The sequence below is a fragment of the Ureibacillus yapensis genome (genome assembly GCF_003515775.1).
Classification (GTDB): Bacteria; Bacillota; Bacilli; order Bacillales_A; family Planococcaceae; genus Ureibacillus; species Ureibacillus yapensis.
Genome location: NZ_QWEI01000010.1, coordinates 115344 through 155840 on the forward strand (window position 1 = coordinate 115344; position 40497 = coordinate 155840).

Here is a 40497-nt window from a genome sequence, read left to right on the forward strand (position 1 = left end):
GTTCCGTTATTATCAATTACGGCATCCGCTCCCTGCTCCTTCACCGACATTGGAAGCTGTGAATGAATGCGTGCGTTTGCATCTTCTTGACTTAGCCCATTTCGTGCCATCAACCGTTTCAACTGCGTTTCTTCCGATACAGAAACGACCAGAATTTTCTCGACATAATGCTGCAATTTACTTTCAAACAGCAGCGGAATATCCATCACCACTGTTTTGGCACCGGCATCGAGATATTCATCCCGCTGACGAAGCATTTCCTGCCGAATAGCAGGATGAATAATGCTGTTTAAAGCTTTTCGTTTTTCCTCATCATGGAAAATAATCGAGCCGATTTTTTGGCGATCCATCCGTCCATCCTGGGTTAGAGCTTCTTCACCAAACACCTCGGCAATTTTATGCAAGGTTGGTGTTCCCGGCTCCACGACAAGTCGGGCGATTTCATCCGCATCGACAATTGGCAGCCCATATTCCTTTAACTGTTTTGCGACCGTACTTTTACCGCTCGCAATACTGCCGGTTAAACCAATAATCATACTACACACACCTTTAATGTTGACATTTTGGACAATAAACCGAAGTTCGCCCACCGATGATCAATGACTTTGTGGCACTTTCGCATGTTGGGCAAACTTTCTTTCCATACATTTTCAAACGATGCTGCATACCTCCCGCTTCACCGTTGATATTGCGATAATCCGAGATGGTAGACCCGCCCATTTCGATACTTTCCTGCAAAATCGTGCGGATTGTGTTAAACAATTCTGCTTTTCTCATTTTGCTTATACGATTTGCTTTTCGGGCAGGGTGAATTCCCATCTTAAATAAAGCTTCGGTTGCATAAATATTTCCGCAGCCAGAAATCACTTGTCCATCCATGATTACTTCTTTAATCGGCTTGTTTTGATATTTTGGCAACTCACACTTTTGCAAAAAGAATTCACACGCGTGCTCGTCAAAAGGTTCAGGGGCCATTAAAAGTAGAGGCGGATGCTCTTCAATTTTTTTTATAAAGCGCATCTCCCCAAAACGCCGAATATCCGCATATACAAGCAGCTCTCCAGTATGGAGTGTAAAAATGGCATGTACATGTTTCCGAAACTTTTCTTCCCTGATTTCATCCAAAGTTTGTACAACAAACCAAGCACCCGTCATCCCCAAATGATTGACAAATAGGAACTTTTCTTCGACCTTTTGCAAATGGAAATAAATATATTTGGAACGACGGACCACTTTCTCGATTGTCATCCCTTGCATTACTTCTTCGAAAAGATGCGGTTCTATATTTTTTACAATACACTGCTTTCCTTCCCTGCAAGAGTTATAAATCGTGCTGGAAAGTTCCACTTTTACAATTGTATCCCCTTCAACTTTTGGCGCGAGTGCCCGAACGACTCCTTCTACTTCCGGTAATTCAGGCATTTTTCCACTTCCTTATTTCGCATCGTACCAAGTTTGGCCATAATCAAAATCCACCTTCAATGGAACTGACAACTGAATTGCATTCTCCATTACTTCCGGTACGATTTTTTCCAATCGTTCAATTTCCTCTTTTGGCGCTTCAAAAATCAATTCATCGTGCACCTGCAGCAATAGTTTCGTTTGAAGGCCTTCTTCTTTTAAGCGGGCATCCATGTCGATCATGGCTTTTTTAATAATATCAGCCGCGCTGCCCTGGATTGGCGTATTCATGGCCGTACGTTCCGCAAAACTGCGCAGATTGAAGTTTCGGCTCGTAATATCCGGCAAATAGCGTCGGCGATTTAAAATCGTAGTTACAAATCCTTTTAATTTCGCTTCTTGCACAATCGTTTCCATATACTCTTTTACGCCCGGGAAGCTATGCAAATACTTATCAATAAATTGTGCTGCTTCCTTGCGGGTAATGTTCAAGCTTTGCGACAGCCCATAGTCGCTTATTCCATATACAATTCCGAAGTTTACGGCTTTAGCCGCACGTCGCATATTGGAAGTTACCTCATCGGCTTCCACATGGAATACATCCATGGCTGTACGTGTATGAATGTCCATCCCCACATTGAATGCTTCAACCAATGCCTCATCGTTGGACATATGAGCCAAAACACGCAATTCAATTTGCGAATAGTCTGCAGCAAATAAAACCCAACCTTCTTGAGAAGGCACAAAAGCCTGGCGAATCTTACGCCCCTCTTCCAGGCGAATCGGAATATTTTGCAGGTTCGGGTCGGTTGAACTCAAGCGGCCTGTTGATGTCAGGGCTTGCTGGAATCGCGTATGCACCTTGCTATCTTCAGGGTGGACTTCTTTGATCAGCCCTTCAATATAGGTGGATTGGAGTTTTGCCAGTTGTCGATAATCCAAGATATATTGCACAATTTTATGCTCGGATTGCAGCTTTTCCAATACATCGGCGGCCGTTGAATAACCTGTCTTTGTTTTCTTCACGACCGGAAGTCCCAGCTTCTCGAACAGAATAACCCCTAATTGTTTTGGTGAATTAATATTAAATTTCTCCCCGGCCAATTCATGAATTTCTGTTTCCAAGGCGGAAATTTTTTTTTCCAGCTCCCCACCCATTTTCTCGAGTGTGGATATATCCACTTTAATACCTTCGCTTTCCATCGCGCCAAGGATGGATGCAAGCGGAAGCTCCAGATCGTAATACAGATCGAATTGTTCATTTTCCTTCAATTTTTCTTCGATAATCGGCTGCAATGACCAAATGGCAAACGCTTTGCGGCTAACATGCTCAGCTAAAGTGCTCTCATTTGGAACCGACCATTTCGAACCTTTACCGTATATGGTTTCGTTCGCTTGTATATCCGTGTAGCCAAATTCTTTTGCAAGCGTCGCTACATCATCGCCTGAAATTGCCGGATTCACGATATAGCTAGCAAGAAGCAAATCAAATTCCACACCGCGCAGCTCAATCCCGGCGCGTTTTAATATGGCTTGCGCCGCTTTGCTATCTGACATGTATTTTTTCTTCGACTCATCTTCCAGCCAATTCTTAATAGCCTCGCTTTGCTGCATGTCTTCAAACGTTATATAAAACGTTCGTTCGCCATCCGTAAAAGAGAATCCAAGAATGAGGCAGGTATGATAATGTTCGTTTTCCATTTCTACATGCACGGCCATCACGTCTTTCAACATGTCGTCAGGTACGTCTTTCACGATTTCGAATGATATCTCCGCCGTTTCTTTTTCTTCAACTTTATAATCGCTTTTGTCGATCAATGACTTAAAGGAAAGCTCCTGCCAAACATTCAGCACCTCTTCTTCATTTGGTCCTGGATATTCAATATCCTCCAATTTGAGATCAATTGGCGCTTCAGTGAAAATCGTGGCAAGCTTTTTGGACATTTTGGCTTGTTCTTCATTTTCGATTAACTTGTCTTTCATTTTTGATTTTTTCATGTTGTCGATTTGTTCATATAAGGCTTCTACAGAACCATATTCTTTCAATAATTTAATGGCCGTTTTTTCGCCCACACCCGGCACACCCGGAATATTATCGGAGGTATCCCCCATCAGCCCCTTCATATCGATAATTTGCTGAGGCGATAGCCCGTATTTCTCCTCAATATGGGATGGCGTATATTTTTCTATGTCCGTCATGCCTTTTCTAGTGATGTATACAGTCACTTGATCTGTTGCCAACTGGGTTAAATCTTTATCCCCGGAAACAATAATGACGTCCATATCTTCCGTTTCCGCTTGTTTCGCGAGAGTACCGATAATATCATCTGCTTCATACAGCTCTTTTTCATATCGCTTGATTTGGTATGCATCAATCAATTTTCGCAAGTAAGGAAATTGTTCCGAAAGTTCGGGCGGTGTCTTTTGCCGTCCACCTTTATATTCGCCATAAGACTCATGGCGAAATGTTGTTTTCCCGGCATCAAAGGCCACAAGAATTTTTGTTGGTTTTTCTTCTTCCAAAATTTTTTGAAGCATTGTCGTGAAACCATATACTGCATTTGTATGAATCCCGCTTTCATTTGTCAGCAATGGCAATGCAAAGAATGCCCGATATGCCAAACTATTTCCATCTAACAATAATACCTTCTCTTTACCCATTAATTGTTCTCCTTCTTCGCACACTTAGTCGATTGGATGAATGTACTTTCTCTTCTAACTTTATCTCTTCACCCGTCTTTTTTCCATTATAAAACACGTACCGGTTTGAAAACGACCGATACGTGCTATATATAAGGTATAGATTAGTTATGCAATTTAGGTGTTTGGTTTTTGGATAACTTCGGATAGAAAATTTCTTCATAAATAACTGTCATCAAAAATGCATTCATGAAGGAAAATACCAGATACATTGGCATGCCCCCAAGATCAAATACCATCAAATTCCGTACAAACACTTCCACGAATCCAACTTGGGAGAAGTAGAAAATCATCCCCACTCCAACTTGCCAAATCGGGCGCTTGTCTTTTCTTTGCTGGAATCGAAATACCTTCTTAAAAGTATCACGAACATCTTCTGCTATAAAATATGTAAGTACCAAGAAAACAATAAATATCACCGGAATATGTAAAACGTCAATAGTTAACCAAGAATACGGAGTTGCTTTAAAGATAGAAGTAATCGAACAGGCCATGACAAATGCAAGGAGAACATTTTGAATTAATTTATTAAGTTTGAACAACACTCATTCCCTCTTTCTCTTTTCCTCTTTCTAAGTAACTATTATAACAAGAAATTTATTAATAGGAAGTAGTAAATTATGCGCCTTTTTACCCATTTATTTGAAATTATGACAATTAATAAACCAGCTTTTTTCTAAGTAAGCAAAAAAAAATGCCCCATACGGGGACATTTTTTTAATTTATGTTTTCCTAATTACTAAATCTGAAACAGGGGGGTTTCTATATACAATCATATGGTAGAAGTATGAATACTTCATAACAACATTGTAAATATATTGTTAATTTCATTTTTTCAATGGAATAAATACCTTGATGCAAGTCCCTTTCCCCACGGTACTTTCTACATTGATTTTTCCTTGATGCGCCTCGATCAAGTGCTTAACAATGGCGAGACCCAGTCCTGTTCCGCCTGAATTTCGGCTGCGGGCTCTATCCACCCGGTAAAATCTCTCAAAAATGCGGGCAATCTCACTTTTTTCAATACCAATTCCTTGGTCCTCTACTTCAATGATTCCATACTCATCATTTTCTTTTATACGCAATGTGACCGTTGTATCTTCCGGAGAATACGTAATCGCATTGGCAATAAGATTGGTAAAAATCTGGATCAGTCGATTAAAGTCGCCCATCACAGTTACGTCCCGCTTAATATCCACGTTAAACTGCATGTTTTTTTCATCCAGTCTAGGGCTTGTTAATTCCACTGCACGGATCAGTACTTCCTGCAGGCTGGAAGGCATAATGGTGACTGAGAAACCATGTTGTTCAATCTTCGATAATTCGAGCAGATCCTGAATCAGCATTTGCAGGCGATAGCTTTCTTGATAGATAATATCCAAAAATGAAATAAGCATTTTTTCATCTTTAAAAGCGCCATCCAATAATGTTTCGGAAAAACCTTTAATGGAAGTGATTGGCGTTCTTAATTCATGAGACACATTTGCTACAAAATCTTTGCGGATTTGTTCCAGACGAATCAACTCGGAAATATCATGCATGACGATGACGACACCCAACCAACGGCCATGATCTCCCATGACTGGGGCGCCGTACACTTGTTTATATTGGATTTCCTGATGGATTTCCACTTCGATTTGCTTCCGATAAGGCTGCTCGGTCAAAAAAACATGATCGATAAATTTTTCGATTTCATTGGGCAATCCGATTGTCAAGAAATTACGGCCTTTCACCTCATCGATGGACAATTCGAAGCCCTCCAAAAATTGGCGGTTCACGATGGAAACAGTAGCTTCACGATCAATCATGATCAGCGCACTGCCCATATTTTCGATTAACGTTTTTAAACGTTCTTCTTCGATTTCCCGAATTTTCCCCATTTCTTGTAGGTTCCTAGCCAAAACATTAACCGAATTTCTAAGCTCGATAATGCTTGCCGGTCCTACCGCATAAGCCCTTGCGCGGTAATTGCCTTTTGTTAGCTCTTTCGCGGTAAGGGTGATATTTTCGATGGGATCCAGCAAATTACGAATTAAATGATGTGCTGCAAAACCGACCAATGCATAGGATAAGGCCATTAAAAAAATAAGGATAAAGGTAAATTGTTTATCGATTTGTTCTATTTTTTCTGCATTGATTGCCAGATTATTTTTTTCGAGGAAGTTTTCGATAAAATAAGGAAAAAGCTGACCCAAGACAAAGCCAAGGACAGCGAAAATACATCCGGTTAATAGGATGAAGGCAACAAATAATCGGTTATGGTATGCCTTCATAGGCTTTTTGGCTCCTCGAATTTATAGCCAATTCCTCTTATTGTTTTGATAAACTTCGGCTTACGGCTATTTTCTTCAATTTTATCCCGCAAATGACTGATATGTACATCCACAATTCGCGTATCGCCTGCAAAGTCATAATTCCATACCGCACTTAAAAGTTGATCGCGCGTCAATACACGATTTTTGTTTTCCAATAAATAAACAAGCAATTCGAATTCTTTTGGTGTGAATTCAATTGTATCTTCATCGAGGAAAGCTTCGAAACGGTTTGGATATACTTGCAGTTTGCCAAATTGATAGACTGTATTTTCGGATTCCTCAAATTCTTGCTGCGGAGCCGGGTTGAAACGCCGAAGTACCGCTTTTACCCGAGCAATGACTTCACGAGGACTAAAAGGTTTTGTCATATAGTCATCTGCACCCAGTTCCAAGCCCAACACTTTATCGAACTCGTCATCACGTGCAGTTAGCATTATGATAGGAATATTGCGTTTCTGGCTGCGCAATTCTTTGCAGACCTCCATACCATCCATCGTTGGCAACATTAAATCCAATAATAATAAGTCAGGGGTATGTTCAATTGCCAGGTCAAAGCCTTCTTTCCCATCATGTGCAAGCAAAACTTCATAACCTGCGCGTTCTAAATTGTACTTTAATAAAGTAGCAATTGATACTTCATCTTCTACGACTAAAATTGTTTTCGACATAAACTACCTCCAATGATGATCTGAAACCCCCATTTCAAATCAGTAAAGAACATCTCTAGCAGGCGGTCTTTATAACCTTTATGTAGCTGCTTTTTTGCAGCACCCCAATCACTTACGCCTAGGCATATCTGAGCTAGTTAGAGCTATCTTCATAGTATCAATTATTTCTGAAAATAACAACGTCTAGACACACTTAAGGCCTTTACAATAAACTTCCATCCCTTGGAATCCGGGGATTTTAATGGGTGGTTGGTTGGTTGTCAAACGCTATCAGCCGATATAAAAAAATCGGGTGGATTTACCACCCGATTCCATCCTCCATTTCACTATTCCAAAATAGCCATAACATCTCTAACACCTTGCGCGGAAACATCCAACGCCGCTTTTTCACTTTCCGTTAACTCGAGTTCGAATATTTTCTCGATTCCGTCAGCACCAAGGAGTGTTGGAACCCCTAGGTAAATTCCTTCATAGCCGTACTCGCCTTCTAGAAAAGCTACAGAAGGCAAGATTCGTTTTTGGTCTTTAATAATCGCTTCAGCCATCTCGATTAGGGCGGCTGCCGGTGCATAATATGCCGAACCATTCCCCAGCAAATTAACGATTTCTCCACCGCCAACGCGTGTACGTTGTACGATTTCCTGGAGTCGTTCCGGTGAAATCAACATCTCTAAAGGTATGCCGCCTGCATAAGAATAACGAGTTAATGGAACCATTGTGTCCCCGTGCCCTCCCAATACAAAGCCTTTAATATCCTTTACGGAGACGTTTAATTCTTCAGCAACAAAGGCACAAAAGCGCGCAGTATCCAGGATGCCGGATTGGCCGATTACACGGCTTTTAGGAAATCCTGTTTCTTTAAAGACCGTATAAGTCATGGCATCTACCGGATTTGTTAAAACCAGGATGATTGCATTTGGCGAGTATTTTGCGATTTCTGTTGCCACGCTTTTCATTACTTTTTGGTTGATTTGCACCAAATCATCACGGCTCATCCCCGGTTTTCGCGCAACGCCGGCTGTAATGATCACGACATCCGAGTCTGCTGTATGCACATAGTCGGATGTCCCTTTTACATAGGAATCAAAGCCTTGAACAGGAGCCGCTTCCCACATATCCAGCGCCTTTCCCTTTGTTGGGTTTTCTGCTTGCGGGATATCAACCAACACTACGTCTCCAAGTTCTTTTTGGGCTGCAAGAAATGCTGCTGTTGCACCTGTAAAACCAGCACCGATTACGGATATTTTTTTACGCTTTAACGACATGTATAACGCCCCTTTATTTCGCTATTTGGCAAAATTGCTCTATTAAAATAGTACTCTTGCTATGGAAATAACTAAACAAGGGCAGCTTTCAATCATAAAGTATGGTTACTTCATTCATAAAAGCTGCCCTTTTAGTCAAAGATGCGTATTTAAATTATAGATTAAAGGTTTTTGATTAACTCGTTAGCGAATTCAGAACATTTCACTTCTGTTGCGCCATCCATTAAACGAGCGAAGTCATAAGTAACAACTTTGGAAGCGATTGTTTTTTCAACAGATGCAGTTACTAAATCTGCCGCTTCTTGCCATCCTAAGTGTTCAAGCATTAATACGCCTGAAAGCAATACAGAAGATGGGTTTACTTTGTCTTGTCCAGCATATTTTGGTGCTGTACCGTGAGTAGCTTCGAAGATCGCATGTCCAGTTACATAGTTGATGTTAGCTCCTGGAGCGATACCGATCCCACCAACTTGTGCAGCCAATGCGTCGGAAATATAGTCACCGTTCAAGTTCATTGTAGCTACTACATCGAACTCTTTCGGACGAGTTAAGATTTGTTGCAAGAAGATATCGGCGATTGAATCTTTTACGATGATTTTACCAGCAGCCACTGCTTCGTCTTGTGCTTTGTTGGCAGCTTCTGTACCTTGTTCTTCTTTGATTTTATCGTATTGGCCCCAAGTGAATACTTGATCGCCGTATTCGCGTTCAGCTAAATCATAGCCCCATTGCTTGAATCCACCTTCAGTGAATTTCATGATGTTCCCTTTGTGTACCAAAGTAACAGATGGGCGGTTATGTTTAATCGCGTATTCGATTGCTGCACGTACTAGACGCTCTGTACCTTCTACTGATACTGGTTTAATACCGATACCTGAAGTTTCTGGGAAACGAATTTTGTTAACGCCCATTTCTTCTTTCAAGAAGTTGATCACTTTTTTCACTTCTTCAGAACCTTGAGCATATTCAATACCAGCGTAGATATCTTCTGTATTTTCACGGAAGATGACCATATCAACATCTTCTGGGTGTTTAACTGGGGAAGGAACACCTTCGAAGTGACGTACTGGACGCAAGCATACGTATAAGTCAAGTTGTTGACGCAATGCTACGTTCAATGAACGGATTCCTCCACCGATTGGAGTTGTAAGAGGTCCTTTAATAGCGATTAGATATTCGTTGATTTTATCTAAAGTTTCTTGTGGTAACCATTCACCAGTTTGGTTAAATGCTTTTTCTCCAGCAAGAACTTCCAACCATTCAATTTTCTTTTCGCCATTGTAAGCTTTTTCAACAGCTGCATCGATTACTCGAGATGCTGCAGCCCAGATATCTGGACCAATTCCGTCACCCTCGATGAAAGGAATTGTTGGATTGTTTGGTACGTTTAGTACGCCGTTTTCTACTACGATTTTACCGTTAGTCATGAATGATGCCTCCCTATATTCATAAGTCAAGGACTGTGGGTTTTCACAGTCCTAGACAATTTTAACATATTATCTAAAAATTAGCGCTCTTCAATTGGAACATATTTTTGCATTCCAGGTCCTACATATTCTGCACGAGGACGAATTAAGCGGTTATTAGCATATTGTTCAAGGATATGTGCAATCCAGCCAGAAGTACGAGACACAGCGAAGATTGGTGTGAACAGGTCATGTTCGATTCCAAGCGAATCATAAACTGATGCCGAGAAGAAATCTACGTTTGCCGGTAGATTTTTTTGCCCAACAATCATGTCATGAATTTTCACGGACATTTCGTATAATTCTGGTTTGCCAGTTAATTTAGTTAATTTTTCGCTCATTACACGCAAGTGTTTTGCACGTGGATCACCTTTGCGGTAAACACGGTGTCCGAAGCCCATGATTTTTTCTTTGTTATCTAATTTCGTTTGAATATAAGATTCAACATTGTCGATTGAACCGATTTCAGACAACATTTTCATTACTTGCTCGTTGGCTCCACCGTGTAGAGGACCTTTTAATGCGCCGATCGCTGCAGTAACACCAGAATACATATCTGATAATGTAGCTACACAAACGCGAGCAGTAAATGTTGATGCATTTAGCTCATGGTCGGCATGCAGTACCAATGCTTTGTTGAATGCTTCGATTTCAATTTCAGCTGGTTCTTTGCCATGTAACATATATAAGAAGTTTGCAGCATATCCTAATTCAGGTTTTGGTGCAATTGGTTCCAATCCTTTACGGATACGAGAGAAACCAGTTACGATTGTGGAAATTTTTGCTTGCAGACGAATTGCTTTGCGATAGTTCGCTTCTGGAGACATATCATCTGCTTCTTCATCAAATACACCTAGAGTTGAAATCGCCGAGCGTAATGCAGCCATTGGATGTACTGTTTGCAGCGGGTATGATTTAAATTGGTCAAAGATCGCTTGAGGTACTTCGGCATTCTCTGCTAATTGTTTCGTTAACTCAGCTAGCTCGTCCGCTTTAGGTAAACGAGTGTGCCAAAGTAAATACACTACCTCTTCAAATGTAGCGTTCTCAGTTAAATCATCAATATCATAACCAACGTATGTAAGTGTGTCGTCGATAATTGAACTGATTTTTGTTTCTGCAGCTACGATACCTTCTAAACCGCGTGTTGCTGTCATAAAAAATCGCTCCCTCTTAAAATATTTTACTTGTAAGTGCTTTCTTTTACATGTAGCACTAAAGTTCTGCTCATATGAACCTATAAGTAAATCGCTTACATTGCTATTATAATAAATTTTGACGGCTTTGTGAATGAAATTGAAATAATTTAAGAAAAACTCGAATAGATAATGGAAAAAATGTTTAAAAGAGAATATTCAGATTTTAACGAGAGTTGAATTACATAAAATAGAGGTGGTAACTTTGCAATCGAATAAATTCAATGTTTTACCCTACAAAAATAACCTGAAGTATTTGATGCTTCTCCTATATTTTGTAATTCTTTGGCTCATCTTGCCCGTTTCTCTCGGAATCTTTTGTGCCTATTTTCTATATCCCCTCATCCACCTATGTACTAAACATTTAAAAATGCCTTTTATATTAAGTGCAATTCTTATTTCCGCCGCCATCTTTTTTTCTGCTTATACTTTCTTTTATATAACAGTGCAAAGCGTGATCTCGATTTATCCGGAATTAAAAGTTCAAGTTGAAAATTTGGACATACTAAACTCCGGTGACCATATTCTGCTGGAGACGATTTTCAATAAATCTCTTTCCTATGTTGATAGCGCCATTATTGGAATTGCCAATGTATTGCAAGATTTATTGTCTTATATTATTGAATTATTTATCTTTATCGTGGCTTTCTTTTTCTCCATTTTTGAATCGCGCAAAAATCGATATTGGTTCTTTATCTACGTTCCGAAACAATATCGTGAAGAATGGAAAGGGTATTATATAAAAGCAACAAGTTTGTTTGGCTACTTCATCTATGTTGAGTTTCAATTGTTTATCATTACTTTTTTCTTGTTAAGTTTGGGACTAGCAATTTTACATTTTGAACATCCGATTAATAAGTCTTTTTTAATATCGTTAGCAGATGCCCTCCCGTTTTTCGGTATAGGATTGTTCCTGATTCCGATTGCGATTTATTTCTTTACCATTGGAGAAAAATTTCTCTGTTTTGCATTGATCGTTCTTTATATTTTCATCCAGCTGACAAGACAAATCGCAGAGTCGTTGTTATGGGCATCCACTTTTCATTTGCGTACGGTTCATACTTTTTTTATAAGTGCTGCATCGATTTTGCTGTTCGGGTTTTATGGAATTTTGCTGAGCCCGTTTCTTTTTCTCATTGCCGTGAAAATCAAGCAAAAATCTATCGATGAATCATGAACAGTTGTCCATTTTTCATTTTCTTTCTTAACCAAGTATAAATGGCAGGTTTCGCCAGTTTTCTAGTAAACGGAATAATGAGGGCGAAACCTGCAAAATCTGTTATAAATCCGGGAGTTACCAAAAGAATTCCGCCCAAAAAGATAAGGAATGTATCAATCAGTGCTACGCCCGGCAATATCCGAGCTGACATGTTATCACGCATATTGTGCAATGACTGCATGCCTTGTTTTTTGGCGACAATTGCGCCGATTACACTTGTTAGAAGAATAAGGAGCAACGTGTTAAATACACCGATCATTTTTCCGACTATAATAAAAACGGCAATTTCCGCCAATACTGTTGCGAACAAGAGACCAAATATTTTTCTCAAAGAGTAACCTCCATATAATTAAAATGACTTCTATATTATTTACGAATAACTAGGCGGAAAGTTTCATTGAAAATTTTATTTATATAGCAAAAGGGCTGACTTAAAATTCCAAGTCAACCCGCTTTTTTTATTTATACTGAATTACTTTTCTTAAAGAACACTTGCATGACCTTTATAAATAACGCCTGTTTCCGCATCCATTGTAATTTCCTGTCCGTGGCGAATGACCTCGGTTGCTTTGTTTACACCGACGATCACCGGGATTCCAAGGCTTAACCCTACCACTGCCGCATGGCTTGTCAATCCGCCCTCTTCCGTGATAATGCCTGCGCATTTTTTTATAACGGGCATCATTTCACGGTCTGTGCCTACTGTTACTAAAATAGCGCCTTCTGCATCGTAGCGTTTTGCTTCTTCTGCATTTTTCACGACAATTGCATTGCCCACCACGGAAAGTTTTCCGACACCTTGCCCTTTAGCAATCAAATCGCCGATGACATGAACTTTCATCAGGTTAGTTGTTCCAGCCTCGCCCACTGGTACACCGGCTGTAATAATCACCACATCTCCATAATCAACATACCCATGTTTTAATGACTCATCCACGGATAATTCCAAAATCTCATCGGTTGTTGTTACTTTCGGTGTAACAATTGGCGTAACACCCCATGATAACGTCAGCATCTGAGCCGTTGATTGGACATTTGTGATTGCAATAATCGGTACACCTGGGCGATATTTGGCAATCATTTTTGCCGTTGTGCCGCTTGCTGTCGGGGCAAGTACAGCTTTCACTCCCAAGTTGATTGAAGTATAGGAAACCGCTTGGGAAATCGCTTCAGTCATAGTTGTCCCTTTTTCTTTGCTGCGTGTTGCAACAATGGAGCGATAGTCCAATGAGTTCTCTGTATATTCGGCAATTTTATTCATCGTTCGTACGGATTCTACTGGATATTGACCTGCAGCCGTTTCTCCCGAAAGCATGATGGCATCTGTACCATCGATAATCGCATTCGCCACATCACTCGCTTCTGCCCGTGTTGGACGAGGATTGCGTTGCATGGAGTCCAGCATTTGCGTAGCGGTAATAACCGGTTTCCCTACTTGGTTGCATTTTTTGATTAAGTTTTTTTGCACAAGCGGTACTTCTTCTGCCGGAATCTCCACTCCCAGATCTCCGCGCGCCACCATCAAACCATCGGATACTTCGATGATTTCTTCGATGTTATCGACACCTTCCTGGTTTTCAATCTTGGGAATAATCGAGATATGGCTGCCATTATTTTGTTCCAGCAATTCACGGATTTCAAGTACATCACTTGCTGTACGAACGAAGGAAGCAGCAATAAAATCAACGCCTTGCTCAATTCCAAATAAAATATCCTGTGCATCTTTTTCGGTAATTCCGGGAAGTTTCACTGATACACCCGGAACGTTTACACCTTTTTTATTTTTCAGGACTCCTGCATTTTCAACGATTGTATGAATCAAGCCCTTTTCCAGATCCTTCGCCAAAACACGAAGTTCAATTAATCCATCATCCAGTAAAATGCGGTCGTTTTGGTCCACATCGTGAATTAAGTTTTCATACGAAACAGAGAATCGCTCTGCAGTACCAACAACTTCCGTCATGGAAATATCAATTACTTGTCCTTGCGCCAGGTGGATTTCGCCATTTTCCATCGTGTGGGTACGTATTTCGGGCCCCTTTGTATCAAGCAGGATTCCGACTGTTTTATTCAAGCTTTTTGCAACTTCACGAATTGTCGCAATTCGAATGGCATGCTCTTCATGATTTCCATGGGAAAAGTTTAATCTTGCCACATTCATTCCAGCTTCAATCAGAGCTGAGAGTACCTCCGGTGATTCACTTGCTGGTCCAATTGTACATACGATTTTTGTTTTTCTCATTTTCTTCGCTCCATTTACTTTAGTTAAATTGATAGTTCTTTCGATAGTGAATATAAACTTAAATCCGCCTTATGTTTGGTCGTAAAAGCCACTTCAAAATCATAATCATAAATTTGATGGTTTTTTATCCCAACAGCTCGTCCACCCTTGCCCTCCAACAAAACTTCTACCGCTTTTGCGCCTAGACGCCCTGCCAGTACACGGTCTCTTGCAGAAGGCGAACCGCCGCGTTGAATATGCCCCAGTACAGATACCCTTGTCGTAATATTTGCCTTTTCTTTCAGGATTTTCGCGAGTTCGCTTGCGGGCATTACGCCCTCGGCAACAATGATGATACTATGTTTTTTGCCACGGGAAACCCCATGCTCAATGCGCGATAGTATGTCGTCAATATCGTACTGTTCTTCAGGAATTAAAATGGATTCAGCACCTGCAGCAAGTCCGGCCCATAATGCAATGTCGCCTGCATCTCTTCCCATCACCTCAACAATAAAGGAATTTTCATGGGAAGTGGCTGTATCGCGAATTTTATCAATCGATTCAATTACCGTATTCAGTGCTGTATCAAAACCAATCGTATATTCAGTACCCGGAATATCATTATCAATGGTGCCCGGAATCCCTACACAGGGAAATCCTTTCTTAGTAAGTCCCACTGCTCCCCGGTATGTGCCATCTCCCCCGATTACAACAAGGCCTTCAACTCCGCGCTCTTTCATAATTTCGATCGCCCGGAATTGATAGACATCTTCCTTGAATCGCGGGCAGCGAGAAGAAAATAATTTAGTGCCGCCACGTTGAATAATGCCGCCGACGGAACCTAAATCCATCAATTCCATCCTGCCTTCAATAAGGCCTTCATATCCATGGTAAATCCCCATCACTTCCACACCATGGAAATTTGCTTTCCGTACAACAGCACGAATGGCGGCATTCATTCCCGGCGAATCTCCTCCACTTGTCAATACAGCAATTCTCTTCATCCAGTATGTGAACCTCCTAAACTCTTCTCATAAACACATTAGCATAAAAGTGAGTTAATGGTATTATTTCCAACATGTTATAACAATAATTTTACATAAACACCCATTCAAATTTTTATAAATGAGGATATGCGATCGTAACTTTTATTTTACTCTTAATTGAAAAAAAACTCGAGTTTCACAATCCCTAATGCGAAGAAAAGCCAAAGACGACATCGCTTTTGGTCTGTGGAGCTTGGTGATTAAATCATTGGCTAAAAAAAAAAACAAAACCCGGAGTGGATTTTGTTTTTTTACATCAAGATTCCAATTCAATAAACTCGCCAATTTTTCTGAATTTATCATAGCGGCTTTCGATTAATTCTTGCTCTGATAATGTGTTTAATTCAGATAAGGACTTGTGTAGGCAATCTTTTAAATAATTTGCCTGTGCTTGTACATCACGATGCGCCCCACCGGCAACCTCTGTAATAATGCCGTCAATGATGTCCATTTCTTTCAAATCCAACGCCGTAATTTTCATCGCTTCAGCGGCTTGTTTTGCCAAGGATGCGTCCTTCCACAAAATAGATGCTGCTCCTTCTGGTGAGATTACGGAGTACGTTGAATTTTCCAGCATATACAATTTATTTGCAACCCCTAATGCTAACGCTCCCCCACTGCCGCCTTCGCCAATGACAACACTTATGACCGGTACTTTAAGTCCTGCCATTTCAAACAGGTTTCTGGCAATGGCTTCACTTTGTCCGCGTTCTTCTGCCGCTTTCCCAGGGTAGGCCCCCTTTGTATCAATGAAACAAATAATTGGTCTGTTGAACTTTTCCGCTTGCTTCATTAAACGCAATGCTTTTCGATATCCTTCCGGGTGCGGCATACCAAAATTGCGTCGGATATTTTCTTTCGTTGTTTTTCCCCTTTGATGACCGATAATCGTGATCGGTTGTCCATCGAAACTCGCTATTCCCCCAATAATTGCCTCGTCATCCCCAAATGAACGATCCCCATGCAATTCGATGAAATCCGAAAAGATTTGCTCTATATAATCCAAAGTCGTTGGTCTTTGCGCATGTCTTGCCACTTGCACACGGTCCCAAGGCTCCATGTTTGTATAAATTTTCGTCTCCAGCTGCTGCAGTCTTGATTCGAGCGTTGAGATTTCTCCTGACATATCAACATTCGCGGTTTTCGCAACTTCTTTCAATTCTTCGATTTTTTCGCGCAGCTTTACGACAGGTTCTTCAAAGTTCATCGGTTTAGTCATTTGAAACCCCTCCTCTACTGTGCAGTTTTACCAAAGTACCGACCTTATCCCGCATATCCTTGCGGTGGAAAATGGCATCCAATTGCCCATGAGAAAGTAAAAATTCCGCCGTTTGGAAATCATCCGGCAATTTCTCGCGTACCGTTTGTTCGATAACACGTCTTCCGGCAAATCCAATCAATGCCTGCGGTTCAGCAATATTGATATCCCCCAATGATGCAAAACTTGCTGAAACCCCACCGGTTGTCGGGTGTGTCAAGATTGAGATAAACAGCAAACCGTGATCGCTGTGACGTTTTAATGCCACACTCGTTTTAGCCATTTGCATGAGCGAAATAACCCCTTCTTGCATACGTGCGCCACCACTTGCCGTGAAAATGATAAATGGAAGCTCATATTCCGTTGCCTTTTCAATCGCTCGAGTGATTTTTTCGCCAACAACAGATCCCATCGATCCCATACGGAAATGCGAATCCATGATGGCAACAACAACTTGTTCTCCTTTTAAGCTTCCCATTCCAGTTAAAACCGCTTCATTTAACCCCGTTTTAAATGAATCGATTTCAACCTTCTCCAAATAGGAAGGGAATTTTAATGGATTGGAAGTGCGCAAGTTCTCATCAAATGATTCGAATGTGCCTTCATCAAGAAAGATGGAAACGCGTTCCCATGCCGTCATTTTGAAATGAGCATCGCAGTGTGGACATACTTTCAAATTATTTTCAAGTTCTTTTGTTAAATAGATTTTTTTGCATTCGGTACATTTCGTCATTAAATCTGCCGGAAAGGAGTCTTCTTTATTTCGATCTACATTGACGCCTTTTTGTTTCTTTTTGTTAATCGATAATAAACTTCTAATTGCCACTGGTTTTCCCCCTTACATTTTATGATGATGAATTATTTATATATCGAATCCAATTTTCATAGGCCCTTAATGCTTCTTCCTCATATCCTAGTTGCATTGATTTCAGCAACATTTGAAGCATCGGTTTTTCTTCTTTTGTTGAGTATTTTTTTAATGGTACTGCACTATATGCTGCGAGCTGTATCCATATTTTTAAAGCTAGCCGATTGCCGGAAGCGATGATTAATTCTCTTAATAAAAGATCCCTTATGATGCCGTCTTCCAGTTCCAGCTTCATGAATAAGCTTTCCCAAACAGGTAAACTTCTTAAAGATCGATTTGAACAAATAACGCGAATGGCTTCTTTTTCATGCATTCTTCTCGTTGTATGTACATCATCAATCGATTTATTCTCCTGTAAAATGAAGGAAGCCAGTATTTCAACCAATTGGTGAGATTGTCCGGAAGATAAAAATGTCCCCCCGCCATGTCTTGTTTCAATAAGCCCAAGCAGTTCCAGACTTCTTAATGCTTCTCTTACCGAAGACCGGCCTACATTTAATCTTTCCGATAATACACGTTCAGAAGGCAATTTTTCTCCCGGTTGAATCCCCTCATCCTTGATTAACGCCCTTAATTGTTTAACAATCTCTAAAAATACTTTTTTGTTTTCCTGTTTTTTATCCATAAGCACCTCGCAAGACGATACCTTAGAAAAGCGCAAACGTCCCTGGCCGCGTGTCGTTCAAATCCCGTGTCCGCAGCTTTGATCGTTCAAACTCTGAACCGATTAAAGCTGTGGATCTTTTGAAATCTCACGCAGCCCGCGCTAAACGTAAAAAAAGACATAAATTTAACCGTTCAATTTTAAAATCACATAACAAACATATTTAGCTGCTGATATCAAATAATCAGCAAAAAAGAAAAGTGGTCTGACCACTTTTTATAAGAATACATAATGTTAATTCATTTGTAAAGAAAAAACTGCACATTTTCGCGCAGTTTTTGTATTTCTTTCCATTTTTAGCTCGTTATTGTTTTATTTTCATGGATTTTACCTTTATTTGTGCACTTCCATTCCTATATTCCAATGCACCTTCCACCAGCACCATACAATCCTCTCTGATCCAGGCCCTCACTTCATTATAAGTTTGGGGGAAAAGTGTTGCCGAAATTGTTCCAAATTCATCCTGGACTTGTACAAAAGCCATTAATTCCCCTTTTTTTGTTCGAATTTGGCGAATGCTTTCTACCATGGCTACGATTTTAACGAACGAATGAGGTTTCAAATGAGCGAGCTCTTTTATCGTTAAATGAATGTCCTGCATTTTTGCTCTTTCCAGCATTACCGGATGTTCGGATAGATAGAATCCTAATACTTCTTTTTCAAATTGGAGCTTCATTTTATCCGGAATTGGTGGAACTTCTACATATTTTGGTTTGCCAAACAACAAACCATCTCCTGAAAATAGATCTTGGTCCCCTTCATTTGGCCGGACCAGTGAAGCATGCTTCTCCGCTGCCTCAATTGATGCCAGCAGGATTGCCCGATCTTTTCCAAAATCATCGAGTGCTCCTGATTTTATCAATGGTTCCATGACTTTACGAGTAAAATGATGGGCACTTAAACTTACCGCCAAGTCAAATAGATCTTCGAAAGGTTGATTTTTTGCTTTTCGAACGCTCGTTATTTTCTCCAAAAATGGATGGGGGACCCCTTTAATCGCCGATAAACTAAAGCGAATGTTCCCATTTTCTACGGTGAAAAATCTTTGGCTTATTTGAATAGATGGTTTAAGTATGCCAATACCTTTATTGCGTGCTTCCAATATGAGCTGAAATAGCTTTTCGTGATTTCCTGTAGCATTCGTCATGAGCGCCGCATAGAAGTTAGCAGGGAAATTTGCCTTGAGATAAGCCATTTGGTAGGAAATGATGCTATATGCAACGGCATGGCTTTTGGGGAAACCATAATCTGCAAATCGAACGATTAGTTCGTATATTTCAATTGCAATCTGTTCAGAATAGCCTTTCGAGACTGCACCTGAAACAAAGGATTGTTGCTGCTGTTCCAGCACTTCCTTTTTCTTTTTGCTCACCGCTCTGCGCAGCAAATCTGCTTGTCCAATCGTAAACCCGGCAAAAGTATGGGCAATTTGCATAATTTGCTCTTGGTAAACGATGACTCCATAAGTTTCGGCTAAAATAGGCTGGAGAACGGGATGCGGCATAACAACCGGCTCCATCTTTCTTTTCCTTCTCGCATAAACCGGAATAAATTCCATTGGACCTGGACGATAAAGCGCATTCACTGCCACGATATCAAGAAAATGGGTGGGCGCTATTTCTTTCAATGCATTTTTCATGCCATCTGATTCCAGCTGGAAAATACCTGCTGTATCACCTTGCCTTAAAAGCTCGAATGTCTTTTCATCATTAAAAGGGATTGCATTAAAATCCAGCCATTTTTTATGTGTAAAGTAGATGGATTGACGAATACTTTCCAGTATTGTTAGATTTCGAAGTCCCAGAAAATCCATTTTTAATAGGCCGATTCTTTCAACTTCCTGCATGGGCCATTGCGTTAAATAAATGTCATCATGCCCTTTTTCAATCGGAACCACCTCGACCAATGGCATTGGACTAAGAACAACGCCTGCTGCATGCGTAGATGCATTTCGGGGCAATCCTTCCAATTTTTTTGCCACCTCAAACCAGCTTTTCCGTATTTGTTCAGCTTCTACCCAATTGCGAAGAGCTTCCGAACCGGCATAAGCTTCTTGCAAGGTAATTCCAAGTTTGTTTGGGATGAGTTTAGAGATGAGTGCAATGGTTTCACTTTCAAAATTAAACATTCTTGCCACATCCCGCGCAACTGCTTTAGCGGATAACGTGCCGAATGTGATAATTTGTGCAACATGCTGCTTGCCGTATTTGTTGGCAACATATTGTATGACTTCCTGGCGTTTGGTATCTACAAAGTCGATATCGATATCCGGTAACGTTATTCGCTCGGGATTCAAAAAACGCTCGAACAATAAGCCATATTTCAGAGGATCAACTTGCGTAATGTATAAACAATATGCCACCAAGGAACTGGCAGACGACCCACGGCCTGGACCGGTTAAGATGTTGGCATTTTTGGCATAATGCATAAAATCACTAACGATTAAAAAATAATCTGCATACCCCATAGAAGTAATCACTTCCAGCTCATAATGCAAGCGATTGAGATAGGCTTCATCTGGAGCAGTGGTTTGCAATCGTTCATTTAGGCCGTTCAACGCCATTTCATATAAAAGTTTTTCTGCGGTTTGTCCATTTTCCAGCGGAAATTTCGGCATAAAGTGTTCATTGAAAGTTAAATCAACGTTGCAACCCAGCAGTAATTTTTCACTTTCTGCGAGCATCTGGGGCTGATCATGATACCAATCATGCCATTCTCTTGCTGTGGGAATATACTGGTTTTGTTCTTCATTTTGTACGCCTTCGCTAAGTTTCACGCCTGATTCAATTGCTTTCGCTACTTTATAGGCAAAATAATCTTCGCGATTCAAAAATAGCGATTCATGAATTGCCGCACATTTAATTTCGAGCATGTTGCTTAATTGCACAGCAGCATTCTCAAATGGTGAAATAATGCCGCCGCTTCGGGAGATGCCCATATAAAAATGAGGATGGAAAGTATCCGCCAGCTGCTTTAAATAAGGAAGGTGACCATGATCCGTCCAGGATTCTTTATAGGTTGGCAGAACTGCTGCACAACCTTTTGAATAGGCCGCCAACCAACGAAAAGGTATTGTCTCATCATCGCGAATGGAAGCACTGCTGCTAAGTTTCAGCAGATTTTGATATCCCTCGTTATTTCTCGCGTAAATGACTAGTGGGATGATCATTTCATCTGTCATTTCAATCTCAACGGCCAAACCTACTACAGGATGAATGCCGCTTTTTTTTAGTGCAAGCCAAAAAGGCAAAAGTCCGTACAATTTCGAATTGACCATTGCACAACTTTTTGCCTTTTGTGATTGTAAAAAAGGGATGAGCTCTTCTATACGAATCGTACTTTTCAACAAATCCGCACTCGTTCGTATTTGTGGATATACAACTGTCACACAACATCCCTCCTATGATAAGTTCAAATGCGCCTTGGCGTATTTGTTTGCCCAGATTTTTTCGAGCAAGCTCAGGCCTGTACGATGCAGGTCAGTTAGCCGTGGTCGCAGGACGCGACGATCTTAGGCTAACTTCCTCTTAAATTTCCTATAAAATCTGTGGCATCCGCCGGAGGCTAACTTTATTCAGTAGAGGATCTAAACCCTACCGAAATGTTTACTTTATTGTACAGATCTATCCGTTTAAGTAGTAGGTGATTTTTACTGAATAAAGTTAAAAGTACGACAAACTTCTTTTAAATCTTCTATCGCCCGGTCAGCTTCTTCCCAAGAGTAAACAGTTGCCCCCGAAGCCAGCGGATGGCCGCCGCCATGATATTTCTTCGCAAGACCATTAATAATTGGTCCTTTTGAGCGTAAACGAACGCGAATCTGGTTGGATTCTTCGACAAAAATTACCCAAGCCTTGATTCCTTTTACATCGCTTAAAGAACCTACCAACAAGGAAGTGTCCGAAGCTGTTACCTGGAATTTTTCCAATATTTCCCTTGTTAATTTAATATAACAAGCTCCATTTTCATCAAGTTTAAAGTTTTCGTAAATATAGCCTTGCAGATGGAGAAGGTTGGCTTCTTTTTCATACATTCCATTAAACAATTCATTGCGGTCAAAGTTGTATTTAATTAGTTGACCAGCAATTTCAAACGTTTTAACCGTGGCGCTTGGATATAAGAAACGTCCAGTATCCCCCACAATTCCGGCAAATAGAAGGCGTGCACTCGCATCGGACAATTTCCAATTTTTATACTCTTGTCCTTCCAAAAATAATTCGTAAATCAATTCGCTGCATGAGCTGGCGCTTGTATCTACCCAAAGCAGATCACCATAGGCATCATCATTTGGATGATGATCAATCTTAATTAAAAAAGAACCGGTATTGTAACGCGTATCATCAATACGATCAGTATTGGCAGTATCCGTTACAAAAATTAAACTATCGGCATAGACCTCATCCTGAATAACTTGAGGCGTTTCCAAGAAAGCCAGCGAAGGATCCGGCTCTCCAACTGCATATATCGTTTTATCGGGATAGTTTGCTTCCAACAAACGTTTTAGGCCAAATTGAGAACCGTATGCATCAGGATCCGGCCGCACATGACGGTGAATGATAATTGTGTCGTACTGTTCGATTTTGTCGATGATTTGTCGTTTCAAATGAAATTCCCCCTGTGGTCTTGAAGTCTCTGTCTGACTTTACAGAATTATTATACTATCTTTTACTTTCCTATCGGCTAAAAAATCGTTAAAATAATGAAAGCACGTTATACATAATTCTAGGTATTTCACCTTCCGGGAGGTAAAAGAATTGGCAAACTTAATTTTTGTATTTTTTATTATCGTCACGTTTGTAGCTTATTTCTACTATAAAACGAAGGAATTTCGTTCTACATTGCCCATCCAAAAGAAGTGGTATAAAGCAAAAGCAGGAGTAGCTCTGGGTATTTTCGTCATTGTATTCGGTCTCAATACGTCCATTGTCTACCCTACACTTGTCGGATTTTTGATTGCAGCCGCCTTTGTTATTATCGGCTTCATGAAATCCTTCTCAAGCTATAAACAAGTTCGCCACGAAGGTAAATTCGTGAAAGAAGAATACGAGCTAAATAGAAATTGTTAATCAAATATGCCTTGGCATATTTGGAGCCCAGATTTTTTCGAGCAAGCTCGAAAAATAACCATTGAAAATCTGTGGCATCCGCCGGAGGCTTATTTTTATTTAGTGGGTTATAGCCCACTAAATAAAAATAAATAGGCAATATACAAAAAAATATGTATATTGCTTTTTTTATCGTTCCAATAGTTGGAACATCATCATGGCTTTACCGACTAGAGTAGTTTCATGGAACACGTCAAAATCCATTTTAACGAACTTTCGACTCATATCCAGAATATGAGGGACAACGGTTAAGACGCTTTCCATCTGTATTGGTTTTATAAAATAGATTGTCATATTTTCTGCTACTGCATCTCCGCGTTTTCTCCGTTTCAATGCAAAAGACCCCACTTCGGCAAGCAGTGTTGTAAATGCCCCATAGGAAATGGCGCCATATTGGTTCGTCATTTGAGGAGTTACCGTAAATTCAACCACGACATCTTCTTCTCCCATGACTTTCATTTCACTTTTGACAAGATCATCAATTGTTTCCCCATGCTGCGGTTGACGCTGTGCATGCTGCAATGCTTTTAGCACGTCTTGTCGGCTAATGACCCCCTGCAAAACGTTATCTTCGTTTACAATCGGCAATAAGTCGATACCTTCCCAGATCATGCGGTGTCCGGCAGAAGCAACCGAAGTTTTCATCGACCCTGAAATCGGATTTTTCGTCATCACTCGATCAACTGTTTCGCTATCTTCTTTTCCGATTACGTCCTTGGCGGAAACCATGCCTACCAATTTGTTTGACGTTGTCACAACCGGAAAGGCACCGTGCGTCGTTTGCAGGTTTAATCGATGGAAATCAGCAATCGTGGCAGTAGTTTTGAGTGTAGCCGTTTCTTCAATCGGAACATAGATATCTTCAATTAATAAAATATCTTTTTTAATTAATTGGTCATAAATTGCACGGTTGATCATCGTCGCAACGGTAAATGAATCATAGCTCGAAGAAATAATCGGAAGTTCCAGTTCATCCGCCAATTTCTTGTTTTCCTCCGTTGTATCAAATCCGCCCGTGATTAAAACCGCAGCCCCTTCTTTTAAAGCATTTTCATGGGCTTTAAATCGATTTCCAACGATCAACAGACTTCCTGCATCTGTATAGCGCATCATGTCTTCCAGCTGCATGGCGCCAATGACGAATTTACTTAATGTCTTATGCAAACCATCTTTTCCGCCCAACACTTGTCCATCGACGATGTTAACGATTTCAGCAAATGTTAAGCGTTCAATGTTTTCTTTTTTCTTTTTTTCTATTCGGATTGTTCCAACTCGTTCAATGGAACTAACTAGGCGGCGATTCTCTGCTTCTTTAATTGCACGGTAAGCAGTTCCTTCACTCACTTGCATTTCCTTTGCAATTTGTCGTACAGAGATTTTATCTCCTACAGGTAGTGATTCTATATATTGCAATATTCTCTCATGTTTTGTTGACACTACTATCACCTATTCCCATCTATCTTTCCTTGTTGCCATTGTAACACATTTTCTTTTATGTATATAAGAAAAGCGCAAGCGCCCCGTTTTGCCATCGACAAGTGTTTTATGTATCGAAAGCGAAGCGTCAGATACAGATGTTTTGAGGACCGAAAGCGAAGCGACAGGTACATTGTCGGCACTTGGACATCCATGTGCGGCGGAGGGCCCGAATCGCGAAGCTTTTCACGTTTTCGACCGAGGACAGATTTTTTTGCGCGAAAGCGTAGCGACAGCAGCAGACCGCGCCTCAAGGGGCTGGGAGGCTTGCGCTGGACACTATTAGAAAAACGCAGCCCGACCAAAATGGGCCGAGCTGATGTTTTCGTTATGCGGATTTCTATGAATTCTAATTTTACTATCCTTAAAAAAGAGCAGCGAAAGTATAGATCCATTGAACAACTTTGATTCAACTTAAATTTTCGCTGCTACTCATCTGATTAAAGCTCTATTTTTTCGCCAGGCTTGGCAATTTGCACTTTGCTGCCTTTCACAAGCTCTGCAAAAACATTCGGGTCTTGTTTGATTACCGGGAATGTATTGTAGTGAATTGGCACTGCAATTTTCGGTTTCAATAATTCAACCGCAAACGCTGCATCATCCGGTCCCATTGTAAAATTATCACCGATTGGCAGGAAGGCTACATCAATTTCATTCCGGTCCCCTATTAATTTCATATCCCCGAATAACGCCGTATCGCCTGCATGGTAGATTGTTTTTCCTTCCGCGTAAAATAAAATCCCACCAGGGTTTCCAGCGTTGATGACTTCGTTTTCCGTTTCATAAACCGAGCCATGGAAAGCCAGCGTATACTTTACCTTCCCAAATGGAAATTCATAAGAACCGCCAATGCCCATCGGATGCACATTCAACCCTTGCTTTCCAAGATAAACTGCAAGTTCGTTTGGCGCGACAACAAGCGCATTATTGGATTTGGCAAGCGCAAGCGTGTCCCCCACATGATCATTGTGTCCATGGGTCAGTAATATAACATCCGGTTTCTCATTCTCTACTCTCAAATCCGTTAATTCATTACCGTTAATAAAAGGATCAATTAAGATGGTTGTGTTATTCGTTTTAATTTTTACAATTGAATGTCCATGATAAGATAATTCCATGATTTATCCTCCTTCAAATTGTGTTCAATTGTATAGTATTCGATTTTATTCGTCTTTTCCCTTCTTTTGATATACTATAAAGTATCTTCACAAATTTTTAATACTCTTTAGGAGGATGTTATGGATAAATTACTACAACTTCAAAGTTACTTAAAAGAAAATCATTATGATGCTGCATTTATTACAACTCCTGATAATGTTTTTTATTTCTCCAATTTTAAAAGCAATCCCCATGAACGCTTATTGGGTATTATGGTTTTCAAGGATGCCGAACCGTTTTTGATTCTTCCAAAAATGGAAACACTTGATGCGAAAAACGCCGGCTGGACTCAAGAAATCATCGGCCACCTGGATACAGACAATCCATGGCAATTAATTGCACAAGCGATTGATTCGCGCGGTCTTACAATTTCTTCGATGGCCATCGAAAAATCGCATCTAACCGTTGAGCGATTGGAAGCTCTACAAGGTCTTTACCCCAAAACCGAAATTGTTAGACTGGATGAACAGATTAATGGAATGCGTGTGATTAAAGATGAAACTGAAATCGAGAAAATGCGAAAAGCAGCGCAACTTGCGGATTACGCGATTGAAGTAGGCTGCCAGGAAATAGCAGAAGGAAAAACCGAAATGGAGATTTTGACAGCGATCGAAAATGCCATCAAAGCAAAAGGTTGTACAATGTCTTTTGAAACGATGGTTCTGTCGGGACCGAAATCTGCCTCTCCTCATGGAACGCCGGGAGACCGAAAAATTCAAAAGGGCGATATGGTTTTATTTGATTTGGGGGTCATTTTTGAGGGGTACTGCTCTGACATTACTCGAACAGTGGCATTCGGCGAAGTATCGGAAGCGCAAAGAGAAATTTACCATGCCGTCCATCAGGCCAATGAAAAGGCAATTGCCGCTGTAAAACCGGGTGTACGCGCCATGGATTTGGACAAAATTGCCCGTGACACGATTACAGATGCAGGGTTTGGTGAATATTTTACACACCGCCTCGGACATGGTCTCGGTATCTCCGTCCATGAATATCCTTCTGTTACCGGAACAAATGAAATGGTGCTGGAACCAGGAATGGTCTTTACCATTGAACCGGGAATCTATAAGTCCGATGTGACAGGTGTCCGTATTGAAGATGACGTAGTCGTGACAGATGATGGCGTTGAAGTATTAACGAAATTCACGAAAGAATTGATTGTTCTCTCCTAATAAAAATGACGCGAAGATCCATACTTCGCGTCACCTTTTAATTTCCCTCTTTTACTAATTCTTGTTCACTTGTTGACTTCCTGCCTAAATAGGCTTCCACAATACGAGGGTCCGTCAATAAATCCGCAGCATTTCCTTCAACGATTATTTTGCCTGTTTCCATGACATAACCATAATCTGCAATTTTCAATGCCTGTTTGGCATTTTGTTCAACTAACAGAACTGTTGTGCCAGCACTATTTATTTCTTTTATAATATTGAAAATGTCTGCTACGATTAAGGGAGCAAGTCCCATTGAAGGCTCGTCCAATAACAGCAGTTTCGGTTTCGATAATAACGCTCGAGCGATTGCCAGCATTTGCTGCTGCCCCCCGGACAAAGTTCCTGCCATTTGGGACTGTCTTTCTTTTAAAATGGGAAAACGTTGCATTACCTCTTCTATTTCTGCTTTTACAGCTTTATCTTTACGATGATAAGCACCCATTTCCAAATTCTCCAACACTGTCATGCTGGATAATATGGCACGACCTTCCGGCACTAAAGCAATGCCTTTTCTCAGCAACTGATCTGGACGTAAAGCTGTTACTTTTTCTCCTAAAAATTCAACTGTCCCCTTTTTAGGGTTCAATAATCCTGCAATTGTTTTCATCGTTGTAGATTTTCCAGCGCCATTCGCACCAAGCAGCGTAATAATCTTGCCTTCTTGTACTTCCATGTCAATTCCCTTTAACGCTTGGATTTGGCCATAATACGTTTCAACATTTGATAATTTAAGCAATTTCCTCTTCCTCCTCTTTACCGAGGTAGGCTTCAATTACCGCTTCGTTATTTTGTATTTCATATGGTGTACCTTCAGCAAGTTTTTCACCGAAGTTCAATACGGCAATACGGTCACAAAGTTTCATAACAAGCGGCATATCGTGCTCGATTATTAAGACGGTAATCCCTTTTGATTGAATGATCTTGATTAAATCATACAAACTATCTGTTTCTTTTTCATTCATGCCCGCAGCAGGTTCGTCCAATAATAATAGTTTCGGTTTACTAGCCAGCGCTCTAGCAATTTCTAATCTCCTTTGCTGTCCATAAGCTAGATTTTCTGCCAAGAGATCTTTATTTTCAAAAAGCCCTACTAACTTTAAAAGCTCTTCCGCATTTTTTTCGAGTTCTTGCTCCTCTTTTCGTTGAGCTTTTGTTCGAAACACACTGCTAAATACACCAGAAGAACTCCGGCTATGACCACCAACCATTACATTTTTCAAGGCAGACATTTGGGAAAAAAGACGAATATTTTGGTAAGTTCGACAAATACCTTTTTCCGTAATTTTATGAGATTTGAGGCCGGTAATGTTTTCATCATTAAAAACGATTTCTCCAGAGGAAGGCTCGAAAATATTCGTAATTAAATTAAACATGGTTGTTTTTCCTGCACCATTTGGTCCGATCAATCCGTAGATTTCTCCTTGCTTGATAGAAAAAGAAACATTTCTTAGGGCATGAATGCCACCGAAGTTTTTTGAGACATTTTTAATTTCAAGAACCACTAGCGCATGCCCCCTTTTGAACGTTTTAATCCTTTAACTCTACTTAATAAATGGATATCAAGTATTCCCTGCGGCCGAACTGCCATAAGAATGACGAGCATGATTCCGTAAATAATATAACGGTACTCACTTACAAAACGTAATACTTCAGGTATTAAGGTTAAGAAAATGGCGCCGAATATAGAACCGATAATAACTTCACTTCCACCGAAAACAGTGAAAATCAAAATCTCAACAGCTCGGTGGTATGAAAAATCCGAAGGTGATATATAGCCCATTACGTGAGCAAACAATGATCCTGCCAACCCTGCTAAAAATGCTCCTTGTGCAAAGGAAAGAACTTTGAAATACGTAATATTGATCCCCATCGATTCTGCCGCTTTTTCATCCATTTGAATCGATGAAAATGATCTTCCCACCCTCGAATTTTGCTGTCTGACAACAAACCAGATTGTGGCCATGACGATTATAAATAACAATAGGAAAACCATTAAAAAAACAAACTGATTATTTTTCAACCCAATCATTGACGGTTCAAACCCAAATCCACGTACTAAATTTAATAGTTCTCTACCAATTTGCGGGATGCCAGTAAGACCGATTGATCCCTTTGTAACCGAATCCCAATTTACGAAGATAACACGGATAACTTCCCCAAGACCTAAAGTGGCAATCGCCAGGTAAACTCCTGTTAATCGCAAAGATGGAATGCCGATAATAATACCCAATATACCGGCAACACAAGCTCCTCCTACCACACCGACCATAATCGGCAAATCAAAATTAATTGTTAATAATGCAGAAGTATAAGCACCAACCCCCATAAACCCCGCACTTCCCAAAGATAACTGTCCTGACGATAAAGGCACATAAACACTGACCGCCAGTAGAATATTAATTAATATGAACGAACCGATTTGCAAATAATATGGATTGATAAAATCTAGCACACAATCACCTGCCTTCTGCTATCTTTGAGCCAAAGATTCCTTGGGGTCTTAATAAAAGAATAAAAATAATCATAATAAATGCAATGGCGTCTCGATAGCCAGAATCACCATATGCAACAAGGAAGGTTTCAGATAATCCTAAAATCAAACCACCAACCATTGCTCCTTTGACATTGCCCATGCCACCTAAAATAATAATTGCAAGACCCTTTAGACCAATTGCCAATCCCATTTGGGGACTTACTGAGTTAAAGGCCATCCCAACTAAAATTCCTGCAATGCCTCCCATTGCAGAAGCAATGATGACTGTTAATGTTATAATTTTTTTCGTATTTACTCCTAGAATACTAGCCGTTTCTAAATTTTCAGCAGTGGCACGCAAAGCTTTTCCTGCTTTGGTTTTCGACAGCCAAACTGAAAGGCCGATCATTAAAACGATGGAAATAACAAAAATAACGATTTGTACGATATAAATTGAGACTGATCCAATTTCAATACTAATTTCCGCAAATTCTGTACGAAACGGTTTATTGCCTGCCCCAAAAATATGGTGAGATAGATTTTCAAGCAGGATGGAGACACCTATCGTACTAATCAATGGCGCTAAATGAGATACACCCTTCTTCCCTCTTAAAGGACGCAGCGTCATTCGTTCCAACAAGTAGCCTAAAATGCCTGTCACTACAATAGAAGCTATAAAGGCAAGCCATAATGGCCAACCAAGTACGCCTGTCGTCATTACTCCTACAAAGGCTCCAACCATGAAAATTTCACCATGTGCCATATTTATAATGCCTAAGACACCAAAGACCAGGGTAAAACCCAGGGCAACAATTGCATAAATGCTGCCCAGAGTTAATCCATTAATTAATTGTTCTAATAGCAAATTTAATCATCCTTTAATATCATTTTTGTCAATCTGCTTTTTGCAAAAATGAAATCACTTAGTCCATTTTATAGAATCATATTTATATTCAGTTCCTCGCATTCTAAATGATTATTCGAACTCTATGAATTTTCCGTCTTTTATTTCTACAACTTTAACATCCATTACAACATCGCCTATTTCGTCAAAAGAGAAGTTGCCAAGCAAGCCTTCAAAATCTTTTGTTTCTGCTAAAGCTTCATGGAATAATTCACGATCTGCTTCTCCTGCTCTTTTTAAAGCATCTGCATAAATGTATAATGCGTCATAAGCTTGAGCTGCAAATTGGTCTGGACGTTTACCATACGCAGCTTCATATTTTTCATTGAATTCAACCACTTTTTGCTCATCAGATTCTCCAAACCATGGGGTAGCTACAATTAAACCATTCGCTGCATCTCCAGCTATTTCAATTACTTGTGGTGAGTTGAAACCATTACCTCCAACGAATGGCACTTCAATACCCATTTTACGAGCTTGGTCCATGATTACTGCACCTTCATTATATAAAGCTGATGCTAAAATTAAATCTGGATTCGTATTTTTGATTTTTGTTAACTGTGCATTATAATCACTTTGTCCTTTTTGGAAGGTTTCAATTGTTAAAATTTCTAATCCCATCTCTTCCGCTGTTTTTTTCATTGTATCGAAACCGGATTGCGTTAATACATCATCATTCCCATAAATCATTGCTACTTTTTTAGCTCCCGTTCTTTCGATAGCTTTTTCCATTGCAGTTGGAATTGCCAATGCCTCAGGAATCGCATTTCTGAATACATAGTCACCAATTTCAGGGATTCCTTCAGCTGTTGTTGAAGTTCCCATAATTGTTATTCCATTTAAGTCTGCTTCCGGAGCAACTGCAAAAAATTCAGTACTCAATGTCGGTCCAATAATGGCAAGTGTGCTATCGTCACTCATTAATTTTTGTGATGCCGAAAGTGCTTGCTCTGCTTCACCTGCAGAATCTTCTATTACCAATTCAATATTAACCTCACCATTTTCATTAATCTCGCTTTGCGCTAATTTTAACCCCTGTGTGATTGCTTCCCCATAAGCAGCACCTGCCCCAGTTAAATAAGAGATCACTCCAAATTTTGCACTGATCTTTTCATCCGTTTGTTCAGTAGTTGAACCCTCATTTCCTGTACTTTCCCCACTACATGCAGTAAGCAGAAGCAGCATTAATACCGAAAAAAACAATGATGCTTTCCGTAAAACCTTCATCCTTATTCCCCCTCATACTACTATTTTTGTAAATTACTTCTATAATTAAATTATATTTCATAAGAAAAGTAAATAAAAATTCCAAATAATTAGTATTTTCTGAACTATTTTAAATAAAAAACTACCTGTTAGATTAATTTCTAACAAGTAGTTATAAGAGATAGTTAATTTAATTATAAAAGAGAATCTACCGGCACGTATTCTCGCCCTTGATCTTCCGCAACCGCTTTATAGACAACATGTCCTTTTAAAGTATTAATTCCTTTTCGCAATGCTTCATTATCAAGGCAGGCTTGCTTGTAGCCTTTATTGGCAATTTGCAGCGCATATGGAACTGTGTTGTTCGTCAGCGCAATGGTAGCAGTACGCGGTACCGCTCCCGGCATATTGGCTACTGCATAGTGAACGACACCGTGTTTAACGTAAGTAGGGTTGTCATGGGTCGTCACCCGGTCGGTTGTTTCAAAACTGCCTCCTTGGTCAATGGCGATATCAACAATTACTGAGCCAGGGCGCATTGTTTTGACCATTTCTTCCGTTACCAGTTTCGGTGCTTTGGCGCCGGGAATTAATACAGAGCCGATTACCAAATCAGAATTTTTTACCGATTCTGCAATATTGTAAGGGTTTGAGATTAACGTCTGAACCGAGGAACCAAAAATATCTTCGATTTGTCGAAGGCGCTCCGGATTTAAATCCAATATGGTTACTTCCGCTCCCATCCCAACCGCAATCCGGGCTGCATTTGTTCCTGCCATGCCACCCCCAATCACGGTTACCTTGCCGCGCGGGACGCCGGACACTCCGCCCAGAAGAATCCCTGTTCCTCCATTCACTTTTTCCAAATATTGAGCTCCAACTTGCACGGACATTTTGCCTGCCACTTCACTCATTGGCGTTAGCAACGGCAATGAACGGTTAGGCAATTGAACCGTTTCATATGCAATGCCTACCACTTTGTGATCCAGTAAGCTTTGCGTTAACTCCAGCTCCGGAGCCAAATGCAAATAAGTAAACAAGATTAAGTCTTCACGGAAAAATTGATATTCGCTTGGAATCGGTTCTTTTACTTTCATGACCATTTCTTGCGACCAAGCTTCTTTTGCTGTCCCCACAATTGTTGCACCTGCTGCTGAATAATCCTCATCCGAAAATGAAGAACCTACCCCCGCGCCCGTTTCTATAAACACTTCATGCCCGGCACTTGTCAAGGTTACTACGCCAGCTGGTGTCATTGCTACACGATTTTCATTATTTTTTATTTCTTTTGGCACGCCAATTTTCATCCCGAGTCCCTCTCCCCCATATAGAAATATGTATGATACAATTTTATAATAACAACTTATTTCCTCACTTGTAAATCAATAGACTTAAAATTTGAAAAATTTAAAAAGCAGTTTCATAGATTGTTATTTGTAAAAAATGACAATTAAGTGGATATTATTAGTAAAGATTGTGAACGTTTTCATTTATGTTTGATTTTACATTATTTCGTCTATTTATTTGATATAATAGAATTATAAAAAAGGAGGAATTTTTATGACTCAATATAAAAATATCGTAGTCGCTGTAGATGGTTCCAAAGAAGCAGAATATGCTTTCAAAAAATCAATTGAAATTGCAAAAAGAAACCCTGAAGCAACACTAAACTTAGTGAATGTAATTGATACTCGTTCCTTTGCAGCTATTGAAGCCTACGACCGCTCCATTGCAGAACGTGCGCAAAGCTTTTCCGAAGACTTGTTAAATGGCTATAAACAACAAGCAGAAGCTGCCGGCGTTCATAAAGTAAACAATATTATTGAATATGGTTCTCCTAAAACAATCATTACAAAAGAACTTTCAAATGTAGTAGACGCAGATTTAATCATCTGTGGCGCCACAGGTTTAAATGCCGTTGAAAGATTCCTGATCGGTTCTGTTTCCGAAGCAATTGTACGTTCTTCTAAATGTGATGTTTTGGTTGTTAGAACTCCAGAATAAATCGCAATTATTTCGCTTATCTCAAGCCCTTTTGCAGTTAATCACTGTAAAGGGTTTTTTATTTAATTTGCATTCAAAGAAAAAATCAGCGAAGGGTGTCCTGAAAATACTTTTCAGACGGCCCTTCGCTGATTGAGGATTCATGCTATTTATTTTCTTTCCACATTTGAACTTTTTCAAAAAACAGCGATAATGCTTCTTTGTTGGACATATTGGGCACTTTTGCCAATAATACTTCCCGTGGCGCTCGAGCCGCCGTACTTTGCTTTTGCAATATTAACAGGCTTTTTTCGTGAGCCTTGGATGCGAATAGATTTTCCGGCAGCTGGATGACCGCTTGAATCCAAGCATTCTTTTTTAAATACTTATGTAAATCTTTCGATTGCTCAGATTCAAACAAGTTCGCTGGAATTAGGAAAAACAAATAGCCGCCTTCTTTTGTATGATTGATTGACTGTTCGATGAGGAGGTGGTGGGAATAGCTCATTCCTTCATGGGCACAAAGTTCATATTCTACCGCTGTCTCTTCATTTGGATAATAGCCAACAGGCAAGTCGCAAACAACCGCATCGACTGGATCGACCAGGAGCTTTTGCAATGCATCCTGATGATAGAGCAGTACTGGCTGTTCAATCAATTCGGCTGTATCTGCTGCAAGTCGAATTAATAATTCATCGACTTCTACGCCAGTAGCCGAAGTTTTGCCATCTAATAAATTCATGACGGTAAAAAGCAGATTTCCAGTTCCGGCTGCAACGTCCAATAATGAAATTTGTCTATTTTTAATGTCTTCTGCAAAAAATTGTTGGACAAAATAGCCAACCAAAAGCCCGAGCGTATCAGGAGTCATTTGATGGTTGGGCTGTGAATTTTTTCGCATTCCCTTTAAGATGGCGATCTGTATGGCTTTTCGAATTTCTTCCTTCGACGCATCATGGCCAATCCACTGCGTTTGATTGTCCAAAATTTCTTCCAGTGATTGCAATACGCCTTCCAAAAATGTATATTCGCCACTTGACTCGTATTTCTCCGCTTTTTCATTGATAAAAGAAAATATTTGTTCAAACTTTTCCATAGGTAACTCCTTTTATATAAAATCAAATACACCTTGGCGTATTAAACCTGTCGCAGCTTTCGCGCAAATAAATTGACTTCAATGAAGTAAATCACCCACTCAAGAACTTGAGTGGGTGCTTGTTCATTCTATCAAACTATTAATTAAATTAACGCTTTTACAGCTTCGATTGCTGCTTCATAATTCGGATGGCTAGTTCCTTCTGGTACATATTCAACATATGTCACGGTACCTTCTTTGTCAATGACAAACACGGATCGAGCAAGCAACCGCAGCTCTTTCATATAAACACCGTATGCTTCGCCGAAAGATAAATCTCTATGGTCTGAAACAGTTTGTACACCTTCCAAACCGGCAGCTGCACACCAACGTTTTTGAGCAAATGGTAAATCCACCGATACCGTATAGAATGCCACATCATTCCCCAAACCTGCTACTTCTTCATTAAAACGGCGAGTTTGTGCATCACAAACACCTGTATCCAATGATGGTACAACAGAGAATAAGCGTACTTTTCCTTGTGAATCTTTTAACGATACAGGCGATAAATCATTTGCAAGCACTGTGAAGTCAGGAGCTTGATCTCCTACCTTTACTTCATTTCCTACCAATGTTACTGGGCTGTTTTTAAAAGTTACTTGTGCCAAATGGGAACCCTCCTTTTGTTTACGTAATTAATCTTACTAAAGTTAATTCCTATTTTGCAAATAAGTACGCTTACATATTTTTACGTTTCCATTTCAAACTAGATTGTAGGTGAAATTGTCTGATGGCTTTCATAATCTTCATCGCGAGAATGGTCCACCACAATTTCTTTCTTTCGTTTGATAAATACTTTTTCCTGAACGACGACTGTGTCTGCAATAATATCATTCAAACCATGGTTTTTCGGCATGAATGCCACCAGCAAGTATAGGAATGGGAGTTTGTTGCTAATGAAACGACCTATAATTTCTCTAAATAGAACCGTTGCCCAGTCTAGTCGATCAGCATTTTTATGCTTCACTTTCAGGCCGAAAATCATCTTTCCAAGAGTTTGTTGCCAAAACTTTGTGGTTAGAACGAAATAAGCATAATAAAATACTGCCGATACAATGGTCATGGGCGAATACCACTTTGTTTCAGCAAGGCTCCATCCAAATAGATGGAATATAGGATTAACAATGATGCCTACAATGGCAGCCACAATTAAAGTGTCTACAATAAAAGCCCAAAAACGCATCCAGAAGCCTGCTGTTTTCTCTTCAATTTGCTCAATAATTTGAATTTGCTGATTCGCTGAGGCATGTTCCGCTTCATCATTAGGAAGAGAGACATTCGAGTCATGATTTTCCATTTCAGACATCTAGATTCCCTCCTTAAAACTCACCGTATAAATACATCATACGTGGTCCGCTATTTGAAGACATTACTTTTGTAAGGAATTGCTGGTCCATGGATGGTCCAAAGAATGAACTGATTTTAACACCCAATAAGGATGTTAAGTCTCCAAAACTCGATTCATATTCGAATACTTGTGCATTTTCCAAGTTATGGTCTTGTCTGATGGAAGCAATCGTATCATCCAGACCGCCAAGTTCGTCGACAAACCCTGCCTTCTTCGCCTGTGCTCCACCCAAAATACGACCATCCGCAACTTTCTTCACTTGAGCTTCAGTCATTCCTCTTCCTTGTTCAATTACGTCAACAAACGTTTCATAGGAGTCATCGATCATTTCTTGAACCATTGCTCTTTCTTCAGCGGTTGTTGGTCTAGTGCCGCCAAACATATCTTTATGTTCGCCAGATTTCACCGTTTCAAACTTGATTCCGATATTATCCGCAAGCTCGGAAAAATTATAGCTTTGCATAATTACTCCAATGGAACCCGTAATTGTTTCATTATGGGCAAAAATCTTGTCTGCCGGTGCAGAAATATAATAACCTCCGGACGCGGCATAGGAGCCCATTGAAACATAAATCGGAATATTTCTTTGTTCCTTGATTTCCACTATTTTTTCATGAATGTCAGCAGACTCAATAACGCCGCCACCTGGTGAGTTTACATAAAGTACGACACCTTTAATGGATTCATCATTTAAAATGTTGTCAAGCTGCGACAAGAAATTTTGATGATCGTACGAAACTGGTGTAAATGGCGTACTCGAACCTACATCCTGAATTACCCCATCTACCGATAATAAAGCAATCCGCTGATCGAAGTCCCCATCTTCCACAACATTTTCCACTAATGTCTGCTCGGTTGTTGTCAGACTCTCAAATCCGGAAAAAAAGTCGGTTTTAAAAATGGAAATGACCGTATTTAAACCGATTGAAAAAACTAGAAGCACGACTGCGGCTCCCAAAGCAAGCCATCTTTTGGTATTCATTTATTCAACTCCTCCTTCAATCATACATACGAATAACTCGCTTAATTGTTTCAACATTTTCCAGATATTATTTTAACACTTCACGCAATCAAAAAGGAAATTAGCTACATGGCGAAGTTGTGGACCCCAATGTTACTAGCGGACGACAACTGCATATTTCAAAGAATTATAACTTTTTTCAAACGCCGCTTTCTTTACCCAAAATTGGCTTTCCTTTTTCGAATTGGGATCGTTAACAAGATAATCCCCGGTTTCCTTGTCATAGCCGATCAAGGTTACTACGTGCATGTTTTCCATTGCTTTTACATTTCCTGCACTGCCCATATTGTAGGTTCCCCATTTCGGTGCAGCGAATTTGTTGGAAACATAGACAACAATGGGATGACCTGAATCAATTTCTGCTTTTAATTGTTTTGTCGAGTATCCTGTTGCATCTTTCACTTGAGCATTATAGGATCTCCCATATGCAGCCAAAGGTTTCGGAAAAATGGATTGATACACTTCCTTTACTGCTTTATAAGGTGTACTGGAATAGCCCGTATAAGGATTCTTTTTGCTTTTGGGCATATTGTCTAAAAATGCCTTTAACGATATGTCCGTATATCCTTTGTATTTTAAAGCCATCAGCAAACTCGCTCCCTCGCAACCAAGCGGCGTATACGTGGGAGTTAGTTGGGAAACGAATGGTACATCCAATACAACCGGACTAATTATGGATTTTAGATACTTGGAGTGAACAAAACCCATCTTGCCGCTATATTCAACTTGAACCCAGTTGCCTGTTTTGGAAATATACGCAACATTGCCTCCCTTTGGAATCGTTAGAATTACGGAATGTTTTGCACCCGGTCCTTTTCGCAAATTCAGTTCGCCGGTTGTTTGAAAAAAAGAAGTTTTCTTTTCTTTTATTGGAGAGGAAGTCGCTATTTTTATTGCTTCTGCTGCATTGCTCGCTAAAGGTAGGCCAGTAACAGCCAAACCACTTGCCAATAAACCGAGTGCAAGGGTGAAGTTTAATCGTTTCTTCGGATATTTCCCGGAATGAATCATAGAATCAACTCCTTATATCGAATCACATTTATCATACTACGAAATGGCAAAAATTAGAAAGGAGATTCCAAAGCCGTTTTTCCGGCTTTAAAACCTCCTTCTTGTATTCGACACTATTCCCTAGGAAATAAGTGTTTATGAATTACTGTAGTTTCATTTCGTTTTGTTTTGTTCAATTTGACGAAGCTCTATACGTCTAATTTTACCTGAAGAAGTTTTCGGCAATTCTTCTATAAATTCAATTGCTCTTGGATATTTGTAAGGTGCTGTAATCTCTTTTACATGGTCCTGCAATTCCTTGATGATTGTTGGACTATCTTTCAACTCTGAATCGCGCAACACAACAAATGCCTTCACAATATTTCCTCGAATTTCATCGGGGCTGCCAACAACCGCGCATTCTTTTACCGCAGGGTGCTTTACAAGTGCGTCCTCTACCTCGAACGGTCCGATTGTATAACCGGAAGAAACGATAATATCATCTCCGCGCCCTTCAAACCAAAAATAGCCATCTTCATCTTTGTAGGCGCGATCTCCAGTCAAGAACCACTCTCCGCGATATTGCATTTTTGTTCTTTCCGGTTCATTTAAATAACCTTTAAACAGGGCCGGTGTCGAAGAATGAACTGCAATATCCCCGACTTCCCCGGCTTTCGCAGGTTCGCCAAAGTCATCGATTATTTCAACAAGGTTCCCCGGAGTCGGTTTACCCATTGAACCAGGTTTCGCCGGCATTCCAAGCAAAGTTCCAACTAATAGTGTATTCTCCGTTTGTCCATACCCATCACGAACTTGAAGAGAGAATACTTCCAGGAATTTGTTGATAACTTCACTATTTAATGGCTCACCTGCCGAAACTGCACTTTTAATGTTTGATAAATCATAGTTCTCCAGCTGATTGACCTTTGCCATTAAACGATATTCGGTTGGTGTACAGCATAAAACATTGATTTTGTAATCCTGAAGCATTTGCAAATATTCTTGCGGATCGAATCTGCCCACATGGATAAACGCTGTTGCCCCACTTCCCAAAGTAGCAAGGAATGGGCTCCAAATCCATTTTTGCCAGCCAGGTGCCGCTGTTGCCCATACTAAATCATCTTCTTCTACGCCCAGCCACTGAGCTGCCGTCGTTCTTAAATGTGCATATCCCCAACCATGGGAATGGACAACTCCTTTAGGATTGCCTGTTGTTCCGCTTGTATAAGATAAAAAGGCGATATCGGAATCCTCTGTTTGGACGCCTTCGAATACTTCAGGCTGAGTTTCCAAGTGATCTTCAATGGAAATCCACGGTTCGCGGGATTGTCCGAAAACAAATAATTTTAGACCATCTAAATGTTGCACTTCTTCAAATTGCGAAATTTCATTTTCAAAAGCGACAATCGCCTTTGCTCCAGAATGGATAATTCGGTAGTCGATATCTTTGGCACGCAGCATTTCCGAGCTTGGAATAATTGTCAACCCAGCTTTCAGCGCCCCGATGTATGTAATATAAGCCTCCTCCGAACGAGGGACCATGACTAAAACAACATCTCCTTTGTTCAGTCCGGAGCTTTTTAATAAATTGGCTACTTTATTCGCTTTCTTGATAAGGTTTGCATAGGATACTTTTTTGATTTGACCGTTTCCTTCATGAATCATTAAGGCAATTTTGGAACTTGTTTTTGCATATTTTTCAATTTCATCAACAATGTTATATATACTTGGTGCTAATAAATCTTCTCTTTTCATCGAAAATCCCCCTTTAAAATATAGCGTCTAGACTTTCTTCTTATGATGAACTTTTTAAAAATAGAACATAAAAGAATAAAAAAATTTTTATTTACTAGAAAAAATTCAGCGGCGCACATCCGTATCGCTATTCTTTTGAATAATTTCTATAACCTCATTATATACCAAGGTTTTAGTAGTAGGTACTATTTTTTAAAAAAGAAAAGGCCGGCAGCTTTTTATGCTGCCAGCCCTCTATTATTATTGGCTAGATCTGCCACGTAATTGTGACTCAGCCATTGATACAAGACGTTTAGTGATTTCTCCTCCAACTGATCCGTTTGCACGAGCAGACGCTTCAGGTCCGAGTTGAACACCAAACTCTTGTGCGATTTCGTACTTCATTTGATCTAAAGCTTGTTCTGAACCTTGTACAAGTAGTTTGTTACGGCCTCCGCTGTTG

37 protein-coding genes (1 of these 37 cut by a window edge) are annotated in these 40497 nt (G+C 40.1%); 5 read left to right on the plus strand and 32 right to left on the minus strand.

Annotation, left to right across the window (positions count from 1 at the left end; all coding sequences use genetic code 11):
• From coaE to citZ, 9 genes are all read right to left on the minus strand, one after another.
• A protein-coding gene (gene coaE / locus D1B33_RS15585) for a dephospho-CoA kinase (protein WP_118877327.1) crosses the window boundary here: on the minus strand, window positions 1-536 show its 5' portion. It extends 58 nt beyond the left edge of the window; 536 of the gene's 594 nt are visible here — the first part of the coding sequence; the start codon lies at window positions 534-536; its stop codon lies beyond the left edge, outside the window.
• A 13-nt stretch (window positions 537-549) separates the two neighbouring features.
• Window positions 550-1422 (minus strand): bifunctional DNA-formamidopyrimidine glycosylase/DNA-(apurinic or apyrimidinic site) lyase, encoded by an 873-nt coding sequence (gene mutM / locus D1B33_RS15590; RefSeq protein WP_118877328.1) that lies wholly within the window; start codon window positions 1420-1422, stop codon window positions 550-552.
• Between the two features lie 12 nt (window positions 1423-1434).
• Window positions 1435-4062 (minus strand): DNA polymerase I, encoded by a 2628-nt coding sequence (polA, locus tag D1B33_RS15595; protein ID WP_118877329.1) that lies wholly within the window; start codon window positions 4060-4062, stop codon window positions 1435-1437.
• A gap of 143 nt (window positions 4063-4205) precedes the next feature.
• Window positions 4206-4643: a DNA polymerase I gene (locus D1B33_RS15600; protein ID WP_233549506.1), complete on the minus strand. Its 438-nt coding sequence runs from the start codon at window positions 4641-4643 to the stop codon at window positions 4206-4208.
• Between the two features lie 285 nt (window positions 4644-4928).
• Window positions 4929-6374 carry a two-component system histidine kinase PnpS gene (pnpS, locus tag D1B33_RS15605; RefSeq protein ID WP_118877330.1) on the minus strand — a complete coding sequence of 482 codons (1446 nt, stop codon included), beginning with the start codon at window positions 6372-6374 and terminating at the stop codon, window positions 4929-4931.
• Window positions 6371-7084, minus strand: coding sequence for a response regulator transcription factor (locus D1B33_RS15610; protein WP_118877331.1), 714 nt, complete (start codon window positions 7082-7084; stop codon window positions 6371-6373). The genes pnpS and D1B33_RS15610 overlap by 4 nt, the downstream gene beginning before the upstream one ends.
• Window positions 7085-7410: 326 nt before the next feature.
• Entirely contained in the window at window positions 7411-8349 is a 939-nt protein-coding gene (mdh, locus tag D1B33_RS15615) for a malate dehydrogenase (protein WP_118877332.1), read from the minus strand.
• Window positions 8350-8510: 161 nt separating this feature from the next.
• Window positions 8511-9776 (minus strand): NADP-dependent isocitrate dehydrogenase, encoded by a 1266-nt coding sequence (gene icd / locus D1B33_RS15620; RefSeq protein WP_118877333.1) that lies wholly within the window; start codon window positions 9774-9776, stop codon window positions 8511-8513.
• 80 nt (window positions 9777-9856) lie between these two features.
• A complete protein-coding gene (gene citZ, locus D1B33_RS15625; protein ID WP_118877334.1) occupies window positions 9857-10972 on the minus strand; it encodes a citrate synthase in 1116 nt (371 codons plus the stop codon).
• Between the two features lie 298 nt (window positions 10973-11270).
• Between citZ and D1B33_RS15630 the strand changes: the two genes are divergently transcribed.
• Entirely contained in the window at window positions 11271-12188 is a 918-nt protein-coding gene (locus tag D1B33_RS15630; RefSeq protein ID WP_118877366.1) for an AI-2E family transporter, read from the plus strand.
• Here D1B33_RS15630 and D1B33_RS15635 read toward each other — a convergent pair.
• From D1B33_RS15635 to D1B33_RS15670, 8 genes are all read right to left on the minus strand, one after another.
• Window positions 12172-12561, minus strand: coding sequence for an FxsA family protein (locus D1B33_RS15635; RefSeq protein ID WP_118877335.1), 390 nt, complete (start codon window positions 12559-12561; stop codon window positions 12172-12174). The genes D1B33_RS15630 and D1B33_RS15635 overlap by 17 nt on opposite strands.
• Window positions 12562-12711: 150 nt before the next feature.
• A complete protein-coding gene (gene pyk, locus D1B33_RS15640) occupies window positions 12712-14472 on the minus strand; it encodes a pyruvate kinase (protein ID WP_118877336.1) in 1761 nt (586 codons plus the stop codon).
• Window positions 14473-14495: 23 nt separating this feature from the next.
• The gene (gene pfkA, locus D1B33_RS15645; RefSeq protein ID WP_118877337.1) at window positions 14496-15455 is read right to left on the minus strand and encodes a 6-phosphofructokinase; all 960 of its coding nucleotides are present in this window, start codon (window positions 15453-15455) and stop codon (window positions 14496-14498) included.
• A 298-nt stretch (window positions 15456-15753) separates the two neighbouring features.
• Window positions 15754-16716 (minus strand): acetyl-CoA carboxylase carboxyl transferase subunit alpha, encoded by a 963-nt coding sequence (gene accA / locus D1B33_RS15650; protein ID WP_118877338.1) that lies wholly within the window; start codon window positions 16714-16716, stop codon window positions 15754-15756.
• Window positions 16709-17581, minus strand: coding sequence for an acetyl-CoA carboxylase, carboxyltransferase subunit beta (gene accD / locus D1B33_RS15655; protein ID WP_118877339.1), 873 nt, complete (start codon window positions 17579-17581; stop codon window positions 16709-16711). The genes accA and accD overlap by 8 nt, the downstream gene beginning before the upstream one ends.
• A gap of 19 nt (window positions 17582-17600) precedes the next feature.
• Complete coding sequence (locus tag D1B33_RS15660) at window positions 17601-18248, minus strand: FadR/GntR family transcriptional regulator (protein WP_118877340.1); 648 nt, start codon at window positions 18246-18248, stop codon at window positions 17601-17603.
• Between the two features lie 343 nt (window positions 18249-18591).
• Window positions 18592-21675 (minus strand): DNA polymerase III subunit alpha, encoded by a 3084-nt coding sequence (dnaE, locus tag D1B33_RS15665; protein ID WP_118877341.1) that lies wholly within the window; start codon window positions 21673-21675, stop codon window positions 18592-18594.
• Window positions 21676-21936: 261 nt separating this feature from the next.
• The gene (locus tag D1B33_RS15670) at window positions 21937-22890 is read right to left on the minus strand and encodes a DHH family phosphoesterase (protein ID WP_118877342.1); all 954 of its coding nucleotides are present in this window, start codon (window positions 22888-22890) and stop codon (window positions 21937-21939) included.
• Window positions 22891-23041: 151 nt separating this feature from the next.
• Between D1B33_RS15670 and D1B33_RS15675 the strand changes: the two genes are divergently transcribed.
• Window positions 23042-23353 carry a YtpI family protein gene (locus D1B33_RS15675; RefSeq protein ID WP_118877343.1) on the plus strand — a complete coding sequence of 104 codons (312 nt, stop codon included), beginning with the start codon at window positions 23042-23044 and terminating at the stop codon, window positions 23351-23353.
• Window positions 23354-23521: 168 nt separating this feature from the next.
• Here the strand turns inward: D1B33_RS15675 and D1B33_RS15680 are convergent, their stop codons facing one another.
• On the minus strand, window positions 23522-24829 hold the full coding sequence (locus D1B33_RS15680; protein WP_118877344.1) for a DRTGG domain-containing protein: 1308 nt from the start codon (window positions 24827-24829) through the stop codon (window positions 23522-23524).
• 88 nt (window positions 24830-24917) lie between these two features.
• Between D1B33_RS15680 and D1B33_RS15685 the strand changes: the two genes are divergently transcribed.
• Window positions 24918-25154: a hypothetical protein gene (locus tag D1B33_RS15685; protein WP_118877345.1), complete on the plus strand. Its 237-nt coding sequence runs from the start codon at window positions 24918-24920 to the stop codon at window positions 25152-25154.
• A 154-nt stretch (window positions 25155-25308) separates the two neighbouring features.
• On the opposite strand, the gene D1B33_RS15690 is transcribed toward D1B33_RS15685, so the two are convergent.
• Window positions 25309-25986 carry a metal-dependent hydrolase gene (locus D1B33_RS15690; protein ID WP_118877346.1) on the minus strand — a complete coding sequence of 226 codons (678 nt, stop codon included), beginning with the start codon at window positions 25984-25986 and terminating at the stop codon, window positions 25309-25311.
• Between the two features lie 120 nt (window positions 25987-26106).
• Between D1B33_RS15690 and D1B33_RS15695 the strand changes: the two genes are divergently transcribed.
• Complete coding sequence (locus D1B33_RS15695) at window positions 26107-27198, plus strand: M24 family metallopeptidase (RefSeq protein WP_118877347.1); 1092 nt, start codon at window positions 26107-26109, stop codon at window positions 27196-27198.
• A gap of 37 nt (window positions 27199-27235) precedes the next feature.
• Here the strand turns inward: D1B33_RS15695 and D1B33_RS15700 are convergent, their stop codons facing one another.
• From D1B33_RS15700 to ald, 6 genes are all read right to left on the minus strand, one after another.
• A complete protein-coding gene (locus tag D1B33_RS15700) occupies window positions 27236-27976 on the minus strand; it encodes an ABC transporter ATP-binding protein (protein ID WP_118877348.1) in 741 nt (246 codons plus the stop codon).
• A complete protein-coding gene (locus D1B33_RS15705; RefSeq protein ID WP_118877349.1) occupies window positions 27969-28742 on the minus strand; it encodes an ABC transporter ATP-binding protein in 774 nt (257 codons plus the stop codon). Before D1B33_RS15705 ends, D1B33_RS15700 begins: the two co-directional genes overlap by 8 nt.
• Window positions 28742-29692, minus strand: a complete 951-nt coding sequence (locus D1B33_RS15710; protein WP_118877350.1) for a branched-chain amino acid ABC transporter permease — start codon at window positions 29690-29692, stop codon at window positions 28742-28744. The genes D1B33_RS15705 and D1B33_RS15710 overlap by 1 nt, the downstream gene beginning before the upstream one ends.
• 4 nt (window positions 29693-29696) lie before the next feature.
• Window positions 29697-30578, minus strand: coding sequence for a branched-chain amino acid ABC transporter permease (locus tag D1B33_RS15715; RefSeq protein WP_118877351.1), 882 nt, complete (start codon window positions 30576-30578; stop codon window positions 29697-29699).
• A gap of 111 nt (window positions 30579-30689) precedes the next feature.
• The gene (locus tag D1B33_RS15720; protein WP_118877352.1) at window positions 30690-31844 is read right to left on the minus strand and encodes an ABC transporter substrate-binding protein; all 1155 of its coding nucleotides are present in this window, start codon (window positions 31842-31844) and stop codon (window positions 30690-30692) included.
• A gap of 173 nt (window positions 31845-32017) precedes the next feature.
• Window positions 32018-33130: an alanine dehydrogenase gene (gene ald, locus D1B33_RS15725; RefSeq protein ID WP_118877353.1), complete on the minus strand. Its 1113-nt coding sequence runs from the start codon at window positions 33128-33130 to the stop codon at window positions 32018-32020.
• Between the two features lie 253 nt (window positions 33131-33383).
• On the opposite strand from ald, the gene D1B33_RS15730 reads away from it, so the two are divergent.
• Window positions 33384-33827: a universal stress protein gene (locus tag D1B33_RS15730; protein ID WP_118877354.1), complete on the plus strand. Its 444-nt coding sequence runs from the start codon at window positions 33384-33386 to the stop codon at window positions 33825-33827.
• 145 nt (window positions 33828-33972) lie between these two features.
• On the opposite strand, the gene D1B33_RS15735 is transcribed toward D1B33_RS15730, so the two are convergent.
• The 7 genes from D1B33_RS15735 to D1B33_RS15765 form a co-directional block, all read right to left on the minus strand.
• Complete coding sequence (locus tag D1B33_RS15735; RefSeq protein WP_118877355.1) at window positions 33973-34902, minus strand: class I SAM-dependent methyltransferase; 930 nt, start codon at window positions 34900-34902, stop codon at window positions 33973-33975.
• A 143-nt stretch (window positions 34903-35045) separates the two neighbouring features.
• Window positions 35046-35549: a thiol peroxidase gene (tpx, locus tag D1B33_RS15740; protein ID WP_118877356.1), complete on the minus strand. Its 504-nt coding sequence runs from the start codon at window positions 35547-35549 to the stop codon at window positions 35046-35048.
• Between the two features lie 98 nt (window positions 35550-35647).
• Window positions 35648-36247: an RDD family protein gene (locus tag D1B33_RS15745; protein WP_233549507.1), complete on the minus strand. Its 600-nt coding sequence runs from the start codon at window positions 36245-36247 to the stop codon at window positions 35648-35650.
• Window positions 36248-36260: 13 nt separating this feature from the next.
• A complete protein-coding gene (gene sppA, locus D1B33_RS15750) occupies window positions 36261-37271 on the minus strand; it encodes a signal peptide peptidase SppA (protein WP_118877357.1) in 1011 nt (336 codons plus the stop codon).
• Window positions 37272-37406: 135 nt separating this feature from the next.
• Entirely contained in the window at window positions 37407-38321 is a 915-nt protein-coding gene (locus tag D1B33_RS15755) for a C39 family peptidase (protein ID WP_118877358.1), read from the minus strand.
• 153 nt (window positions 38322-38474) lie between these two features.
• Window positions 38475-40055 (minus strand): acyl-CoA synthetase MbcS, encoded by a 1581-nt coding sequence (gene mbcS, locus D1B33_RS15760; RefSeq protein WP_118877359.1) that lies wholly within the window; start codon window positions 40053-40055, stop codon window positions 38475-38477.
• Between the two features lie 240 nt (window positions 40056-40295).
• On the minus strand, window positions 40296-40497 hold a 202-nt coding region (locus tag D1B33_RS15765; RefSeq protein WP_147370424.1), incomplete at its 5' end, for an alpha/beta-type small acid-soluble spore protein.

Excerpts from the sequence above, each read along its gene's own strand:
- mutM (WP_118877328.1), bottom strand. The coding sequence starts at position 1,422 with ATGCCTGAATTACCGGAAGTAGAAGGAGTCGTTCGGGCACTCGCGCCA.
- polA (WP_118877329.1), bottom strand. The coding sequence starts at position 4,062 with ATGGGTAAAGAGAAGGTATTATTGTTAGATGGAAATAGTTTGGCATAT.
- pnpS (WP_118877330.1), bottom strand. The coding sequence starts at position 6,374 with ATGAAGGCATACCATAACCGATTATTTGTTGCCTTCATCCTATTAACC.
- D1B33_RS15610 (WP_118877331.1), bottom strand. The coding sequence starts at position 7,084 with ATGTCGAAAACAATTTTAGTCGTAGAAGATGAAGTATCAATTGCTACT.
- mdh (WP_118877332.1), bottom strand. The coding sequence starts at position 8,349 with ATGTCGTTAAAGCGTAAAAAAATATCCGTAATCGGTGCTGGTTTTACA.
- icd (WP_118877333.1), bottom strand. The coding sequence starts at position 9,776 with ATGACTAACGGTAAAATCGTAGTAGAAAACGGCGTACTAAACGTACCA.
- citZ (WP_118877334.1), bottom strand. The coding sequence starts at position 10,972 with ATGACAGCAACACGCGGTTTAGAAGGTATCGTAGCTGCAGAAACAAAA.
- D1B33_RS15630 (WP_118877366.1), top strand. The coding sequence starts at position 11,271 with ATGCTTCTCCTATATTTTGTAATTCTTTGGCTCATCTTGCCCGTTTCT.
- pyk (WP_118877336.1), bottom strand. The coding sequence starts at position 14,472 with ATGAGAAAAACAAAAATCGTATGTACAATTGGACCAGCAAGTGAATCA.
- pfkA (WP_118877337.1), bottom strand. The coding sequence starts at position 15,455 with ATGAAGAGAATTGCTGTATTGACAAGTGGAGGAGATTCGCCGGGAATG.
- accA (WP_118877338.1), bottom strand. The coding sequence starts at position 16,716 with ATGACTAAACCGATGAACTTTGAAGAACCTGTCGTAAAGCTGCGCGAA.
- D1B33_RS15660 (WP_118877340.1), bottom strand. The coding sequence starts at position 18,248 with ATGGATAAAAAACAGGAAAACAAAAAAGTATTTTTAGAGATTGTTAAA.
- D1B33_RS15690 (WP_118877346.1), bottom strand. The coding sequence starts at position 25,986 with ATGGAATTATCTTATCATGGACATTCAATTGTAAAAATTAAAACGAAT.
- D1B33_RS15695 (WP_118877347.1), top strand. The coding sequence starts at position 26,107 with ATGGATAAATTACTACAACTTCAAAGTTACTTAAAAGAAAATCATTAT.
- D1B33_RS15720 (WP_118877352.1), bottom strand. The coding sequence starts at position 31,844 with ATGAAGGTTTTACGGAAAGCATCATTGTTTTTTTCGGTATTAATGCTG.
- ald (WP_118877353.1), bottom strand. The coding sequence starts at position 33,130 with ATGAAAATTGGCGTGCCAAAAGAAATAAAAAATAATGAAAATCGTGTA.
- D1B33_RS15730 (WP_118877354.1), top strand. The coding sequence starts at position 33,384 with ATGACTCAATATAAAAATATCGTAGTCGCTGTAGATGGTTCCAAAGAA.
- D1B33_RS15735 (WP_118877355.1), bottom strand. The coding sequence starts at position 34,902 with ATGGAAAAGTTTGAACAAATATTTTCTTTTATCAATGAAAAAGCGGAG.
- D1B33_RS15745 (WP_233549507.1), bottom strand. The coding sequence starts at position 36,247 with ATGTCTGAAATGGAAAATCATGACTCGAATGTCTCTCTTCCTAATGAT.
- sppA (WP_118877357.1), bottom strand. The coding sequence starts at position 37,271 with ATGAATACCAAAAGATGGCTTGCTTTGGGAGCCGCAGTCGTGCTTCTA.
- D1B33_RS15755 (WP_118877358.1), bottom strand. The coding sequence starts at position 38,321 with ATGATTCATTCCGGGAAATATCCGAAGAAACGATTAAACTTCACCCTT.
- mbcS (WP_118877359.1), bottom strand. The coding sequence starts at position 40,055 with ATGAAAAGAGAAGATTTATTAGCACCAAGTATATATAACATTGTTGAT.